General features: G+C 67.3%; 37 protein-coding genes, 1 tRNA gene and 16 pseudogenes (1 of these 54 only partly in view). 23 read left to right on the top strand and 31 right to left on the bottom strand.

Translation table 11 applies throughout. The features are described from left to right. The 8 genes and pseudogenes from OG390_RS42750 to OG390_RS42715 form a co-directional block, all read right to left on the bottom strand. Positions 1 to 12: pseudogene (locus OG390_RS42750) on the bottom strand (AMP-binding protein) (its annotated part extends 1526 nt beyond the left edge of the window); the annotation flags it as partial. A 10-nt stretch (positions 13 to 22) separates the two neighbouring features. Further along, positions 23 to 2851 (bottom strand): Pls/PosA family non-ribosomal peptide synthetase, encoded by a 2829-nt coding sequence (locus tag OG390_RS42745; RefSeq protein ID WP_406175492.1) that lies wholly within the window; start codon positions 2849 to 2851, stop codon positions 23 to 25. 901 nt (positions 2852 to 3752) lie between these two features. Then, positions 3753 to 3965: pseudogene (locus OG390_RS42740) on the bottom strand (ISAzo13 family transposase); the annotation flags it as partial. 55 nt (positions 3966 to 4020) lie between these two features. Further along, positions 4021 to 4155, bottom strand: a pseudogene (locus OG390_RS42735) (transposase); the annotation flags it as partial. Positions 4156 to 4331: 176 nt separating this feature from the next. Beyond that, positions 4332 to 4550 (bottom strand): annotated as a pseudogene (locus tag OG390_RS42730) (ISKra4 family transposase); the annotation flags it as partial. Positions 4551 to 4564: 14 nt separating this feature from the next. Beyond that, positions 4565 to 5245 (bottom strand): annotated as a pseudogene (locus OG390_RS42725) (ISAzo13-like element transposase-related protein); the annotation flags it as partial. A gap of 142 nt (positions 5246 to 5387) precedes the next feature. Further along, on the bottom strand, positions 5388 to 6152 hold the full coding sequence (locus OG390_RS42720) for a CbtA family protein (RefSeq protein WP_406175491.1): 765 nt from the start codon (positions 6150 to 6152) through the stop codon (positions 5388 to 5390). A 57-nt stretch (positions 6153 to 6209) separates the two neighbouring features. Beyond that, positions 6210 to 6434: a CbtB domain-containing protein gene (locus tag OG390_RS42715; protein WP_189192273.1), complete on the bottom strand. Its 225-nt coding sequence runs from the start codon at positions 6432 to 6434 to the stop codon at positions 6210 to 6212. A gap of 256 nt (positions 6435 to 6690) precedes the next feature. Between OG390_RS42715 and OG390_RS42710 the strand changes: the two genes are divergently transcribed. Further along, a complete protein-coding gene (locus OG390_RS42710) occupies positions 6691 to 7263 on the top strand; it encodes a histidine phosphatase family protein (RefSeq protein ID WP_406175489.1) in 573 nt (190 codons plus the stop codon). A 59-nt stretch (positions 7264 to 7322) separates the two neighbouring features. On the opposite strand, the pseudogene OG390_RS42705 reads toward OG390_RS42710, so the two are convergent. Then, positions 7323 to 7847: pseudogene (locus tag OG390_RS42705) on the bottom strand (SMP-30/gluconolactonase/LRE family protein); the annotation flags it as partial. Between the two features lie 282 nt (positions 7848 to 8129). Between OG390_RS42705 and OG390_RS42700 the strand changes: the two are divergent. From OG390_RS42700 to OG390_RS42690, 3 genes and pseudogenes are all read left to right on the top strand, one after another. Next, positions 8130 to 8666: a discoidin domain-containing protein gene (locus OG390_RS42700; RefSeq protein WP_406178202.1), complete on the top strand. Its 537-nt coding sequence runs from the start codon at positions 8130 to 8132 to the stop codon at positions 8664 to 8666. Beyond that, positions 8567 to 9024: pseudogene (locus OG390_RS42695) on the top strand (hypothetical protein); the annotation flags it as partial. The gene OG390_RS42700 and the pseudogene OG390_RS42695, both read left to right, overlap by 100 nt. 189 nt (positions 9025 to 9213) lie before the next feature. Then, positions 9214 to 11490, top strand: a complete 2277-nt coding sequence (locus OG390_RS42690; protein WP_406175487.1) for an FUSC family protein — start codon at positions 9214 to 9216, stop codon at positions 11488 to 11490. 34 nt (positions 11491 to 11524) lie between these two features. Here OG390_RS42690 and OG390_RS42685 read toward each other — a convergent pair whose 3' ends face one another. The 5 genes from OG390_RS42685 to ltrA (OG390_RS42665) form a co-directional block, all read right to left on the bottom strand. Further along, positions 11525 to 12202, bottom strand: coding sequence for a TetR/AcrR family transcriptional regulator (locus OG390_RS42685; RefSeq protein WP_406175485.1), 678 nt, complete (start codon positions 12200 to 12202; stop codon positions 11525 to 11527). A 76-nt stretch (positions 12203 to 12278) separates the two neighbouring features. Next, positions 12279 to 12404: a hypothetical protein gene (locus OG390_RS42680; RefSeq protein ID WP_406175483.1), complete on the bottom strand. Its 126-nt coding sequence runs from the start codon at positions 12402 to 12404 to the stop codon at positions 12279 to 12281. Next, positions 12392 to 12817: an MBL fold metallo-hydrolase gene (locus tag OG390_RS42675; RefSeq protein ID WP_406175481.1), complete on the bottom strand. Its 426-nt coding sequence runs from the start codon at positions 12815 to 12817 to the stop codon at positions 12392 to 12394. The genes OG390_RS42680 and OG390_RS42675 overlap by 13 nt, the downstream gene beginning before the upstream one ends. A 63-nt stretch (positions 12818 to 12880) precedes the next feature. After that, the gene (ltrA, locus tag OG390_RS42670) at positions 12881 to 14143 is read right to left on the bottom strand and encodes a group II intron reverse transcriptase/maturase (protein WP_406170042.1); all 1263 of its coding nucleotides are present in this window, start codon (positions 14141 to 14143) and stop codon (positions 12881 to 12883) included. Positions 14144 to 14695: 552 nt separating this feature from the next. Then, positions 14696 to 15949, bottom strand: a complete 1254-nt coding sequence (ltrA, locus tag OG390_RS42665; protein ID WP_406164427.1) for a group II intron reverse transcriptase/maturase — start codon at positions 15947 to 15949, stop codon at positions 14696 to 14698. 706 nt (positions 15950 to 16655) lie between these two features. Between ltrA (OG390_RS42665) and OG390_RS42660 the strand changes: the two are divergent. Continuing rightward, a pseudogene (locus OG390_RS42660) lies at positions 16656 to 17384 on the top strand (ISAzo13-like element transposase-related protein); the annotation flags it as partial. 239 nt (positions 17385 to 17623) lie between these two features. Here OG390_RS42660 and OG390_RS42655 read toward each other — a convergent pair. The 3 genes and pseudogenes from OG390_RS42655 to OG390_RS42645 form a co-directional block, all read right to left on the bottom strand. After that, on the bottom strand, positions 17624 to 20242 hold the full coding sequence (locus tag OG390_RS42655; protein ID WP_406175480.1) for a LamG-like jellyroll fold domain-containing protein: 2619 nt from the start codon (positions 20240 to 20242) through the stop codon (positions 17624 to 17626). Between the two features lie 179 nt (positions 20243 to 20421). Beyond that, complete coding sequence (locus tag OG390_RS42650; RefSeq protein ID WP_406175478.1) at positions 20422 to 20649, bottom strand: hypothetical protein; 228 nt, start codon at positions 20647 to 20649, stop codon at positions 20422 to 20424. A 238-nt stretch (positions 20650 to 20887) separates the two neighbouring features. After that, positions 20888 to 21100: pseudogene (locus OG390_RS42645) on the bottom strand (NAD(P)(+) transhydrogenase (Re/Si-specific) subunit alpha); the annotation flags it as partial. 272 nt (positions 21101 to 21372) lie between these two features. On the opposite strand from OG390_RS42645, the gene OG390_RS42640 reads away from it, so the two are divergent. The 5 genes from OG390_RS42640 (at position 21373) to OG390_RS42620 (ending at position 29451) form a co-directional block, all read left to right on the top strand. Further along, positions 21373 to 25545, top strand: coding sequence for a beta-galactosidase (locus tag OG390_RS42640; protein ID WP_406175476.1), 4173 nt, complete (start codon positions 21373 to 21375; stop codon positions 25543 to 25545). A gap of 40 nt (positions 25546 to 25585) precedes the next feature. Further along, the gene (locus OG390_RS42635) at positions 25586 to 26995 is read left to right on the top strand and encodes a transglycosylase SLT domain-containing protein (RefSeq protein ID WP_406175474.1); all 1410 of its coding nucleotides are present in this window, start codon (positions 25586 to 25588) and stop codon (positions 26993 to 26995) included. A 436-nt stretch (positions 26996 to 27431) separates the two neighbouring features. Beyond that, a complete protein-coding gene (locus tag OG390_RS42630; RefSeq protein ID WP_406175473.1) occupies positions 27432 to 27590 on the top strand; it encodes a hypothetical protein in 159 nt (52 codons plus the stop codon). Beyond that, a complete protein-coding gene (locus OG390_RS42625; RefSeq protein WP_406175471.1) occupies positions 27590 to 28279 on the top strand; it encodes a hypothetical protein in 690 nt (229 codons plus the stop codon). The genes OG390_RS42630 and OG390_RS42625 overlap by 1 nt, the downstream gene beginning before the upstream one ends. A 662-nt stretch (positions 28280 to 28941) precedes the next feature. Further along, the gene (locus OG390_RS42620) at positions 28942 to 29451 is read left to right on the top strand and encodes a transposase (protein WP_406175469.1); all 510 of its coding nucleotides are present in this window, start codon (positions 28942 to 28944) and stop codon (positions 29449 to 29451) included. On the opposite strand, the gene OG390_RS42615 is transcribed toward OG390_RS42620, so the two are convergent. After that, the gene (locus OG390_RS42615; RefSeq protein ID WP_406175467.1) at positions 29432 to 29695 is read right to left on the bottom strand and encodes a hypothetical protein; all 264 of its coding nucleotides are present in this window, start codon (positions 29693 to 29695) and stop codon (positions 29432 to 29434) included. The two genes, OG390_RS42620 and OG390_RS42615, sit on opposite strands and share 20 nt — an antisense overlap. A 459-nt stretch (positions 29696 to 30154) precedes the next feature. Here OG390_RS42615 and OG390_RS42610 point away from each other — a divergent pair. Further along, positions 30155 to 30528 (top strand): annotated as a pseudogene (locus tag OG390_RS42610) (serine hydrolase domain-containing protein); the annotation flags it as partial. 86 nt (positions 30529 to 30614) lie between these two features. On the opposite strand, the gene OG390_RS42605 reads toward OG390_RS42610, so the two are convergent. Then, positions 30615 to 31520: a pyridoxamine 5'-phosphate oxidase family protein gene (locus OG390_RS42605; RefSeq protein ID WP_406175465.1), complete on the bottom strand. Its 906-nt coding sequence runs from the start codon at positions 31518 to 31520 to the stop codon at positions 30615 to 30617. A 467-nt stretch (positions 31521 to 31987) separates the two neighbouring features. Here OG390_RS42605 and OG390_RS42600 point away from each other — a divergent pair. Then, positions 31988 to 32584: pseudogene (locus tag OG390_RS42600) on the top strand (helix-turn-helix domain-containing protein); the annotation flags it as partial. A gap of 44 nt (positions 32585 to 32628) precedes the next feature. Here OG390_RS42600 and OG390_RS42595 read toward each other — a convergent pair. Next, positions 32629 to 32970, bottom strand: a pseudogene (locus tag OG390_RS42595) (hypothetical protein); the annotation flags it as partial. A gap of 626 nt (positions 32971 to 33596) precedes the next feature. Here OG390_RS42595 and OG390_RS42590 point away from each other — a divergent pair. From OG390_RS42590 to OG390_RS42575, 4 genes and pseudogenes are all read left to right on the top strand, one after another. Continuing rightward, positions 33597 to 34805 carry an Ig-like domain-containing protein gene (locus OG390_RS42590; RefSeq protein ID WP_406178201.1) on the top strand — a complete coding sequence of 403 codons (1209 nt, stop codon included), beginning with the start codon at positions 33597 to 33599 and terminating at the stop codon, positions 34803 to 34805. A 780-nt stretch (positions 34806 to 35585) separates the two neighbouring features. After that, the gene (locus tag OG390_RS42585) at positions 35586 to 36488 is read left to right on the top strand and encodes an RNA repair domain-containing protein (RefSeq protein ID WP_406175463.1); all 903 of its coding nucleotides are present in this window, start codon (positions 35586 to 35588) and stop codon (positions 36486 to 36488) included. A 289-nt stretch (positions 36489 to 36777) separates the two neighbouring features. Then, positions 36778 to 37053: pseudogene (locus tag OG390_RS42580) on the top strand (transposase); the annotation flags it as partial. Positions 37054 to 37542: 489 nt separating this feature from the next. After that, positions 37543 to 37880: pseudogene (locus tag OG390_RS42575) on the top strand (integrase core domain-containing protein); the annotation flags it as partial. 349 nt (positions 37881 to 38229) lie between these two features. Here the strand turns inward: OG390_RS42575 and OG390_RS42570 are convergent. The 5 genes and pseudogenes from OG390_RS42570 to OG390_RS42550 all read right to left on the bottom strand — a co-directional run. Further along, the gene (locus OG390_RS42570; RefSeq protein ID WP_406171166.1) at positions 38230 to 39117 is read right to left on the bottom strand and encodes a carbohydrate ABC transporter permease; all 888 of its coding nucleotides are present in this window, start codon (positions 39115 to 39117) and stop codon (positions 38230 to 38232) included. After that, positions 39114 to 40094 (bottom strand): carbohydrate ABC transporter permease, encoded by a 981-nt coding sequence (locus OG390_RS42565; RefSeq protein WP_406171168.1) that lies wholly within the window; start codon positions 40092 to 40094, stop codon positions 39114 to 39116. The genes OG390_RS42570 and OG390_RS42565 overlap by 4 nt, the downstream gene beginning before the upstream one ends. Then, positions 40091 to 41401 (bottom strand): ABC transporter substrate-binding protein, encoded by a 1311-nt coding sequence (locus OG390_RS42560; RefSeq protein WP_406175461.1) that lies wholly within the window; start codon positions 41399 to 41401, stop codon positions 40091 to 40093. Before OG390_RS42560 ends, OG390_RS42565 begins: the two co-directional genes overlap by 4 nt. A gap of 638 nt (positions 41402 to 42039) precedes the next feature. Further along, a complete protein-coding gene (locus OG390_RS42555) occupies positions 42040 to 42792 on the bottom strand; it encodes a family 20 glycosylhydrolase (RefSeq protein WP_406175459.1) in 753 nt (250 codons plus the stop codon). Positions 42793 to 42794: 2 nt separating this feature from the next. Continuing rightward, positions 42795 to 42929, bottom strand: a pseudogene (locus tag OG390_RS42550) (hypothetical protein); the annotation flags it as partial. Between the two features lie 208 nt (positions 42930 to 43137). Here OG390_RS42550 and OG390_RS42545 point away from each other — a divergent pair. Beyond that, entirely contained in the window at positions 43138 to 44220 is a 1083-nt protein-coding gene (locus tag OG390_RS42545; protein ID WP_406178200.1) for an IS630 family transposase, read from the top strand. Here OG390_RS42545 and OG390_RS42540 read toward each other — a convergent pair. Together OG390_RS42540 and OG390_RS42535 are read right to left on the bottom strand one after the other, a co-directional pair. After that, complete coding sequence (locus OG390_RS42540; RefSeq protein ID WP_406175457.1) at positions 44185 to 44865, bottom strand: glycoside hydrolase family 20 zincin-like fold domain-containing protein; 681 nt, start codon at positions 44863 to 44865, stop codon at positions 44185 to 44187. The genes OG390_RS42545 and OG390_RS42540 overlap by 36 nt on opposite strands. Positions 44866 to 44896: 31 nt before the next feature. Continuing rightward, positions 44897 to 45584 (bottom strand): annotated as a pseudogene (locus OG390_RS42535) (DeoR/GlpR family DNA-binding transcription regulator); the annotation flags it as partial. A gap of 248 nt (positions 45585 to 45832) precedes the next feature. Between OG390_RS42535 and OG390_RS42530 the strand changes: the two are divergent. Beyond that, entirely contained in the window at positions 45833 to 46486 is a 654-nt protein-coding gene (locus OG390_RS42530) for an ABC transporter substrate-binding protein (protein ID WP_406175456.1), read from the top strand. Between the two features lie 361 nt (positions 46487 to 46847). Here the strand turns inward: OG390_RS42530 and OG390_RS42525 are convergent. Beyond that, positions 46848 to 46932, bottom strand: a tRNA-Leu gene (locus OG390_RS42525). 204 nt (positions 46933 to 47136) lie between these two features. Between OG390_RS42525 and OG390_RS42520 the strand changes: the two genes are divergently transcribed. After that, positions 47137 to 47400: a hypothetical protein gene (locus tag OG390_RS42520; protein ID WP_406175455.1), complete on the top strand. Its 264-nt coding sequence runs from the start codon at positions 47137 to 47139 to the stop codon at positions 47398 to 47400. Here OG390_RS42520 and OG390_RS42515 read toward each other — a convergent pair. From OG390_RS42515 to sucC, 3 genes are all read right to left on the bottom strand, one after another. Further along, complete coding sequence (locus tag OG390_RS42515; protein ID WP_406175453.1) at positions 47390 to 48946, bottom strand: aldehyde dehydrogenase family protein; 1557 nt, start codon at positions 48944 to 48946, stop codon at positions 47390 to 47392. The genes OG390_RS42520 and OG390_RS42515 overlap by 11 nt on opposite strands. Before the next feature lie 165 nt (positions 48947 to 49111). Beyond that, complete coding sequence (gene sucD / locus OG390_RS42510) at positions 49112 to 50011, bottom strand: succinate--CoA ligase subunit alpha (protein WP_406175451.1); 900 nt, start codon at positions 50009 to 50011, stop codon at positions 49112 to 49114. 11 nt (positions 50012 to 50022) lie between these two features. Continuing rightward, positions 50023 to 51153, bottom strand: a complete 1131-nt coding sequence (gene sucC, locus OG390_RS42505) for an ADP-forming succinate--CoA ligase subunit beta (RefSeq protein ID WP_406175450.1) — start codon at positions 51151 to 51153, stop codon at positions 50023 to 50025. Positions 51154 to 51318: 165 nt separating this feature from the next. On the opposite strand from sucC, the gene frc reads away from it, so the two are divergent. The 4 genes from frc to OG390_RS42485 all read left to right on the top strand — a co-directional run bounded on the left by frc (position 51319) and on the right by OG390_RS42485 (position 57619). Further along, positions 51319 to 52551 (top strand): formyl-CoA transferase, encoded by a 1233-nt coding sequence (gene frc, locus OG390_RS42500; RefSeq protein ID WP_406175448.1) that lies wholly within the window; start codon positions 51319 to 51321, stop codon positions 52549 to 52551. Between the two features lies 1 nt (position 52552). Then, positions 52553 to 54706, top strand: a complete 2154-nt coding sequence (locus tag OG390_RS42495) for an acetate--CoA ligase family protein (RefSeq protein ID WP_406175447.1) — start codon at positions 52553 to 52555, stop codon at positions 54704 to 54706. 118 nt (positions 54707 to 54824) lie between these two features. After that, positions 54825 to 56213 (top strand): OFA family MFS transporter, encoded by a 1389-nt coding sequence (locus tag OG390_RS42490; RefSeq protein WP_406175445.1) that lies wholly within the window; start codon positions 54825 to 54827, stop codon positions 56211 to 56213. Then, a complete protein-coding gene (locus tag OG390_RS42485; RefSeq protein WP_406175444.1) occupies positions 56213 to 57619 on the top strand; it encodes an OFA family MFS transporter in 1407 nt (468 codons plus the stop codon). The genes OG390_RS42490 and OG390_RS42485 overlap by 1 nt, the downstream gene beginning before the upstream one ends. Positions 57620 to 57671: the final 52 nt, after the last annotated feature.

Genomic DNA, 57671 nt, shown 5'->3' with positions numbered 1-57671 from the left:
CCGATTGTCCATCGAATCGTCCCTACGTTCCACGTTTGCCGGGTGTCAGTCGCCGCGGACGAGCACGGCGGCGCAGTCGTCGAGGCTGATCCTGCGCACCTGAAAGGTCAACCGACTGCTCGCGCATCTTCTTGGCCGGGTTCCCGCCCCACAGCGCGTGCGGTGGCATTTCCTCGCCCTTCATGAGGAAGGAGCTGGTGGCAAGCACCGCGCCGTCGCCCATTGTCACGCCGTAGTGGACGAATGCGCCGACACCGAGCGTGCAGCCGGCACCGATCACGATGCGGTCCGACTTGAATCCTCCGTCCTCCTGCGAGTGGCACTGAATGATGGTGTCCACATTGAGGGTGCAGTCGTCCCCGATCGTGGTGAACGTCCGCTCGGGCACGCGGAGGCCGTCGTCGAAGACCCGGCGGCCGATCCGCATACCCAGCAGCCGCCAGATCACGTTCTTGAGCGGGGTGCCGTTGAAGACGAGGACATAGGCGAGGGAACTCATTTTCCAGAAGCGTTCGTGCCGCCAGAAGGCGCGGTCGTAGATCGAGCAGCCCTGCGGCCGCAAGGCCTGCAGCGACCGGACCAGCCGGTCGACCAGGACGTTGTAGGCGACGGTGAAGACGAAGACCCCGGCGGTGGCCAGTCCAAACGCGAGCGCACCCAGGGAGGCCCAGAGGTCAATGGCGGCCAGGTAGAGCACGGTGACGATGAAGATGAAGATCCAGCGCACCAGCAGGAACAGCGCCATGCTGATGGTGTTGTAGACGTTCTTGGCCCGGAGCCGGCGGCGCAGCTCGTCCTTGCTCCCCACGTCGAGCTGCATGTCACGCTTGACGGACCGCGGGATCTCGAAGCTGGGCGCGCCCAGCAGGCCCACGCCTTCCCGCACCTGTCCGTCGACGGGAGCCATGACCTTCGTCGCGAGGAGGCAGTTGTCGCCCGTCTTGCCCTGCGCGGGATAGGCGATCATGTTCCCAAGGAAGTTCACTGCCCCAATCGACACGCGGGACACCCGGAACGACGTGTTCGAGAAATCGGCATTGATGATGGACAGCCCGTCCGCGACCATCGTTCCGCTGCCGACCGCGCTGAGGAACGGGGTGTCGTGCTTGACCATTTCGCCGAAGTTCGAACCGGTCTGCCGCACCCCGCGAAGGTCGTAGCCCAGCCAACGCAGGTAGTGGACGATGTAGGAGGTGCCACCGAAGAGAGTTACGTAGAACCTGCTGTTGCTCGTGCGGGCGATCGCGCGGTGGATCCAGTAGTGGAATCCGTACAGCGGGTAGACCTTGTCCGGCTTGATGAAGAGGTTCAGCACGCGCGGAACGGTTCCCACGAACACGAGGCCGACGAGCACGGCGCCGAAGAAGGGCACGGCGGATATGACCAGCGCGTCGTCGCGGTAGAACGCCCAGCTCGTGAAGGAGACCGGTCCCACGGCCAACAGCGTGACGAGCTGCGAGACCTTCGTGAGCGCGAGGACCACGATGACGAACGTCAGCGGCGTACCCACCAGAAGCAGGTTCACCAGCTGCACGGTCGCGAAGACGACCCGTCGCCGGGTGCTGACGTCCATCGTGGGGATCCGCTGGCGGTCAACGTCGGTCGGCTGCGCGGGGGAGCCGTGCCAGGGCTCCCCGTCGGGCACGGTCTGTCCGGCGTGCAGCGAGGAGGAGTGCCCCAGCTGGGCCCCGTCACCCAGCGAGGTCCAGATGTCGAGCACCGTCATCTCGCCGACGAGCGCGTCCTTGCCGAGGCTGACCGCGCCCGTCTGGATGATGCCGTTGTGGGCCCGGTAGCCGTTGAAGAACGAATCCTTCCGGATCACCGCGCCGTCGCCGATGCTGAGCAGGTCGGTGCACACGGGCACGTTCCTGGAGAAGATGACGGCGCCGCGCCCGACCTTCGCGCCCAGTGCCCTCAGGTAGAGCACGTAGAGCGGTGAACCGACGAACAGCGCCATCGGGTTCCGCTGGACCAGGGTCTTGACGAGCCAGAAGCGGAAGTACGCCATGCTCCAGACGCGGATCTGCTGCGGCTTCCACCGGCCAATAAGCACCCACTTGAGCAGGATCGGAAGGGCGCAGAGGCCGAGGAACATCGCGCCGCCGTACGCGACCGCCCGCAGGTAGGTGTCGACCAGGTTCGGACTGGCCAAAACCCATTCGTAGCCCTTCACCGCGACGATCGTGGTAAGGGCGGGGTAGCCGAGGAGGAAAAGGAGCTGCAACGCCCCGCAGAAGACGTACTCACCATTGCGCGCCCGCCTCGGCGGCTCAATGAGAGCCGCCGGAGTTGCTGGCTGCGTGGCAGGTCTGGTTTTGGTGTCGGTTTTGGTGTTGTCGAGGGCGGCTGCAAGCCTTCGAATCGTCGGGTGCTTGTAGACGTCCGGCATCGACACCGACGGCAGGTCGGCCTGCTTGCGCACCCGGGCGCAGAAACGGGCCATCAGCATCGAGTCGGCACCGAGGTCATCGAAGAAGTGGCTGTCAACTGACACCTGCTCGGTACCCACGATATCGGCCAGCACCACCGCGAAGCGTTGCTCGCACTTGGCGAGAGTGGTCAGATTGTCAGCCGGATCAGCGGCCAAGACGTCGCTGGCGAGGGCGGCTGCAAGCCTTCGAATCGTCGGGTGCTTGTAGACGTCCGGCATCGACACCGACGGCAGGTCGGCCTGCTTGCGCACCCGGGCGCAGAAACGGGCCATCAGCATCGAGTCGGCACCGAGGTCATCGAAGAAGTGGCTGTCAACTGACACCTGCTCGGTACCCACGATATCGGCCAGCACCACCGCGAAGCGTTGCTCGCATTTGGCGAGAGTGGTCAGATTGTCAGCCGGATCAGCGGCCAAGACGTCATGAGAGTTCCCCATCAGCTGGGTCCCTTGAAAAATCAGAGTGGCCGATGCAGGCGCGCTCAACTACATGAACGAGATCCACGCACTTGCCTGGACTGCTATGGGAGCTGAGGCCGGAACACAGCTAAGTGATCGCCCACCTTGACCGTGGCGGTTTTGGCTGGCCCTACTCAATGGTCTGATCCGGCCGACTAGATCGACAATATTGCGCACGCGCAACGCCTCCCTCGACCGCAGCGGCAAGGGGCTGGCCGATGTATCTTCCGTCCCCATCAGCAACCGCCGCTGCCGTTCATCCAGGTGCGGAAAGATCACACCGGACTTCGCGGCCAGTCCCGCCTCGATCCCCTACCCCGTCCCGGTAGCGCAATCCTGGTCTCCTGCAACAGCGGCCGCCAGGAACAGAAGACCACGGGTCTTTTCTCACGGTACGACTGTGTGCGCAAGGGGGCGAGCTGACGCCCGCCGAGCAGGAGAGGCGGGAGCGGGTGCGGCTGGGGGCGGCCAAGCGGTTCGAGGCCGCGGAACTTGTAATCGGTTGATCGAGGTGTCGCCTTGTCAGGCTGACATGTAGCCAGCGCGTAACCTCGGGGTCTCCACCCCGGCCTATGAGGCTCCTGCGCGCTTGGATCCATGCCTCCAGGGTTACTGGCCCCGATCTTGGTCGTGAGTTGGCGCAGATCGGAGGTGGCTGAAACGGCGGGCCGCCGCCCCGGTTACGGCACGGTCAGTGGCCTCGACCGCGTCGCATCCCGGTGAGTCTGAGGCGGCGGGCCAGTTCGTCCACCGCGGCGCGCTCGGTCAGGTTCGCGCGTACGCCCAAGGAGATGCCCACGTCGGGGTCGTCGAGTGTCGGCGTCATCACGGCGACGCCGACGAACGGGGTGGCTTCGGGCAGCGGCTCGGCCCCGGCTTCGAGTTCGAACACGCCCTTGCGGACGGTCGTCTCGCTGACCCTGGCCGTCTGCGCGACCAGGCGCACACCTCCGTGGCCAAGCAGCCGGGCCTCGGTCGCCAGCGCTAGCCGCTGCTGACGATCGTTCAGATGAGGGAGCAGGGCCTCGAACCGTCGCGCCAGTTGCCCGCGAACCTCGTCGGATATTCGCATAGCACATCAACGAGATCGTTCCTGCGAAGCAACGCGTTGATTCTTGACGGCTTCAGTGGACAATGCACGTCTGCACGATCGTGCGAGGCCAGACGGTCTCGACCGCGTCGGGCAGGCCCTTGAGTCCATCGCAGACGAGCATGAGGACGTCCTCTACACCGCGGTTCTTCAGCTCGGTGAAGACCTGCAGCCGGCTGTTCTGCGCTGCTTGTCAAGTGGGGTGCAGGCGTGAGGGACTGGCTCATCGCTGTGGGCGGGTTGACGATCTTCGATATGGGCCGATCATGCTGTGCGGACGGCATTCCCGGGCGGCGCTTACTCATGTAGTCGCGGTGGGTGCGGCTCCTTCCAAGGAAAGGCCGTTGATCAGGCGCCGAGTTGGTAGTGGTGCTGGTCGGGGCAGGTGCGCTGGTGCTGGCGGGTGTGGTGGTAAGCGAGGTAGGCGTCGAGGTCGCCGTTGGCGTGGACGGCGCGAAGTTTGAGGACGGCTTCGGCGCCGGCGAGGACCCAGCGTGCGCCTGTGACGTCGAGGCGGTCGCCGATCAAGTGCCTGCAGGCTCCCTCGACCGAGCCGGTTGCGATCGGCCAGGGCCCGTCGATTAATTAGTGGTGTGTGTCGTGTCAACTGGTCGTTGATGCCGTGTGCATGACATGTCTGGCGAGCTGGTGCAGGGGTCGACGAGGTGGATGGGTAGCGGCTCGGTGTGGTGTCCGTGCTGCTGAAGCAGGGGGCGGGCCTGTTGTGGGAGGGCGCGCATCTGGTTCTCGCCGATGCGGAAGAGGTGGGCGATCAGCGAGCAAAGCAGTCCACGCTGGTCGAGGACGGCGGCCCAGGCCATGTTCTCGACGGCGAGTTTGCGGTGGCGGGGGCGCTGCTTCGGCGGCAGCGCGTCGACGAGTTCGCGTACTTGGGCGACGAGTTGGTCGAGGACGTCGCGTGGCATGCCGGTCAGCACGGGGTGGGTGGCCAAGGCGGAGTCGAAAGTGTGGGCAAGGCGGGGGTGGGCCCGGCGGCCGGGCGGCTGGAGCGGCACAGCGGGGACGTCGGCCTGGGGTGGGATGGTGTAGTTCCACTCGCCGTGGAACTCATCGGGGTTAATGGTGAGCGCGGCGGCGTGCTGGGCGTCGATCTCGATGCCGGTGGGGTGGACGCCCTCGTCCAGGCGGGCGGTCACGCGCCGGCCGCCACTTGTGGTGGTGGCCGCGATCAGGCTGAGGGCGACCTCGAAGCTGGTCAGCGGGCGGGCGCGCCAGTTCATCGAAATGAACGAGAACAGGCGCAAGCTGCGTAACAACTCAGGAGTCAAGGACTCTGACACGCAAGAGCCTCACCGCGGCCTTCACGTCCCGCTCGCCCAACGCCGTCGCGCCGTCCGGCGTGCCGAAGGCAGCCTGACGGCGCAAGGGAGTTGAGCGTGTGGGTCAGTGCGCCGCGGTTGCGGCGCCGGTCGTCGTGCCGGTGGTGGTGGCTGCCACCGGACGCGGTGACAGGAGACGTTCGGCGAGGTGGCCGAAGACCAGGCCGAAGGACACCCACAGCGTGGTCTGGATGGCCAGGGCCGCCAGGCGGAACTGCCACAGCAGGGTCGCCGAGAAGTCCTTGGGCACTTCGTTGATCGCGGGCAGGAAGGCGTAGGCGAGACCGACGGCCGCGACGAAGGCCGCCGCCGCGGCCACCGTGGCGTACCAGTTGCCCAGGCGCGGGGCCAGGCGCTTGCCGAGGATCGTCGCCGCGACGGCGAGGAGCACGCTCAGCGCGACCATCAGGAAGTACAGCGTGGTGCGCTTGCCGATGGTGTCGGGGTCTCCCACCGACGGCGGGTTGGCCGGGTACTTCAGGAACGGCACGACGTATACGGCGATCAGCGCGCCCATGGAGACCAGGGCCGCTGTGGCGCGCGGACCGAAGCGGCCGATGCGGCCCAGGGCTACGCAGACGGCAAGGCCCGCGATGCCGCCGATGGCGACGCCGTAGATCAGGACACCGGTGGCCAGACCGGCGGTCGACTGCATGGTGCGGCTGACGAGTTCGACGCCGTGCTCATGGCTGTGGCCGTCCTCGTAGGCGATGGCGGAGTCCACGCGAGGCTCGCCGAGCAGGTAGGCGACGATCAGCGCCAGCACGCCGGCCGCGAGGCCGGCGAGCATGCCGCGGACGAGTAGCGCCCTTACCGATATGGAGTTCATGATTTCTCTTCGATTCCCCTGGGGACGAGGCCGAGACTGTGAGCGGTGTCAGCTGTGTCAGTGGCAGGGGAAGCCGAGCAGGTGGCGGCCGTCGTGCACCCACTCGTGCACGTTCTCGCCGGAGATCAGGGCGGTGGCGCCCTGCTCGGCACCCACGAAGTACAGGAGGATCAGCGCGAGGATGCCGATGAAGGCGGCCCACGGCGCGATCGCCTTGAGGGAGATGGGGGTGATCTCCGACACCTGGGGTGCGCTCGGCGCGGGAATGGCGGACTGGGCCATGGGAGAACCTCCTGGGAACAACGCGTCCCGGTCATTGGTGCACTTCCGACGGCCTGGGTCTGACTCGCCCGGCGGCGGCCCCGGAGTGCGGGTCCTGTGCCGGACATACAGTGGCGCGACCGTGCCGGGTTCTCACCGGACTTCCATACGCCGTCGATGTCCATGAGACCGTAGCGCGCGGCGGCCACGGCCGCTACGGCGCACGTGGCGGAATGTGCGCCCCTACGTGGGCGAATCGGGACAGATGAAAGGAAAGTTGGTGGCGCGTATCACCATGCTGTCACCGGCGGTCAACGCGGCCCTGCGACAGGTCCGGTTCGATGACGCGCCGCTGGACGAGTCGGCCGCGCGGCGGGCCCGTGCGGCCGCGAGTGCTCTGCCGCCGCACGAAGTGATGTGCGCCGCCCCGTCGCAGCGGTGCCGCGGTACCGCCGAAGCCCTCGGCCTGGATGCCGCTGTGGTAAGGGAGTTGCGGGATCTCGATGTGGGTCGTTGGCGGGGCCGATCGCTGGACGCCGTCGCCCAGGAGGCGCCGGAGGAGGTGGCCGAGTGGCTGGACGATCCGGCGGTGGCGCCGCACGGCGGTGAGTCGGTGCTGGATCTGGTGGACCGCGTGGGGAACTGGCTGGAGTCGTGGTCCGGGCACGGCGGGCTGATCCTCGCCGTCGCCGAGCCCGCCGTCGTGCGGGCGGGCCTTGTGCACGCTCTCGCGATCCCGGCGCAGACCTTCTGGCGGCTCGACGTGGCCCCGCTGAGTGTGACGGAGCTCAGCGGCCGGTCGGGGCGGTGGAATCTGCGCTGCGGGCGGCCGTTGACCGCAGCGGGGTAACGAGTGGTGTGGCCACGCCGACCTCACCGCGTGTCCCTGCTCATCGTGGGTTCTCCCTCGTCCGGCAGATACCGGCGTACCTCTCCCGTGCCCCACACGGCGACCCAGACGGCTCCTTCGACATCGACCACCATGCCGTCGGGGCTGCCTTCGTCCACGGTGACGAACGCCTCCGGTGCGCCGAGGCGGGCGGTCACCGGGTCGACCGGAAAGCGCCGGATGATCCCCCGGGCACTGTCGGCCAGGTACATGGTGCGGCCGTCGGCGGTGAACGCGGGCCCGTTCGGCACAGTGATGCCGTCAAGGACGCGGACCACCGTGCCGTCGTGGTCCACCCGGTAGAGCGCGCCGACGCCCTCGTCGGCCTCGTAGGACATGCTGCCCGCCCAGAACCGGCCGCAGGGATCGGCGGTGGCGTCGTTCATGCGCATCGGCAGCGGAGCCGCCGCCTCGGGGCGCGCCAGCCACGTCGTGGAGCCCTCGGGGGCGAGCAGGCAGATCCCCGTCCCGGCCGCGGCGATCCAGGTGCCGGGACGGTCGGCGACGGGCGCCACCGCTCCCAGAGGTTCCGGCAGTTGAGCCAGTAGGGACGTCGCATCTGGCTCGAGTTCGACCCCCGCCCCGCACCCCCAACTGCGATTGCACGAGCGAAGTTGGGGTGGCCCAACGGCTACGGCGACCCCGCCCTGCACGAGCTGACCCTCGCCGCCTCCGTCGCGGGCGAGGAGAGCGACCGGCGGACCACCCGCTTCGGGATCCGCCAGTACGGCTACGAGTACGACGTGCCGTTGACGTTCCAGTCCGGCAGCGACGCGTACGCGCAGACGGTGAACTTCGCGCGTCAAAAGGCCCGTTACGTCAGGATCATGTGCCGTACGCGCGCCACGAGTTGGGGATCGTCGATGTGGAATCTGACCGTCTCGGACAGCTCCGCACCCGACACCGACCTCGCCCTGCGCAAGAAGGCCACCGCCTCCTCCGTCGACGACGCGGCCAACCAGCCGGGCAACGCGACGGACGGCGATGCGGGCACCCGCTGGTCCTCCGTCTTCGAGGACGACCAGTGGATCCAGGTCGACCTGGGGTCCAGCGTCTCGTTCGACCGCGTCGTCATCCTGTGGGAGCAGGCCTACGCCAAGACGTACACCCTCCAGGTCTCCGACGACGGCGACAGCTGGAGGGATGTGAAGTCGGTCGACAACTCCCCCGTGCCACTCAAGATCAGTGTCAACGGTGTGCGCGTCTTCTGCCGCGGCGGAAACTGGGGCTGGGACGAACTGCTGCGACGCATGCCCGCCGAGCGGATGGACACAGCCGTGCGGATGCATCCAGCGATCTCACCGGCAAGGTCGACATCCCGGTCCTCACGCTCCACGCGATCGACGACCCGACGGCATTCGTAGAACACGAGGCGGCCTACCGCGCCACTCTGCAGGGCAGCCATCGGGACAAGTTCTGGTGCAGACGTTCACCGGGGAGCACGACCACAGTCAGCTGAGCACCTCCGAATACGCCGACTCCATTTCAGCCCTGGACATGTGGGTGCGTACCGGGAAGAAGCCCACCCCGAAGTCGATCGCGGCATCGTGCGCGACGTTCGACAGCGTCTACGGCACCGGATGCTTCTACGACCCGGGGTTCCGCCCCTCGCCCTACGCGTCGCGCGTCGCCGCCCGCCCGGGCGGACTCGACTGGCCGGCCATGACCACGGCGCAGGAGAGAGCCTGGAGCCGTATCGACGGTGTCGGCATAGCCCCGTAGGACGTCGCACCCCGGGAGGGTCCGCCGACACATCGAGTGGCGAGACGCACCGGTGCGGCCACGCCACACGGATCACCCGACCGGCGGTCCCTTGCCCTGCTTGGCGTCACCGACTCTGCGCAGGCCCCGGCCCGGGCAGATACTCGAGGACGGGGTACGCACGGCGGGCGGCAGGAGGTGTGCGAGCGGATGCAGACATCTGGCCGGGGCCTCACGTGGCTGCGCGCCCACGATCCGGAGTTGGCCGCGACCCGCCGAGCCGCACGTACCGCGCTGGTGATGCCTGCCCTGTTCGCACTGTGCAGCCAGGTGCTGCACGCGCCGACGATGGCGACCTACGCGGCCTTCGGCTCGTTCTCGATGTTGTTGCTGGTCGAGTTCACCGGCCCGATGGTGCAGCGGCTGCGCGCCCACGTGGGCCTGGCGGTGGCGTGGGCGGCGCTCATCTGTCTGGGCACGCTCGTGGCCCGCGAGACCTGGCTCGCGGTCACCGTCACCGTCCTGCTCGGCTTCCTGGTGCTCTTCCTGGGCGTGGTCAGTTCCGTCCTCGCGGGGGCGACCACCGCCCTGCTGCTGGCCTTCATCCTGCCGGTGACCTCGCCCGCGCCGCTGTCGCAGCTACCCGACCGGCTCGCCGGAGCGGGCCTTGCCACCGCCGGCACCATGCTCGCGATCTCCCTGCTGTGGCCCCGCCCCACCGCCGACCCGCTCTGCGCGCCCGCCGCCCGTGTCTGCCGCGCGGCCGCGGCACAGTTGCGCGCCGATGCGTCTCATCTGGCCGCAGAGCCCGACGCTCCGAGCGCCGAGCAGTGCGAGGCCACCGCCGATCAGGTCACCGCCGCGGCATCCGAGCTGCGTACCGCCTTCGACGCCACCCCCTACCGGCCCACCGGACTGTCCACCAGCTCCCGCGCCCTGGTCCGCCTGGTCGACGAACTCACCTGGCTGTGCACCATCGTGGCCGACAGCGGCCCCCCGGATCACGCCCAGCCGCCGTGCGACCCCGAGGCACACGTCGTCCGGCGGGTCGCCGCCGCGGTCCTGGACCGGGCGGCCGACCTGCTCGAAGATCCGTACGGCGCACTCGACGCGCTCCGCACCTCGTCGGCCGACCTGAACGAGGCCATCACCGGCATGGAGCGCAGCGCCACCACCCGCCTCCCCCTACACCCGCCCAGAGCCGGCACGGAGTGGGAACCCCGCGCCTTCATCGAAAGCCTGGACCTGTCATTCCGCGCCCAGGAGCTGGGCTTCGCAACCCTCCAGATCGCAGGCAATGTGGACCTGGCCGCGGCGGCCCAGCGACGCAGCTGGCCGGATCGGCTGCTCGGCCGCGAGCCCGGCGCCCTCGCCCGACCGCTGGCGTCGGCCCGCGAACGGGCCGTCGCCCACCTGAAGCCGCACTCGGTCTGGCTGCACAACAGCCTCCGGGGAGCGATCGGCCTGGGCATCGCGGTCACTCTGGCGAACCTGACCAGCGTTCAGAACTCGTTCTGGGTCATCCTGGGAACCCTCTCGGTGCTGCGCTCGAACGCGCTCAACACCGGGCAGAACGCGGTTCGCGCCGTGGGCGGCACCATCGTCGGGTCGCTCATCGGGGCCGGATTGCTGCACCTCATCGGCCATCACGGCACCGCGCTCTGGTTCCTGCTCCCCCTCGCCGTCCTGGTCGCCGGCATCGCCCCCACCGTCATCTCCTTCGCCGCCGGCCAGGCAGCCTTCACCATCACCCTGGTCATCCTGTTCAACATCGGCCAGAACCCGGACTGGCACATCGTGCTGCTGCGCACCCAGGACATCGCCCTCGGCTGCGCGGTGAGCGTGCTGGTGGGCCTGTTCTTCTGGCCGCGCGGCGCCGCGGCCGCCGTCGACCAGGCGCTCGCCGAGGCGTACACGGACAGCGCCCGCTATCTGGCCGGCGCGGTCGACTACGCGGTCGGCCGCTGCGGCTCCAGCCCCGTGGCAGCCGATGTCCCACTGCAGGAGAGACGCCAAGCGGCCGCCGCGGCCCGAAGACTGGACGACGCCTTCCGCAGCTACCTCGCCGAACGCGGACCCAAACGCCTGCCACTGGCGGACATGACCACCCTGGTCACCGGCATCGTCGGACTGCGCCTCGCCGCCGACGCGGTGCTCGGACTGTGGCAACGCAGCGACGAGCGGCACACCGAAGTCGACCGGGCCGAGGCTCGCCTCGTACTGATGGGTACCGCCGGTCGAGTGTCCGCCTGGTACCGCGACCTGGCCACGAGCCTCGGCCGGCACACCACGCTCCCCGATCCACTGCCACGCAACCCTGCGGCCGAGGCACGTCTGGTCGACTCGCTCCGGCGCGACCTGTGGGACGAGAGCGGGCAGGCCACGGACACAGCCGTCCGCATCATCTGGACCGCAGACCACCTCAACGCCGCCCGCCGCCTCCAGCCGAGCCTGGCCGCAGCCGCGAGGCCGGACAGACCGTCCTGACCACGGGAGCAACCCGCGCTGTCCCCGCCGTCCGTCATGCCGCATCGCCGCTTCTCGGCTCCGGTGGGGCCGCGTGCCACAGCGTGCGCAGTTCCTGCCAGTCCGGTGCGGGCCCGGTGAGGTCCCGCGTCGGGGACCGGGTGTGTGGTGGACGGCGCCTGAGCCCGTCCACCACCGCGTCGAGGTATCTCAGGCGCAGTTCGCGCGAGCGCGGCGCGATCGTGGGGAGCAGGATCTCCAGATGGACGAGCAGCAGGAGTACGTCGGCCGACACGACATCGGCTCGCAGCGCCCCTTCCCGCTGCGCCCGGTCCACGATGACCTCGACTGCTTCGTGCAGGCGGACCGTCGCGTCCTCGATGTCGTCCGTGCCCGGCAGCCGGCCACCGATCTGCGGCAGCAGGCACCCCGGCTCGGTGATCAGGGCGCGGCTCATGAAACCGAAGAGGGCCTGCCAGCCGTCGGGCGCCTCGTCGGCGGCCGCTCGGGCGGTGTCGGTGAGGCGGTTCATGGCGGTGAGGCGCATGTGCTGTGCCGATTCCTCCTTGCAGGTGCAGCGGCGGTGAACGGTTCCCATGCCCACGTCGGGCCGCCGGGCGATGTCCGACACGGATGCCTTCCACCCCAGTTCCGCGAAGGCAGTGCGGGCAGCGCTCAAAAGCCGCGCGTCGTTGCGCTCCGCCTCTCGGCGACGTCCTCGTTCGGGGCACATCAGCGCCTCCTCCGGTGGGGAACTTGCATGACGGATTCATCGGGGGTCTCTTCGCGGTCGGCTCTCGGGCGGCGATTCAGGCTGCGCAATGCGGAAGGCCCCCGTGCAGGGCGACCATGTCCGCGAACGCGGCCCGTACGTCGAGGGGTGCTGCGGACCGCGCGCCGCGCCGCTCGGCGTAGGCGCGGATCAGATTGCCCACCAGCCGCTCGCTGTCGAGGAGTTGGGCGTACGGTCCGGCATCCGCGGTACGCGCCAGGTCCAGCGGGGTGAGACCTTCGGCGATGCCGGCGCAGGCCAACGCGTCGACCCAGCCCAGGTAGTCGGCGTTCGCATCCAGCAGTTCGGGGCCGCCCAGCGGGCCGTGACCGGGGCGACATGCAGGGGTTCGAGCGCACGCAGCCGGTCGATGACGCGCAGCGAACCACTCAGCGAGCCCATGGGCACGAAGGGAGTCGCACCGGAGAAGACGAGGTCTCCGGTGAACAGCACCCGCTGGTCGGGCAGCCACACCGCGGTGTCGCCCGCGGTGTGTCCCGGGCCGAGGTGCAGGAGTTCCACCCGCAGGCCGAGGCCGCCGGGCACATCGAAGGTCGGGTAGCCGGAGGGAGTCACACCCTCCGGCTCCCACAGATCCGTACGTGACGATCTCTCGTCATACGGCTCCTGTCGTCCTGATCACCAGGCCAAGGAGGGGGAACTGATCCATCTCCACTGCGCGAACATCCCCGGGCGGCGCTTGGCTGCCCTCTGGAAGGCCGCGATGGCCTTCCTCATCGCGCGAAACCGTCTGTACTTGTTGCGGAGCCAGCGCACCAGGTAGGCGTTGATGCGCATCAGAATTGGATACAAGGCCGATCGGTAGAACCGGCCGTAGTACTGCATCCAGCCCGCGACGATCGGATTGATCCGCTGCGCGAGTTCTTCCACGGTGAGGTTGACCCGCCGGTGAAGCCGCCAGGAGCGGACCTCCTCGCCGAGTCGTTTGAGGGCGTCCCTGCCGACCGCGGGACGGAACGACCATCTGATACGGCCGTTCTTGTCCCGCATTTGGCGCTGCTGGAACGTGAACCCCAGGAACGTGAAAGAGGTGTGCTCGTACGAGCCACGCCGCAACCCGTCCTGGCAGTACACGATCCGGGTCTTTGCCGGGTGCAGACGCAGCCCGACCTCGGCCATCCTGTCCGAGAGCGCGGCCAGCACCTGACGGGCCTGGCGCTCGGTGACGCAGTGCACGACCGCATCGTCCGCATAGCGTTCGAACGAGACAGCAGGGAACTCCCGCGCCATCCAGACGTCGAACGCGTAGTGCAGGAACAGGTTCGCCAAAACGGGAGAAACCGGAGCGCCTTGTGGCGTCCCGCACCCCCGTTCCAGCAGGGTGCCGTCGGGCAACTTGAGCGGGGCAGCAAGCCACCGCCGCACATACAACTTCACCCAAACGGCGTCGGTATGCGCTTCCACCGCCTTGACCAGGAGGTCCCACGGCACACTGTCGAAGAACTGGGAGATGTCGAACTCAACCACCCAGTCCCGCTTCCAACAGCGTTCCCGGCACCTCTCCACGGCGTCCAAGGCGGACCGTCCGGGCCGGTATCCGAAGCTGTCCGGATGAAATACAGGATCCACCCGCCGCACCAAATGCCGGGCCACCACAGTCTGAGCCACGCGATCAGCGACGGCAGGAATCCCAAGGATTCTCTCGCCGCCGCCATGCGGCTTGGGAATGGCCACCGCACGCACCGGTGGAGGAAAGTAGGAGCCCGACGACATCCGGTTCCAGACCTTGTAAAGGTTGTTCTTCAGGTCCTTCTCGAATTCGGCGATGCTCTGTCCGTCCACACCCGGTGCACCCTTGTTAGCCCTCACTTCCTCCCACGCTTCCTTGACTTCCCACTTTGAGATATCAAACGGCTTGGCCTGCGACTTCAACTGGTCCACCGAACTCCTCCCGGACACCGTCCGGTTGATGCGATCAACTCAGTCACGAACGACCCGGCCCCTTCGCTCCGCCCCCATTACAGGGCTTCTCCACTACTACGAGCCGGTCCGCCGGCGCGTCCCGCATCGGTACTCGGCCCCTTCACGGCACAACCGCTCGGGGTGCTTCCTCTCGCCCGCCCCTACCAGAACGGGCTGTATCGGTACGCGCCTTCTCCTGTTCCACATGACCGCGGCAGATCAGGTTCACGTCGTCTCCATGCCGGACACCGCCTGGCCAGTCGACGGGCTCCCGCCAGGCTTATCCCGGGACGGTTCCAAGCTCCCCGGTTTTGATGTCGTCGGAATCTTTTCGACACGTCAGCAACGATTCACTTGCGTTCGCCTCCCTGATCCCCACCTGACGCCTGCTCGGCGCCTTTTCCTCATCGCTCACCACGACAGTCTTCGGCTAACGCAGCATGAGGTCGAGTAGCCGGGGGGAATTTCGCCCCCCGGCCCTCACAGATCCCGGCGTGACAGTCTCCCGTCACCGGGCTCTTGTCATCCTGATCACCAGAACGTGGGAATCCATGCCCAATGGGCGAAGAGCCTGGGGTACTGACGGGTGATACGCCGCCAGCACGCATGGGCCTTCTTGAAGGTCCTCAGCCGCTTGAATTTCTTGCGGATCCAGCGCATCAAGTAGGCGTTGATGCGCTCCAGGAGGGGAAGCAGTGCTGTCCGGTAGAACGCGCCGAAGTACTGCATCCAGCCCCGAATGATTGGATTGATCGCCCGTGCGAGCTCTGCGAAGGTCCGGCCGATCTGCCGATGAAGCCGCCATTGCCGCACTTCACCGCTGATCTTCTTCGAGGCTTCCTTGCTGATCGCCGGCAGGAACGAGGTGAACCTCTCCCCGTTCCTGTCGATGGCCTTGCGGGCCCGGAAAGTGAACCCCAGGAAGGTGAACTCCGTCTGCCCGAAGGGCCGTCGGCGTTTACCGTCCCGGCAGTACACAATCTTGGTTTTGTCAGGGTGCAGACGCAGCCCGACCTCCCGCATCCTGTTCGCGATCGCCTCCCGTAGTCTCCGGGCCTGGCTCTCGCTGACGCAGTGCACAACACCATCGTCTGCGTACCGTTCGAACGGTACGTCCGGGTGCTCCCGGGCCATCCACATGTCGAACGCGTAGTGCATGAACAGGTTAGCCAGTACAGGCGAAATCGCAGAACCCTGCGGGGTTCCCCGATCACGCTGCTGCAAGGTCCCGTCGGGCAGTTGCAACGGCGCCTCAAGCCACCGCCGCACATACAGCACTACCCAGGGGAGATCGGTGTGGGCCTGAACCGCTTTGATGACAAGGTCCCATGGCACGCTGTCAAAGAACTTCTGGATGTCCAAATCAATCACCCAGCCGTACTTCCAACAGCGTTTTCGGCATGCCGCGACCGCGTCCAACGCGGACCGCCCAGGACGGTAACCGTAGGAGTCCTGATGGAAGATCGGTTCGACCTTTTCTTCAAGACGCCGGGCCACAACCGTTTGAGCGATTCGGTCCGCCACGGTAGGAACACCGAGCAAACGAACCCCGCCACCATGCGACTTCGGGATCTCCACACCCTTCACCGGAGGGGGAAAGTAACTCCCCGAGGACAGACGATTCCAAATCCGATAGAGATTATTCTTCAGATCCTTCTCGAAGTCCTCGATGGAACGCCCGTCCACCCCTGGCGCACCTTTGTTTGCCTTGACCTTCTCGTACGCCTCCTGAACCTCCCACTTCGAAATCTCAAACGGCTTGCCTGATGATTTCAACTGGTCCACCCAGCTCCTCCCGGAGACCTTCCGGTTGACCGAACGAACAATCAGTCACGGATGACCCGACCCCTTCGCTCCCCCCTCATTACAAAGGGTTCCTCACTACTACGAGCCGGTCCGCCAGCACGCCCCGCATCGGTACTCAAGCCCTCACGGTTCTTCCGCTTGAGCCACTCCCTCTCGCCACCCGTATTACTCAAGCGGCATTATCGGGGCATGCCTTCTCACGTTCCATGCGAAAGCCGCAGATCAGGCTCACGTCGCCTCCGTGCCGGACACCGCCTGGCCAGTAGACGGGACTCCCGCCAGACTTATCCCGGAGCAACCACAAATCTCCGGTTCTGATGTCATCTATCTTCTAACGACACTTCCGCAGCGATTCACTTGCGTTCGTCTTCCTGATCCCTACCTGACGGCTCTACCGCCGCCTTTTCCACATCGCTCACCACGACGGTCGTCAACCAACGCAGCATGTGGCGGTTTGGCACCATCCCCCGCAGGACGGCACCGAAGGGCCAACCATCCTTCATCTCTCGCACAGCACCGCATCAAGAAGCTCCTCCTACCTGAACTCCCCTCTACGTTCGTGACACACGCGGTTTGAAGCCTCCCCCCGCAGGGCGACTCCGAAGGGCCAATCCTTCATCGGTCATGCAGCACTGCTTCAAGAAACTCGTCCTACATCGAATTCCCCTCTGCCTTCAGGACACACTGGAACAAGGTGGAGCATCGGCTGTTCTCCGCGATCACGATGAACTGGCGCGGCAGACCGCTGAGCAGCCACGAGGTCGTCGTGCAGTCCATCGCCGCGACCACCACCCGCACCGGTCTCACCGTCCACGCCGAACTCGACACCGGCGCCTATCCCACCGGTGTGAAGGTCAGCGATGCCGTGCTGAACGCAGTGCCGGTCACCGGACATGCCTTCCACGGCGAATGGAACTACACCGTGCACCCCCACCCCGCCAGCCCGGCAGGCCCGACCGGACCAACGCCCGGGCCGACGGCAGTCTTCGACCGCGGTGCTCTGTCACATCCCGCGCTGACCGGCATGACCCGCACAGCGCTCACCGAGCTGACCAAGACCCTGACCGCCGACTGGCAGACGCTGCAGAAACAGGACCCCGCCACCCGACGCGACGGCAGCGAGCGACGCCGGGCCCCGGGCGGCGGCCGCAAAGCCAAACTCGACCTGGCCGACCGAGTCCTGGTCACCGTGCTGCAACAAAACCTCGCCCTGCCGCCTACCGTGCTGGCCCACCTCTTCGCCGTCAGCAAGGACACCATCCGCCACACCACCAGCGAGATCAGACGGCTGATGGACCAGCACGCACACACACCCCGGCCCCCAGCAGCACACCTCAACACACTGGCAGGACTCCTCGTCCACGCCGCCGCACACGGCGTGACCCTCACGACAGAGACCAAACCAACGTGTTGATTCTTTACAGGCCCTAACGACCACGCCATTGAGGCACAGCAGCCGACACCTGACGACCACCCCATCGAACTGGACCACCGCACAAAAAGATCCCCGCGGTTGTGATGATCAACCGCGGGGATCTTGCTGGTATCCGAGGGGCGAGTCGACCACTGACGATCCGGTCGTGGCGGCGCAGGGCAAGCTCTACTTCTTAAACCGACGTGTGCCAAGGAACAGGCGCGTCGGGCAGTGACCGATCAGGTCAGGACGAGTTCCAGCACGGTGACCGAGAGCGGTGGCACGGTGCTGGTGAAGGACGCTGCCGCGCCGGTCACGGTGCTCGTCCTGGGCACCAAAGTGTCGGGTTCCGTCAGCGTGTTGGTGGTGGCGCGCGAGGGGCCGGTCAGGACCGTCGCGGTGGCCTGCCGCTTGACCCCCTTGGCCAGCCCCTTCAGCTCGACCGGCACGTTCACCTTCTCCGTCCCGCAGTTGACGACCGCGAGGTAGAGGCGGTTCCCGGCGCGGGTGGCCACGGTGGCGAGGCCGGGCAGCGCACGCGCGGCGGCCGGCAGCACCGTGTTGCCGAGCCTGCTCGTCAGCATGTGCTGTGCCCAGTAGCTGGGCGACACGTAGCTCGTGAGGTTGTCGTAGGCGATCAGATTGGTGGCCCAGACGTTGTTCTTGACGTGCGAGAAGAGCGGCGCGTAGCACTCCATGAGGACCTGGTCGGAGTTGCGGATCAGCCCGGCCAGCCAAGCGGCGTCGCCGAGCGCCGCGTTGAGGTCGGGTGTGGGGCGGCCCTCCTGCGCGGCCCACTCTCCGACGAACACCTTCGTCGAATTGCGGTCCCGGTTGTCGTACTTGTGGGTGGCGGCCTGGGCGGCGGATGGCGCGAGGTAGTAGTGCTCGTCGATCAGGTCCGGCGTGCGGCTCGTCACGGACGTCGTGGCGATCAGCTTCAGATGCGGGTACTTCGCCTTGATCGCGTCGTAGAAGGCCGCGAACCGCTCGTTGTACGACCCCGAGGAGTCGAACCAGTCCTCGTTGCCGATCTCCACGAACTCCAGCGGGAACGGCTCCGGATGTCCATCAGCGGCACGTCGTGCGCCCCAGGTGCTGGTGACAGGACCGGTGATGTACTCGATCTCGTCGAGTGCGTCCTGGACGAATGGTTTGAGCGCGTCGCCGGTGACATGGTCACCCTTGAGCGCGTAGCCGGCGTAGACGGCGAGGACCGGCTGGGCATGCATGTCCTCGACCCATTCCAGGTATTCGAGGAGTCCGAGTCCGTCCGTGGACCAGTAGCCCCAGGCGTCGTCCATGTGGCCCGGGCGCTCCCAGACCGGACCAATGGTGTTCTTCCAGTTGAACCGTGTCGCAATGGTGTTGCCCTCGAGGAAGTTCCCGCCGGGGAAGCGCAGGAACTTCGGCTTCAGAGCGACCAGTTTGTCCATCAGGTCGATGCGCAGGCCGTTGGGCCGGTTGTTGTAGGCGGGCGGGAAGAGGGACACGTGCTGGAGCCACAAGGTCTCGCCCGCGGCGGAGGGGTCGGCAGTGGTGACGGTCAGCCTTGCGTCACCGACCACGGGGGTGCGCGAACCGGTGCGCAGGGTCAGCTCGAACGGGCGGCCGGGGAAGGCGGTGCCGATGTGGTGCACGTGGGCGGACGCGTACACCGTCGCGCCGTCCGCCGACTCGATGGCCACCCTGAGCGGGCCGATGCGTCGCGACGCCTTGGCGAACAGCCGGGCGGTGTAGGTGGTTCCGGGCCGCACCGGTATGCCCCAGAAGCCGTCATTGGCCACGCCGGCCCGGTTTCCGGCCCTGGTGCTGCTCGGCAGAACGACCTTGAGGGAACGGTTCAGCGCGGCGTTGAGCGGGTTGGCGGTGTCGAGGGCGAGGGACGTCCCACCCACGGCGGACCAGTGGACGGGCGACGTGTCGCTGGCCATCATCGAGCGGTTCTGCACCAGCTCGGCGTAGATGCCGCCCTCGCCGGAGTGGTTGATGTCCTCGAACATCAGGCCGGGGAGGACGGGCGACACGGCGTGCGCGGGGTTGCCGACGTCCACACTCAGCAGCGGCGTCGTGGTCTCCACGGGGACCCCGGCCAGCGCGGCGACCTGCTCCGAGGTGAGGACGGACGGGAACATCCACACGTCGTCGATCAGGCCGTGCCACTGATCGACGCGCCCGCCGCCGTAGAGCGCGCGGCCGATGGCGGTGTCGCCAGTGCCGGCCCAGCCTGCCGTGTAGGCGGTCTCCCCCTCCAGCACGCCGTTGACGTAGAGGCGGATGACGCCGGCGGTCGGGTCGCTGACGCCGACCAGGTGGGTCCAGGTGTTGGAGGCGGGCGCCGAAGCGGCGGCCGCCACCGCAGCACTCTGGGTGGCGTCCGAGCCCAGCCGGGCGAAGGCGAAGGTGCCGGTGTCGTCGCGCAGCCCCAGGTAGAAGGAGCTGACGACCTTGCCGTCGATACTGACGGCTGTCTGGTAGCCGCCGAGTTGAGCCAGGTTGACCCAGGCGCCCACCGAGAACGCCTTGGAGGTGTCGAGGGCCGGCCCGGACGCCGTGGCGTTGCCGCCTGCCTTGAGGCTCAGGCTGTGGGTGCCGATCTTGCCGGTGTCCCAGCCGGCCGCGCCCTGGAGCGCAGCGGTGCGACCGTTGCCGGAGGAGTCGGCGGCGGAGGTGCCGGAGCCTTCGTCGAAGGTCCAGTGTGCGGCTGCGGCGGGGAGGTCCGCGGCAGTGGCGCTCGCGGTTGTGCCGGTTAGTCCGGCGGCCCCGGCGGGAGCGGCGGCGACGAAGGTCCCGGCGAGGGAGGCGGCGCCCAGGACGGTGAGGACGGTTCTGCGCGGCACTCCGGCATCTGAAGGCATGCGGCTCATTCCTTTGTGACAGACCGTTGCGTTGCGTACCGGCCGGAGTAGCTCAGCCTGCCGAAGCTGCCAGCCGGCCCCGCCCGTTCGATATTTCGTACAGCGATCGGTACTTCGATCAGCAGGGATCTTAAGGTGTCGGCGAGGCCCGTCAATACCCCTCGTAGAGCAATGCTTCTTCAGGCACAGGTGCCGGCCCGGCGGTTCAGCAGGTGTCCGGCTGAACCGGTGAACTTCACGGCGCCTACCAAGGCATCGATCGCGGTGATCAGATCGTCCGGCTCCAGGAACTCCAGCTTGACGCATGCCCCCTGACGAGTCATCAACGGAATGTCAAGGGGTGAGATGCTCCACGACGGCCAGAACCCCACGATCGTCTCGCCGAACTGCGTCAGCACGTCGAGCACGAACCCCGGGTCAAGGAGGTGCAAAGTGCGCTGAGACCTGCAGGCCGACCAACGCACCAGCGGTTCTCGGCAGAAGCAGTCAGCAAGGCCTCCGCAACAGTGGTCACTTCCGGATTCCGTTGAGGCCGGGCCGGCGGCGCGCCTTGACGGCGAAATCGTCGTCGCGCACGACCTGCAGCGCATCCCCGTACAGCAACACCGAGCCCATGGCCGGATCCCTGGCCACAACTCCACCCCGCAGCCGGGAGGCCGGGTCGGTGTAGCCGGTGATAGTGACGCCGTTGTCGGTGACGACCGCACGTCCCGGCACGGTGCCCCCGACGTTGCCGCCCTGGACGGCGGCCATGTCGACGATGACGACGCCCGGCTTCACGACCGCCACGTCCCGCGCCGTCAGCAGGCGCGGCGCCGGCCGGCCCGGGATCAGCTCGGTGGTGATCACGATGTCCACGGCCTGCTTCCCGGTCACCACGCTCCCAAGCCTCGTGATAGGCCTTCAGGAGGGTCGGGTGCTCTTGACAGTCATTTCCGCCCCTCCTGTGCCGTTCGGTGACCGTACCCCGTGACGCATGGTCAGTGGCCGGGCGTACGTACGACTTCCAAGCCACCCTGCCACTTCGACCGCATGCTCCCGCCCCATTGTGTTGCTCCTTGCGCCCCTCTACTGTTCGACTTTGCCTGAGTCTGTTTGATGCTGATTGCTCAGGCGGTATGGAGGCCGCAGTGCGGAGTAATCGGATCGGTTCAGAAACTGCGAGACCCAGTCGCCGTCGGTGGTGGAGGGCGGTCCTCGCGACGGCCGCGACCATCGCCCTGGCCACGGGCATGACCGCGCCCGCGGCGGCGCAGGACGTCGGCGGGCAGGCACCCACCGCCGCGGCTGCCGCCAGTCCGGGGGCGCACACGGTGAGTCTCGACGGCTACTCGTTCCTCGTCGACGGCAAGCGCACCTACCTGTGGTCCGGCGAGTTCCACTACTTCCGGCTCCCGAGTCAGGACCTGTGGCGCGACATCTTCCAGAAGATGAAGGCCGCCGGGTTCAACGCCACCTCGTTGTACTTCGACTGGGGATACCACTCGCCGAAGCCGGGTGTGTACGACTTCAGCGGGGTCCGTGACGTCGACAAGCTGCTCGACATGGCCCAGGAGGCCGGGCTCTACGTGATCGCCCGCCCGGCGCCATACATCAACGCGGAGGTCGACAGCGGCGGCCTGCCCGGCTGGATGACCACCAAGGCCGGACGCAACCGCAGCGACGACCCGCAGTTCCTGAAGTACGCGGACGAGTGGCTGACCCAGATCGACCGGATCATAGCCCGCCACCAGCTGACCAACGGCACCGGATCGGTCATCGCCTACCAGGTCGAGAACGAGTACTACAACGGCTCGGCCGCCGGCCGCTCCTACGTGAAGCACCTGGAGGACAAGGCCCGGGCCGACGGCATCACGGTACCGCTGACGGGTAACAACAACGGCACCTTCAACTCCGGTACCGGCGCCCTGGACGTCGACGGACCGGACTCCTACCCGCAGGGCTTCAACTGCTCGAACCCCTCGAAGTGGAACGGCGTCCCCGACATCAGCTACGACCACCCGGACGGCAAGCCGCTGTACTCGCCGGAGTTCCAGGGCGGCGCCTTCGACCCCTGGGGCGGGCCCGGCTACGACAAGTGCGCCCAGCTGATCAACGACCAGTTCGCCAGCGTGTTCTACAAGCAGAACATCGCCGTCGGCGCCACCGCGCAGAGCTTCTACATGACCTACGGCGGCACCAACTGGGGCTGGCTGGGCATGCCGGAGAACTACACGTCCTACGACTACGGGGCCGCGATCCGCGAGAACCGTCAGCTCGATCCGAAGTACTACGAGGACAAGCTGATCGGGTACCTCACTCAGTCGGTCGCCCCGCTGACCAAGACCGAGGCGATCAGGGCCACGCCGCCGGACGACTCCGCGGTCGTCGACACCGCCCGGATGAACCCCGACACCAGGACGCAGTTCCACGTCCTGCGGCACGGTAACTCCACGTCCACGGCGGTCGACAAGACCCACATCTCGCTGGACTTCAACGCCCAGCCGTCCGCGGACACCACCTACACCTGGGACGACCCCGACTCCGCGCTGCAGTACACCGGTTCGTGGTCGCACGTCGCCGACCAGAGCTACACCGGCGGCGACTACAAGCACACCGAGTCGTTCTCCAACAAGGCCGGTGACTCGGTCACCGTCCCCTTCGACGGCACCGCGATCCGCTGGATCGGCTCGAAGACAAACAACCACGGCTACGCCGACGTCTACCTCGACGGCACCAAGGTGGCGACGGTCGACGACTCCGGCGGCGAGAACCAGGCCGTGATCTTCCAGAAGACCGGTCTGACGCCCGGGGCGCACACGCTGAAGATCGTCGTCAACGGGAACCACAGCTCGGGGTCCACGGACAACTACGTGGCCATCGACGCCATCGACGTGCCGACGGCCGCCACCGCGACGCCGACCTACCGGGCCGTGCCGCAGCAGCCGGGGACCGCGATCACCCTCGACGGGCGCGACTCGCACCTGATCGTGGCGAACTACCGGCTCGGGGAATCGCAGCTGCAGTACTCGACGTCGGAGATCATGACCCACGCGACCATCGGCAACCGGGACGTCGCCGTGCTCTACGGCGACTCGGACAGCGACGGCGAGACCGTGCTGCGCTACTCCTCCAAGCCCACCGTGACCACCAGCGGCGGCACGGTCACGACCACCTGGGACGAGGCCACTGGTGACCTGCGGCTGAACTACACGCACAAGGGCCTGATCCGCATCAGCATCAGCGACGGCGGAAGGCGCCCGCTGCAGCTGCTGGTCGGCGACAAGGCCACGGCGGAGACCTTCTGGCGTCAGGACACGGCGACCGGCCCGGTACTCGTGCGCGGCACCCACCTGCTGCGGACGGCGACCAGCCTGGACGGCGGCCACACCGTGGCGCTCACCGGCGACAACGCCGACGACAAGAACATCGAGGTGTTCACCTCCGCCGACCACATCACCTGGAACGGCAAGGCATTGGACACCCAGGCCACCGACACAGGAAGCCTCACCGGGAAGATCCCGGTGGCTGCCCCGATACACTTGCCGACGCTGACGAACTGGAAGCACACCGAGGAGTCCCCCGAAGCAGCCCCCGGTTTCGACGACTCCAGCTGGCAGGTGGCCGACAAGACGACCACCAACAGCGTCTCCGGCATCAACTCGCTGCCGGTGCTCTACGCGGACGACTACGGGTTCCACACCGGCAACACGTGGTACCGCGGCCGCTTCCGCGCCACCGGCAAGGAGACCGGCATCCACCTGGTCTCGAACTCCGGCGGCGAGGCGCAGGCGTTCTCCGCCTGGTTCAACGGCACCTTCCTGGGCAGTTCCACCACAGGCAGCGCCGACTTCACCTTCCCGGCCGGTTCGGTGAAGTCCAAGGGGGACAACGTCATATCCGTACTCACCGTGAACATGGGGCACGAGGAGGACTACAACTCGACCAACGGCAACAAGACCGCGCGCGGCCTGACCAGCGCCTCCCTCGTCGGGGCACCGCTGACCTCCGTCACCTGGCGGCTGCAGGGCGTACGGGGCGGCGAGGACCTGCAGGACCCGGTACGCGGCCCGCTCTCGACCGGCGGCCTGTACGGCGAGCGGGCCGGCTGGTCCCTGCCGGGCTACCCGGACGGCAACTGGAACCAGGTGTCCCTGCCGACGACCGACACGCGCCCCGGGGTCTCCTGGTACCGCACCGACGTCAACCTGGACCTGCCGCACGGCCAGGACACCTCGCTCGGGCTGACGTTCACCGACGACCCGTCACGCAAGTACCGTGCCTCGATCTTCGTAAACGGCTGGCAGGTCGGCAACTACGTCAACTACCTCGGCCCGCAGCACACCTTCCCGGTCCCCAACGGGATCCTGAATCCGAACGGCCGGAACAGCATCGCCATCGCCGTGTGGAACCTTGACGGCAGCACCGGCGGCCTGGGCGAGGTCTCACTCACCAACTACGGTAGCTACGCCTCGTCCCTGCGCGTCGCGCAGAACGACAGCCCCCGCTACGACCACCGCAAGTACGCGATGCCGAAGCGTCCCGGAGCGGATGTCACCCTGGACGTGCCGAACACAGCCCAGTCAGCACAGGCCTTCATGGCCGAGGCGACGGTGCAGGTGCCGAAGGACCGACCGTCCGCCGCCCAACTGACGGCCTCGCTCTCCGCACCCGACGGATGGAGCGTGAGCGCCACAAGCCCCACGTCGGTCGAGCGCCTGCAACCCGGCGGATCGGCCACCTTCACCTGGAAGGTCCAGCCGCCGGCCGGGAAGCTGCCATCCGCCTCGGCACTCACCGCCACCGTGCACTACATGCAGAACGGGCGGCAGGCTGTCGGCGGTGACGAGCGCATCGTCGGCGGGATCCCGTCGGCTCCGCCGGCCGGGAAGAGCGCTGTGAGCGACCTGCCATTCTTGTCGTCCACCAACGGGTGGGGGCCGGTGGAGCGCGACAGCAGCGTCGGCGAACAGGCGGCCCGGGACGGCCGTCCGATCAGCATCGCCGGTGTCAGTTACGCCAAGGGCCTGGGCACCAACTCGGTCAGCGACGTCGAGCTCTACCTCGCCGGAAAATGCTCTCGCTTGACGGCGGACGTCGGTGTCGACGACGAGACAGGTGGTGCCGGAACGGTGACGTTCTCCGTGATCGCCGACGGCAAGACCTTGGTGACCACGCCGACGCTCCGCGGCAAACAGGCCGCGGTGCCGATCGACGTCGACGTCAGCGGCGCCCAGGTGGTCGACCTCAAGGTCGGTGACGCCGACGACGGCAACGGCAACGACCACGGTGACTGGGCAATGCCGACGCTGACGTGCGGCTAGTGCAGGCAACGTGTGCCCGTCAAGGAGCGGCGTCCGTTGCGTGCTCTCGGTGTGCCGGCAGGAAGTCCTCGTACTGGACGTACTTGGGCTTTCGGCCGGTGCGGCGAGAGGGCGTGCCGGGCGTCGCGACGGGGCGAACATTGCCCTGGCGGCCGTCAAGGCGACCGCGCTCAAGACCGGTGTGAAGGCCACCACGCTCGTGGACGCCGACCGCAAGCGGCCGAAGCCGGATTCCTCGCCGATGGACCCGGCCGCGTTCGCCATGGCCGGACCCGATGACCAGGACCCTCTCACCTGTGGTGAGGGCGGGCCGGAATCACAGTGCCTGTCCGGATCCGGTGCGGCCGTCTGGGGCAAGGTCGGGGAGATGGAAACCCCCTGCATCGTCAAGCGCAACGACCCCAAGCGCCAGGCGCTCCAGCCCAGCGCGAACATGGTCGAGTGGGCGGTCGACCAGGCTGTTCACGGCGAACTGACGGTCTCCCGCCCGCAGAACTGGCATGACACGGGCCTTGGCGCCTACACCCCGCAGGGCCTGTTCCCCAAGCCGCAACTGACCGGCGGAGGCGACATTCCCGCACAGGTCATGCTGGGCATCCTCGCCCAGGAGTCCAACTTCAAGCAGGCGTCGTGGCACTCCATGAACGGCGACTCGGGCAACGTCACCAAGTCCGACTGGTTCGGCAACGAGAACGGCATCCACGGCTACCCCAACCGGGAGAAGGCCGACTGCGGCTACGGCATCGCCCAGGTGACGACCGGCATGTCGGAGAAGCACGCCGAGCAGCTCGACACCTTGCACGCCGGCGCCGTCACCACTGACTACGCGGCGAACATCGCCGCCGGTCTGGGCATCCTGGCCGAGAAGTGGAACCAGCTCAAGGCGTTGGGCATGAACATCAACGGCGGCAGCCCGGCCTACATCGAGAACTGGTACACGGCGCTGTGGGGCTACAACTCCGGCGTCTACACCTCTGGTTCCGTCGGCCTGGGCTTCTTCAACAACCCGATCAACCCGCGCTACCCGGCCGACCGGCAGCCGTTCCTGCGCTACAGCTATGACGACGCCTCCCACCCCGGCGACTGGAACTACCCGGAAAAGATCTACGGCTGGGCGGAAGTCCCGCAGATGACCTGGAACGGGGAAGAGTCCTACTCCGAGCCGAACATGCCGTTCGGCGGCATCAAGGTCCCGCCGCGCACCCTGTTCTGCGACCGGTCCCTCAACGCATGCGACCCGGACGCGGCCGACCCGTGCCCGAGCTGGGACGCGCAGTGCTACTGGGACGGCACCGTGGACTGGATGGGCCCGCAGAGCACCGGCAACTCCAGCACCGAGAAGCTCAGCTACTCGCTCGGCTCGGGGGAGCCCGAACTCCAGAGCAAGTACGAGCACGGCCCGTGTATCGACCACCCGAGCGTCTACACCCGACGCCATCATCGTCGATGACCTCGGCCAGCACGAGGACACCTACGGATGCGGGGACTTCGAGGCGGCAGATGACGGCAAGTTCACCCTCCAGGCCGGTGACAACATCACCACGCTCAGGGACGACGGCACTTTCCGCGCGACCCCCTATCTGGCCCCCATCGACCTGCACCAACTCGGCGCCGGTTACGACCACCACGTCTACTTCACGCACAGCTACGGAGACACCGACTACTTCCACAAGATCACCGGCCGGTGGGAGGTCAACCCGGCCAAGCTGCCGTCCGGAGACCAGCCCGGCCAGCGCTACAAGGTCTTCCTCCACCTGCCCAGCCACGGCGCGGAAGCGATCGTCCGGTACAACTTCATCCCGGGCGACAACACGATCGGCGCCAAGCCCGACTACTGCCGTGTCAACCAGGCAACCCGCAGCGCCGGCAAGGACACCTGGTTCGAGATGGGCACCTTCAGCTTCTGGAAGGGCGATCGGATCGAGGCCGACAACCTCCACGACGCCGGCACCGGAGACAGCAACGTGGTGTTCGACGCGATCGCCTTCGTTCCGTTCAACTACGCCGATCCCGGCGCGTGCAACCTCAACGACGGTGGCGTGTGATGCGCGCCGCCATCCGCGTTCCCGCCGTGCTGATGACTGTCGTCATCGGCGCGGCGGGAGCCGCCTCCTGTAGCCAGAACAGCTCCAAGACGGCAGCGCCCGACCCTTCGAAGGCCGCAGCGCCTCATTCTGAGCCGTCCAAGACGCGGACTGCGCCGCGTGCCGCCGATCTGCCGAAGCATGCGGTGACCGGCGACAAGCGGCCCAGCTTCGGCGCGGCGGACACGATGGCCACCGGATACACCGGGAGGGACTTCCTCACCGGGCTCGCGAAAGACTGGAAGCTGGAGCTGGACAAGCCCGTCGAGCAGGAGATACCCGACGGGAAAGAAAGAACATATGTCAACGGGCGCGGCGCGAACGGGGTGACGGTTTCGGCCGGATACGCCGATCGCAAGAACATGTCATCTCTTCTGTGCAGAACCAGCACGGACCGCTCCGATGGTTTCGGCTTCCTCGCTGCCTGCACTGGACTCGACGTTGCGGGAGTCGGCCACGGCAAGGCATCTTCGTGGCTCAAGCAGGCGAAGAAGGAGACCGATTCCCTGTATGGGAAGAAGGTTGCCGAGACGGGAAACAAGAAGGAGTACGTTGTCAGCGGGGTGTTCACCTCGGGGCCGGTGACGATGGTTCTGCACCGCGCGTATGACAAGTACTCGCTGAGGATCCTCGGAGGCGCGGTGACATAGAGCAAGTAGCCCGGCTTCCGGACGCGAAGGTCCCTGCTGTCGCCGGCAGGGACCTTCGCTCTGTGAGCGTGCGTTCTGCCCGTGCAACGCCTTACCAGGCAGGGCGATTGCAAGATCGGGGATGTGTACTGGTCACGGCGCTGTGACGGTGTTCGGTCGGCGCGCCACGTACGCAACGAAGCTCCGGTTTGAGGGGTGACCTCTCAAGTCGCCCTACCGCACCGGAGCTTCGATGTGCCGCCAGTCTGCCACCGTCTGCCTGGTCAAGTCGCCCACGCGTCAGCACCGTTCAACGGGGCCGTCGGCGTTACGGCTGTCCACGCCGGCCGATCCGCAGTGCCGGCGCGGGAAGCGTCACCCGTTCGTGGCCGTGCTGCTGATCGCCCGCGCGGCCGTGGTGGCCGGAGCGACGTCTTCGCGGCGATCGGGCAGTGGGCCAAGGAGGCGCCGCAGGAAACCCTCGCCCCGCTCGGAGGCCGTACCTCCACGGCATTCGCGGTCCGGGTCGCGCCCAGTACCGCGACGATCCGGCGGGTAATTCAGCGCACCTGTCCGGGCCTGGCCGACCTACTCGGCTGTGATCCGGCCGGGGCCGAGACCCTGGCCGTGGACGGCCCGGCTCCCGGCACGGTGTCACCCCCGCCGCCCATCTGCCGTCCGCGATGACCGGCGCCGGGCAGACCTTCACTCAGCTGCGGATGCCCGACAAGACCCACGAGACCACCTCCCTCGCCGCCCTGTTGGCGCCCTACGACCTGACCGGCGTGACGGTGACCACCGACGCCCTGCACACCCAGCGTGACCACGCCCGCCACCTCTTCGAGGACAAGGGGGCGCACTACGCCTTCACCGTGAAGAGGAACCAGAAAGGCGTGTACGAGCAGCTTCGTGCCCTGCCCTGGGGCGAGGTCAGGGCGAAGTTCCACGACCGGTCCACCGGGCACGGCCGGCTGGAGACCCGCGTCGTGCAAGTACTGACCGTCACCGACCTCGGTGTCGACCTCCCCTACGCGGCCCGACATCGCCGCCGCCCTGCGAGAGATGTCCTTCCGGCCCTTCGAACGGCCACTGCACCTCCTCGGGCTCAGCTGACCAGCGCCGATCCAAGATCACGAGACTTGGCAATCGCCCTGCCCTACCAGGCAATCCGCTCTACAGGGGCGAGCAGATGAGTTCTTCGGTCTTTTCCTTGTACTCCTGCATTTCGCCTGCCTCGTAGCCCGCTTCCTTCAGGCTCTGCATCAGTGACGCCGTGTCGCCGCACAGACTGGAACGCTGCCGATCGAGGTAGGACTTGACACCTTCAGCGGTCAGTCCTTCCCACGCCCGTTTGGTCTCGTCGTTCTTCTCGTGCGCGTAGGAAAACTCGACCCATTCCTTTTCCCGGTCCGTCAGGCGGGACGTGTCAACGGGCATGTCACTTCCCCCGCGTGAGGCGGCCATGAGAGTGCACGCCATCACCACGAGACATATGCGCGCTTTCTTCACAATGCTCTCTTCTATGTGGATTGCCAGGGGCGAATTACACCCAAGGCAATTGTAAAATCTGATGATCTTGTGGCGCTGCAGGTCAGTGGGGGTACGACCGGATAAGGCGAAGCTCCGTTGAGGTGAGGCAAGTCTCAAGTCCCTTGCCAGCAACGGAGCTTCGGTAATTCTGCCATGCCCGCGCTCATGCTGTCGTGTTCTGCAGCCCTGGCGGGTGATGACGTGACGGACGGCGTCGATCCGCGCGATCGTCGCATGCGGCGATATCTTGCTGGTCGCGTTGGTGGGAGCGGCTGCCTGCGCGGTAGCGCTCGTACGCGGCGGTCGGGCACTGGCTGCCGCGGGCACCCCGGGACGCCCTGGCCCGGCTCAGCTTCCCCGTTCGCGATCGACGGTGAGGTCGCGGCTGGGTTCGAACCGGTGCGTGAGGCGTTCGCGGCGAACTTCTCCCGGCACGGGGACATCGGCGCGGCGGTGTGCGTGTACCAGTACGGCCGACCGGTGGTGGACCTTTGGGGTGGCGTCACCGACCCGGAGACCGGTCGGACGTAAACGCGGGACACGCTGCAACTCGTTTACTCGGCTGCCAAAGGGGCGACCGCGACCGCGGCGCACATGCTGGCCGAGCGCGGTGTGCTGGACCTGGACGCGCCGGTGGCGAAGTACTGGCCGGAGTTCGCCGCGAACGGCAAGGCGACATCCCGGTGCGCTGGCTGCTGTCTCACCAGGCGGGTTTGATCACGCTGGACCAACCGGTTCCGCAAACGGGTCTTGTGGGCAATGGTGTGTGCCCGAGGGGGAATCGACCGCTGACGACACGGTCGTGATCACCCAAGGACGCCTCTGGTCACAAGGTCGTCCCGGCCGACGAGGCGGCTCGAGGCAAGGTCGATGCCCTTGGCGGGGGATCGCCGGCCTCGTTCCGCGGGCGCTCGTATGGAGCGCGGCCGGCTGCCTCGGCCGCCGAGCCGAAGAAGTCACCGCCCTTGCGCTTGTAGTCGTCCGTACCCCATGCGCGGTCCCCGCGTGCCGGGATCTTCTGAAGATGCGGGATGTGCTTGGCGCAGTGGATGTACGCCTCCTCCACTGTGACCTCCACCCACAGCTGAGTCCGGCGGCCGGGCACGGGGTCGACCGGCAGGCCCGGACGTTCGCCGCGCATCTCTTCGTCGGGGACGACACGGGCCCGGCCGTTGATGTGGAGGCCGACCCGGTCCTGAAGGAAGTCGATCATGAGAATGCCGACGTGTGGATTCTCCTGGATGTTGCCGAGGCTGGCGAGGACGCCATTGCCGCGGTACTCGGGATAGGCCACCGTCCTGTCGTCGAAGACCTGAATGAAGCCAGGAGGTCCCGCCCGGAAGGTGTTGTCGCACTCCCCATGGCGGTCGGATGTGGCAAGGAAGAACATCTCCTGCCGCACCGCGAACTCCCGCATCCGCGGGTTGAGCCGGTCGAGCACCTGCTCGTCGTAGAACTTGTCGGCACGGTCGCTGGTGCCCATGTGCTCTTGGAGCCGGTGCTCGCCGTCACTGCCCGGGCGGTCGGGGCGGGAGGGGCTGACGCGGCGGGCGCCTGGTACAAGGGCCCGCTGGGGCTGGATCGGAGCACCGTCGTCCCCACGGACAAGGTCGGCGCCTTCGGCCCTGGACGCGGCCGCCCCGTTGTCGGCGTGCCCCGGGGCAGGGTCTCGACCCGGGTCCTCGTTCCGGTCCCGGCCCAGGTGCCCGTCCAGGTTCAGGTGCCCGTCCACGTTCCTCCGTGTCTCCTTCAGACGCTCGCGCCGTGGCCAGGCATGGCCGCGACCAGTTCTTCGATGGAGTCGTGCCACATCCGCTGAGAGGGGATGTCGACCCGCGCGAGGGTGTCAACGCCACTGCGGATCACGGCCGGCGATCCGGACGGACAGCGTCACAGGCATGCCACGGGCCGAATTGTCTTACGACGCCGGGCAGTTCGCCGGACAGTCCATTCGTCGAGCCGCCCAAGACCACCAGACACCCCCGACTCCGCCGCAGCTGCCGCCGTCGGCCGACGTGGCAGTCGCAGCCCCCGGTTCACCCGGTGAGCAGCCTGTTGCTCCATGCCACCTCCTCGGACAGACAGCCGGAAATCCAACCACCCGGGCCGAGTTCCCGCCGCGGGCTGACAAATCCTCACGGTTCCACAGCGCACGACCGCCTGGCCGATCTGACCTCAGACCATACCCGGCGGGGAGGGATGCACAAGGGGCCGCTCCCCGGCGCATCCGCAAACCCCCGATTCATGCTGCGCTGTCGGTATCCGAGGAGAATCCGGTTCTATGCGGTCGCTCATGAAGCGCCGGAAAGGGCGTCACGGGTTCTGCCCGACGACCTCCGACTGCAGATGACGAGACGTCAGAAAATCCGGCACGGACCATCGGTGGCTCCGCCGGCACCGGCAATCATCGCCTGGTGTCACGTGATTCCGTCCGCCTCACGTGATCTTGTGTGTCTCGTTGGTGCCGGCATGGAGCTTTCCGTGGAGCAGGCCGACGTGTTGCGGGAGTTGGCGAATCACCGTGATGCTCCTGCGGATTTGACGACGCGGGCCCGGATCGTGCCGTGGTCGGGTGACGGGCGGCGGCGCAAGGACATTGCCGAGTTGCTCGCGGTGTCGCTGCCGACCGTGGATCGCTGGCAGCCCCGCTATGCCCAGCGCGGGCCGGCCGGGCTCGAAGGCGATCGCCCCGGTGGGGCCCGGGGCCAAGTGCCGGCACGGGTACGGGCGCGGGTGATGGCTCCGGCGCGTATGACACCACTGGCCGGCACCGGGCTTTCGCACTGGTCGACGCGCGAGTTGGCGAAGTCGTCCGTGCCGGAAACCTCATCCGCCGCAAGTCACGCGGCATGCTGGTACTCATGGAGGATGCCGCCAAGTCGGTCGCGTCTCCGTACGTCGAGCAGGGTGATCCGGGCCGGGTCGGTGATCGGCGTGCGGGCTTGGCGGCAGGCGTCCTCGAGGTCAACGGGAAGGTTCTTCGCGGCCTGCACCACCCAGGCTGCGGTCGGGTGCGCGGTGGCGCCGAGGATGCGGATCCGCCGACTGGCGTGCTCGATAGCCGCCAGTACGTGCAGTCGTGCACCGGTCAGGGTGACCGTTTCGACGAGGTCGCAGGCCGGCAGGGCGTCGGCCTGGGAGAGCAGGAAGGTGGTCTGGCTCAGACTGCGCGGGGCAGCCGGCCAGAGCGGGCGTCTAAGCGGCCTCGGGGAAATGCGGTGCGTTTCCGCGTCGTTCGGTGCGTGCGATCGGCGTGCCGCCCCACGCCCCTCGTACTGGACGTACTTGGGGTGTGGGGCGGTGCGGCGAGCGTATGACGCCGCCGGAGTCACCGGTTCCGCGCATGTCGCCGATGACGTGCACGTAACCCTCCCGGACGACGCGCGCGCTGTCACCGGCCTCGACGGGCGAGGAGAGCGCCCACGACGCACAGGACTGTGGTGACGAGAACAGCGGCGTGCACACCGCTCATGAATTCATGAAGGCGTTGCCACTGCCCTCGACGGCGGCCTTCAGCTGTGCGGGCTTTCGCCCGTGACCGGCACCACGCCCATCGCAGCGTCCCTGCCATGGGCTGCGCCGATCGGCGATTGCGGATGGACTACGCCCCATCCGGCCGTCGAGCAGAGCCTCGGCGACGCTCTCGCAACGCGTGGAATTCGCCACAATTTGCCTCCAAAGACGGATGAATGCATGAAAGTAGTTCTTTAGAGCCGGTTGCACTCCTGGGTAACCAGCTCCAGGGGTTCAACGACCAGTGGCATGGGAGAAGCGTTTGATCACGGTACGTAAGCGACGCATCGGGCTGATGGCTACGGCCGGCGTACTCGGCGGCGTACTCGCACTCACGGCCCTCGGCGGTACGAGCAACGCTGCCACCAGCGACAACGACCCCGGGAATCACCCGAAATCGCAGGCGCAGGTAGATCAGGCGGGCACCCAGGACGCTTCCGACGCCCGAATAAAGATCACGCCCGGGGAAGGTGCCTACAACGTCGGGATCAACGGCCCCGTCAAAGTCACCGTCAGCAACGGCAAGCTCACCAAGGTGACCATGACCGCCGTCGCGACCGGTGCCGAGATTCCGGGCACCCTGTCCGCGGACGGCACGTCCTGGAAGCCGAACAGCCGGCTGGAACGGGCTACGCGATATCAGGTCGCCGCGGAGGCCGAGGACGCCAAGGGCCGCTCCGTCAGTGGGAACGCCACGATCACCACGGTCTCCCCGGCCAACGACTTCATCGGGCACCTCTCCCCCGAGGACGGCTCGACCGTCGGCGTGGGCATGCCGGTGACGGTCAACTTCGACAAGGCGATCAGCGACAAGGCCGCCGTGGAGTCGGAGATCCAGGTCAGCTCCAGCAGCGGCCAGCAGATCGTCGGTCACTGGTTCAACGACAACCGTCTGGACTTCCGCCCCGAGAACTACTGGAAGGCCGGCTCCACCGTCACCGTCGAGCTCAACCTCCACGGCATCCGGAAGACGGTCACGTTCAAGATCGGCCGGAGCCAGATCAGCACCGTCGACGCCATGACGAAGCAGATGACCGTCGTACGGGACGGCGAGACGATCAAGACCATCCCGATCTCGTCCGGCAGCCCCGAGCACCCGACGTACAACGGTCAGATGGTCATCTCCGAGAAGTTCGGGCAGATCCATATGAACGGTGCGAGCGTCGGCCTCACGGAGAAGGACGGCAAGCCCTCCTACGACATCAAGGCCGTACCGCACGCCATGCGCCTGACCGACTCGGGCACGTTCATCCACGGCAACTACTGGGGTGCCGACTCGGTCTTCGGCAAGGTCAACACCAGCCACGGCTGCGTGGGTCTGAAGGACGTCAGGGGCGGCGCCGACGGCAGACAGCCCGCCGCGTGGTTCTTCGACCACTCGATGATCGGTGACGTCGTGATCATCAAGAACTCCGCGGACAAGACCATGTTGGCCCCGGACAACGGCCTCAGCGACTGGAACATGTCGTGGAGCGAGTGGGTCGCGGGGAGCGCGACCAGCTGACGCCACGTCACTCTGCACGCATCTGAACCCGAATCCCTCCCGCCAGGCGGCGGCCGACACCATGTCGGCCGCCGCCTGCGGCGTCAGAGCGCTCGAACAGCCCTCGTCCCGGGGAGCCCTCACACGTCGTCAACGCTCCCCTTGCCCGCCTGCCGCCTCGCGGGGAGATGTTCCGTGAATGCCGACACGCCCAGGAGCACTACCACGCCGTCGATGAACAGCGACGCCAGGCCAGGGCCTCCAGCCAGTTGCCAATGTCGCCTGTCGCCTGTCGCCTGTCGCCCCAGGCAGCCCGATGGATCGGCTGACCACACAGCCGATGAGCACAGCGGCGGCGAGCGCGATCGTCGTCGGTCAGACACGGCAGCCGTGACACCGCAAGAGCGCGACGACCGTGCTCCCGACGATGGGCGCGATGAACAGGGCTCCCGGGTAGAGGGGCTTGGACATGCCCGCCACCCGTACGCACACCGATTCCAACTCGGCATGTCGGCAGGCGACTTCAATCGCCCCCTCCATACCAAGACGACGACAAACGCCGGCTCAGGACACGAACCGCTGCCACCCCAGGATTTGCCTGGCGTCAGGGCATTGCGAACGGTCGCCCGCTGCAGCCGTTGCCCACACCGATCGCTGAACCTGACGAGACGACTCACCGCGGCATACACCGGCCACGTCACGCACCGCACTTGATCCGTCACGGTACGAACGGAACAACCGTTCAGGACAGGGTGGGCGGCACCCTGGAGGAGAAGGCGTGAAGGCGGGTGAGGAGGCGTGATGCGAACCAGTGACGAGATCTATCACCGGGTTCGCTGGGACCCGCGGTTCGACCCGGCCCGGTTCGTACTGGGGATCAGCCAGCGTGGGGATGGCTACAAACGCATCTCGCTGTCCTCCTTCGTGCCCGGCGGCGACATCCCATGGCACCGGGTGGTGTTCATCGAGGCGGACGGCGAGGTGGTCTGGGACCGGTCCACGGGTGTGGACCGCATCGACGCGTCGGGCGCCGGCCGGGCGCGGGACCCGCAAGCGGACCTGGGCTTCGGCGGGGGCGAACCCGGCGGCGTCCTCGGCGTGTCCCCGACGGCCGGCACGGCGGTGGCCTGGATCCCGCCTGCGGAGCTGTGGCCGCCCATCCAGGACATCCGCCGGGACTACGATCCTCAGATCCACCGCTGGCCGCCGCACGTCAATGTGCTCTTCGGCTTCGTGCCGGAGTCCGACTTCGAGCGGGCCGCCCCGCTGCTCGCCGCGGCGACGGCCCTGACGCCGGTCTTCACCGCCCGGCTGGACGGGGTGCGCACCTTCCGGCACAGGGCGTACTTCACCGTGTGGCTCGACCCGACAGCAGCTGGCAAGGCGCCGTGGGCGGACCTGCACCGCGTACTGCAGCAGCGGTTCCCGCGCTGTCATGGGCCCGCCGAGAACTTCACCCCACATCTGTCCCTGGGCCGGACCCGGGATCCGCGGCGAGTCAGCGCCGACTGCGCCACCCGGCTCGACGCCATGACGGCGACCGTCTGGGAACTCGTCCTGCTCTCACGAAGGGGCCACGGGCCGATGCGGCCACGGGCCACGGTCGCCCTGCGCACCGGCGAGGTCCGCTGGCTGCCCGCACCCGGCCTCGAAACGCCGGGCCCGGAGGACACGGCATGGCTCTCCGAGATCAACGACAGGTAAGGCCACAGCCAGGTGGGGCGAAGCGCCATCAAGGATCCAGGTCGCATGGGCGGAGTATTTGAGCCACCGTTGACGAGCATGCCCTGCTCGCGGATCCACTCCACCAGCCCGGACCCGCCCAGCAGTTGGCCCGATGGCTGAGCCACCGTAGTCGCTGTCAGGCACACACAGGATCTCAGCCGGTGTACCGCGCACCCGCACGTCACCGGCAGCAAGGGGACTTGGGCTGGGTGGCGGCGCGGCGCCGGCCCCAGCCGGCAGCCCGCAGGACGTGGCGAGAAGACCGCCGATGGCGATGAAGGACTACTCGGACGAGTTCAAGGCCGATGCCGTGGCCTTGTACGAGTCCATGCCCGGGGCGACCTACAAAGGAATCGCCGCTGACCTGGGTATCAGCAGGGGCAGTCTGCGCACCTGGGTATTGCGGGACCGTCAACGACGCGGTGTCGCCGACCCGGCCAGGCCCCCGGGAGCGACGCTGCCGGACCCAGCGCCCGAGCCGGCCTCGGGGTCGGAGTCGGAGTCGGTGTCGGACGAGCGGTTCCGGCAGCTGGAAGCGCGAGTGCGGGAGCTCGAAGCCAGTGAGCGGAAGCTGGCGACCGAGCGGGACATCCTGCGGAAGGCCGCAAAGTATTTCGCCGGGGAGACGAACTGGTGAGTCGCTTCCAGTTCGTTGACGACGACCGGGACGCCTTCGAGGTGGTGGACACGCTGCACCGCACCGTCGCGGCCGACCAGGGCGCAGCAACGACCGTCCCCGACGAGGCTGTGGTCCTCGATCGGCAGATAACCGTGCCGATGGCTGGGGGTCCGCCAGCCGCTCATAGCCTTCTCCCGCCAGGATCCCCCTGGGCTTCCAGTCGCCGGCCGGTGCGCCATCCGGCCGTCCGTGGCAGTTCGAGCCGTGGGCGGGCCCGGATACAAACCAGACCAGGGACGGCTACCTCCGAGGCTACGCGGAGACGGCAGGTCTGATGCGTCTGCTGATCGCTGCCCTTGCTGCGGTCGTGTCCGCCGTGCGGAGCCGGCATGCGCGCGTCTGCGCGGTCAGTCAGCCGTTTGCAGGGCGGTGGCGGGCCAGTCGAGGAGAGCGTCAACGGGGCCCAATATGTGTCGAACGAGTTCGCCCAGGTCTGCTCGGAGCTCGGCGTGACCAGATCGCGCGGCGCGGTGGGCACGAGCACGGACAACGCCACCGCGGAGAGCCTGAACGCGACCATGAAACGCGAGACGCTCCAGGGACGGAAACGGTGGAACGGGGCCCGGGAGGCCCGGCTCGCGGTCTTCCGGTGGGCAACCCGCTACAACACCCGAAGGCGGCACTCCCGCCTCGGCCAGATCAGCCCGATCACCTACGAGCAACGATCAACTACCCTGGCCACCGCCGCATGACAACCGGTGTCCACGATCAAGGGTCAACGCCCGGATGTCGTTGCGGCAGGGCCTTGGACGAAGAGATGGATGCACTCGGGGCAGGCGTAGAGCGTCCAGCCAGAGGCGCTCGACCGTTCGATGTGCCGCACGGCAATCGGGGCATCTGTCCAGCAACGGCAGCCGCAGCAGAGTTGGGCGTTCATATCGGCATCACCACTTGCCATGTATGGCTCCCGAACTTGACCTTCCATAAGTCGACCTCGACGGTCTTGAGTCGTAAGTCTCGGTTCGTGCCAACTGCCGGCTCCGAAGTGAGGCGGGCGGGAAGCGGGGTGTGGTGTCCGAGGTCGCCGGCGGAGGGAAGGCGTCAGCCCTTGTTGGCACCGAGCGTGAGGCCGCTGACGAACTGGCGCTGCAGCACGAAGTACACGATCAGCGTCGGGATCGCGGTGAGCAGGGCGCCGGCGGCGACCAGGTTGGGGTCGGTGAAGTACTGCCCGGAGAGGTTCTTCAGGGCCGAGGTGATCGGCATGTTCTCGCCGGTCGAGATGAGGACGATGGCCCAGAAGAAGTCGTTGTAGATCCAGATGGACAGCAGCGTCGCCAGGGCCGCCATCGCCGGGCGGCACAGCGGCAGCACGATCTGCCAGTACTGCCGCCACACCGAGGCGCCGTCGACGAGCGCGGCCTCGGTGAGCTCGTGCGGCAGCATGCGCATGTAGTTGCTCAGCACGAAGGCGCAGAAGCCGGACTGGAACGCTATGTGGATGAGGACCAGGCCGAGCGCGGAGTCGTACAGCTTGCCGCTGACCGTGATGCCGGGCAGGTCGATGAGCAGGAACATGCGGTAGAGGGGGGTGATGATGACCTGCTGCGGCAGCAGGTTGCCCGCCGTGAAGACCAGCAGCAGGGCGAGGTTGACGCGGAAGTCGAACCGGCTGACGTAGAAGGCGACCATCGACGACAGGAACAGCGTCAGCAGCACCGCGGGGACGGCGATGAGCAGCGTGTTGCCGAAGTAGTGCGCCATGTCCGACTGCGTGAACGCGTTCGTGAAGTTGTCGAAGCTCAGCTTGTCGGGCCAGGAGACATAGCCCTTCGTGCTGGTCTCGGCGTATGGACGCATGGCCGCGTACAGCGCCCAGAGCAGCGGGGCCAGCCAGGCCAGCGCGGCGCCCGCGAGGAACAGGTGCAGCAGCAGCCGGGCGGGGCGGACGGGCGCGCGCCTTTTCGGCGCGACAGTGGCGGTGCTCATGCTCGCCGCTCCTTCCGGAAGGTGCTCACCAGGTACGGAATGATCACGACGAGCGAGATCAGCAGCAGGACGACCGCGATGGCGGACCCGTATCCGATACGGCTGGACTCGCCGATGATGTTGTCGGTCACGAGGATCGAGAGCAGTTCGGTGCCTTGGGCTCCGCCGTTGAAGACGTAGACGAGGTCGAAGGCGCGCAGCGACTCGATGATGGTGACGACCAGCACGATGGTGTTGGTGGGGCGCAGCGTCGGGAAGATGACGTTCTTGAAGGTCTGCCATTCGTTGGCGCCGTCGAGCGAGGACGCCTCGCGCAGCGAGGGATCGACGCCCTTCAGACCGGCCAGGTAGAGGATCATCATGTAGCCGGTGTGCCGCCAGGAGGCGGCGATGAGGATCGCCCACAGGTTGAGGTGCGGGTCGCCGATCCAGTCGATGTAGTGGCCGGGCTTGTTGGCCCCGATGAGGCTGTTGATCAGGCCCGTGTCGGGGTTGTAGACGAGTTGCCAGACGAAGCCGATGCACGCCATCGACACGACCACCGGCAGGAAGAACGCGGTCTGGTACACCCTGCTGAACCGGATCTTCTTGTCCAGTTGCACGGCCAGGAGGAGTCCGAGCGGGGTCGGGATCAGGATCAGGACCACGAACCAGATGACGTTGTGCTGGACGGCGGGCCAGAACTGCGGGTTCTGGGTGAACAGTTCGCGGAAGTTCTGCAGCCCGACCCACCTGATGGAGTCGAAGCCGATGCCGTCCCAGGTGGTGAAGGCGAGGGCGACGGAGGCGAGGGCGGTCACCCAGACGAGCGCGATGTGCAGGATCGTCGGGACGCCCGCCATCAGGCCCAGCGTGAACCGGTCGCGACGGGTGAGGAGGCGGCGGTGTCCCCGCGGCCCCCTCTTGCCGGGTGCGGGGGCCGGAGGCGGCGCGAGGGCCGCCTCCGGCATCTCAGCGGTGCTGGTGTCGGTGCTCATGAGGACGCGAAGATCGTCTTCTTCTGGCGCTCGATCGACGAGAGCAGGCTGTCCACGCCCTTGGGGTCGCGGACGAACTTCTGCAGCGCGGGCTGCATCACCGTGGAGGTGAAGTCGGGCCGGCTGTCGCGGTCCATGTACTGCGTGAGGTTCTTGGCCCCGCTGATCAGGTCGTACCCCTTCTTCTGCATGGCGCTGTAGGAGGAGGTGTCGGCCTTGGTGGAGGCGGCGACCACGTTCGGGTCGGACTTGAGGTAGATCTGCTCGGCGGCCGGGGAGCCCAGGTACTCCAGGAGCTTGACGGCACCGGCGTGGTTCTTCGGGGCCTTGCTGAGCATGAAGCCGTCCGTCGGGGCCTCGACGGTGTCCTGCCCGTACGAGGGGTCGATCTCCGGGAACGGGAAGAAGTCCAGGTCTTCCCGGTCGGCGGCGCTGGTGAACTGCTGGCCCACGAACATGCCCAGCAGGTACATGCCGGCCTTCTTCGACACCAGGGTCTGGGCCGCGTCCTGCCAGGTGCGGCCGACGGCGCCGTCCTGGTGGTAGGGGAGGATCTCGGCCCAGTTGTCGAAGGCGGCGCGGGTGCGCTTGTCGGTCCAGGATGCCTTTCCGGCCATCAGCTCGACGTGGAAGTCGTAGCCGTTCGTCCGGAAGTTGATCTGGTCGAAGGTGCCGAGCGCGGGCCACTCGTCCTTGTCGCCGAAGGCGATCGGGACCAGGTTGTCCTTCTTCATCTGCTTGCACAGGGCGATGAACTGGGCCCAGGTGGTGGGGACTTCGTAGCCGTGCTGCTTGAAGACGCTCTTCCGGTAGAAAATCGCCCAGGGGTACGTGTACAGCGGGACGAAGTAGTACTTGCCGTCCTCGCCCTTGCTGAGCGCCTTCATCGCGTCGGGGAAGTCGCCCTCGATCGTCTTCCACACGTCGTCGATCGGGGTGGCCAGCTTCTTGCCCGCGAAGAACTGCATGCGGTAGCCGGCGAACCAGTTGAACACGTCGTCGGGCGTGCCCTGGAGGTAGGAGTTGATCTGCTCCTGGAAGGTGTTGTGGTCCTTGGTGTTCACGTCGACCGTGATGCCGGACCGCTTCTTGAAGGCCGCGTAGATGTCGGCGAAAGCCTTCTTCGGCACGGCGTCCGACGCGTTGGAGCCGAGGGTCAGGGTCTTCGGGTCACTGGCCGCGCCGCTGCCGGCGCAGGCGCTGAGAAAGGGTATGGACGCGCCGAGCGCGGCCGCTCCGCCGATGCCGCGCAGCAGGGTGCGGCGGCTGGGACCCGGGACGGAGAGACCGGAGGGAGGGACTTGCATACGGGCTCCTGAGACAGTGGCCGACCGGCCGAGAGAAAACAACGCAGAAACGCAAGGTCGACCAGAAACCGACCAGATCAAACAACGTGGCCCATGAGACCCGTTCGGCCTGCCGAACGTCAAGGGCTGTGCGTCACCTTTCTGAAACTTGAGGCAAAGGGCCAGGTAGGCAAGGATTAGACCCGTGGAAACCATGGGTAACCTTGGAAGCTGAGCCGAATTCATCTTCTGTCCGAACGCCCAACGGGGCGTCCATGCCTTTGACTTGGGCCCAATAGATGAGAGCAACTCCAGCTACCCGCCACGCCTCCACGAGTGAGCGAATCTGTTTGATCTTTCCAGCTCCTCCTTCCTGTAGCCTGCGAGCGGACATGACCTCCTTACTCAGCCCCAGACCACCTCTCCTCGTCGTCCTGACGTTCCATCCGTGGCTAAATGCTTGATCTCCGTATCACCTCCTGACGCTCCGGCTCGGCCGCACACATAGGGGAGATCCTCCGTTGGCGCATCGGTCACAGAAACCGGGAAACCCGTGGGGCGCCATCACTCGTGGGCCAGCCCGGTCTGTGCAGGTCATACGTGCCTGGCGTCACTGCCAGTCCTTGGAGCGCCGCGGTGCAATGAAGCGTGCTGGCTCCTCATTCGGGGAGGCGCGTTGCCTGGCTCGTCACTCCCGGGCCGCAACGCGTTGCGAACGAGGTGCGGTCGGGGGCAGCACCGCGTCGATCCCTGCGTGGGCCCGCATGAGACTCGGTTCTGGAGACCAGGGGATGCGCCAACGCTGCGCGGCGGTGTGGTTGCAGTCGTAGATCTGCAACTGTGCGCCCGGCGGCGACCTCCCGCGGGCGGCGCAGGTACCAGTCGAAGTAAGCGTCCGACTTGTCCTGCCAGCCGTCGGCCCACACATCGACTTCGTACCCGTCCAGGCCCGCCGCGGTCGAGGGCGCCCAGGTGGAGTAGAGATCGGAGGTGTTGGGCTGAGTGTTCAGACCGGGGGTCACATACAGTTTTGATTCCGGCCTCGAGACCGCCTCGTAGCCGTCGTTGGTGTACTTGGACGTGTCACCCTTCCAGCCCTCGATGATGATGTCCTTGGCCGGCTGGATGGTGTTTCCACCAACCTCGTCCCACCAGTTCCAGATCTCGGTCTTGCGCCCGAGGCCGGTCACGACCTTGTTGAGATCGTTGACGAAGTTCACGAAGACATCGGCGACGTGACCCTTCGCGTTCGCGTTCGCACAGGCGACCAGATCCGGGCAGGCCGACATTTGGTCGAGGTAGGGGTACTCGTCATCGCCGATGTGGAAGACCGGCGAGTTCGGGAACAGCGGGACGAACTCCTTCAGCAGGTTGGTAACCAGAGTCAGGGTCGCCGGCTTGGTGACGTCCATCGTCAGGCGCCGTATAGACCCTTCTTCATCGAGTCGCACGTCCAGGCCAGCGAGGGCTTGTACTTGAGGATCGGCCCCGCGTGCGCCGACACGTCGATCTCCGGCACGAGCGTCACGTGGTACTTCTGCGCGTACGCAACTAGTGTCCTGCGCCATCAATTCGTCGTTAGTTCTTGGTGCCCCACTGCCGCCGACTTGGCCGAATACTCGCAGGCCGGGGCTGGATGGGCGGACAACCAACCCGGCCGGGCAAGGCGCGAATCCACCGACGAACTTCTGGCGCAGCGCACTAGTGTCCTGCGCCAGGAATTCGATGTAGATGTGTAGCCTTGGGCTGTGGCGCGTATGGGACGGCCGATGGCCGAGCTGACATTGACGGATGAGGAACGCGAGACGCTGGTCCGCTGGTCACGGCGGGCCAAATCCTCGCAGGCGCTGGCGCAACGCTGCCGGATCGTCCTCGGCTGCGCGGACGGGAAGTCGAACCAGGAGGTCGCTGCCGAGATCGGGGTGTGGCCCCAGACCGTGGGCAAGTGGCGGCGGCGGTTCCTCGCCGGCCGGCTGGAGGGCCTGGCCGACGAGCAACGCCCCGGCGCCCCGCGGAAGGTCAGTGACGAGCAGATCGAGGACCTGGTCGTCGCCACCTTGGAACGGACCCCCAAGGACGCCACCCACTGGTCGCGGGCGTCCATGGCCGCCGAGAGCGGGCTGTCGAAGTCCACGGTCGGCCGGGTCTGGAAGGCGTTCGGTCTTAAACCGCACCTGGTGGACACCTTCAAGCTCAGCAAGGACCCGCAGTTCATCGAGAAGGTCCGCGACGTGGTCGGGCTCTACCTGGACCCGCCGGAGCGGGCCCTGGTGCTCTGCGTGGACGAGAAGAGCCAGATCCAGGCGCTGGACCGGTCCGCGCCGATGCTCCCGATGATGCCGGGCATGCCCGAGCGTCGCACGCACGACTACCTCCGCAACGGCGTGACCACGCTGTTCGCGGCACTGGACGTGGCGACCGGTGAAGTCATCGGCTCGCTGCACCGCCGGCACCGGGCCGCGGAGTTCAAGAAGTTCCTCGCCAAACTCGACAAGGAAGTACCCGTAGACCTCGACGTACATCTCATCTGTGACAACTACGCCACCCACAAGACCCCAGCGATCCAGAAGTGGCTTGCCGCACACCCCCGGTTCCACATGCACTTCACTCCCACCAGCTCGTCCTGGCTCAACCAAGTGGAGCGGTGGTTCGGCCTGCTGACGGACAAGCAGCTCCGACGCGGAGTCCACAAATCCGTCCGCGCGCTGGAGAAGGACATCCGGGACTGGATCAAGACCTGGAACGAGAACCCCCGCCCCTTCACCTGGACGAGGACCGCGGACGAGATCCTGGAACGACTTGCCTCATATCTTGAACGAATTCCTGGCGCAGGACACTAGTGTGCTGATGTCCTCGTGGCTGTAGGAACCGGTGCTCGGCGCCAGGCCAGGATACGTCGTCGACTGCAGCCTGAACGCATCGTTGTCGGTGAAGTGCAGATGCAACTGGTTGAGCTTGTGCCAGCTCATCTGCCGGATCTGCCTCTTCAGTTCGTCCATCGCCCAGTAGCGGCGGCCGAGGTCCAGCATGACGCCGCGGTGGGCAACCGTCGGCCCGTCGATGGCAGTACCATTCGGCAGGTTCACGCGCGCGGGATTGGCCTTGAGGACTTGCTCGAGCGTCTGCTGGCCCCAGTAGACACCTGTGGCCGTCTTCGCGCGGATGTCGGCGGTGGATCCGACTTCCGTGGTGTAGCCCTCGTCGGCCTGGGTGGTCGTGGTGTCCAATCGGAGGAAGATGTCGCCGGCCTTCCCCTCCGCGGCAACGTTGACCGGCAGTTGCAAGCCGGTGATGGTCTTCAGGTCGGCGGCGAAGGTCGATGCGTCGGCCGACAGCTTGTCCTGGTCGGCGGTGTTCACCACGATGCGGCTGTCCGTGGTCAGGGTGAACGTGCCTGGCGAGCCGGTCCATTGCTGGATCGCCGGAACGGCGAGCGGCCTGGGATTGGCGGCCGCCGACGCCGAGTCACTGCCGACGACGACCACGCCCGCCAGGGCCACAGCGGTTGCTACGCCAGATGCGCGAGAAAGCCCGCCGGCCAAGCTTGGAGGAGTCTGTGACGACGACCCGGTGTGCACGTTCGGCGAAGAGCCTGCTGACGCTGGCCTCGTCCTCCTGATGCGCCATGATGCCCATCTGGGTGTCCATCCCGTCGATCCCCAGCACCGCAACATCCAGGACGACCTCGTTGAGGACTCCCGCAGCCAGCGGCTCGACAAGCTCGAACGTTTGAGGGCGCGCCACGCCACCGGTCGTCACGATCTTGATCTGGGGCCGTACGGCCAGCTCGTACGCGATGTTCAGCGCGTTGGTCACCACGGTCAGGGCCGGCGCCTGGCCCTTCCCTTCCTTGCCGCTGCTCGCACGGACCGCGAGGACTCGCGCCACTTCGGTCGTGGTCGTGCCGCCATTGAGGCCGACCGCCACCCCCCTCCCCGATGAGATCGACGGCGGCGGCCGCGATGCGCTGCTTCTCCGATGCGTGACGGGAGGACTTATGACGCAGCGGCAGCTCGTAGGAGACGCCGTGGGGAATGGCACCGCCTCTCGTACGCACGAGCATCTGCTGCCCGGCGAGTTCATCAAGATCTCTGCGGATCGTCGCGCTGGACACGCCCAGGGCGGCAGCGGCCTCGTCGACCTCGATGCCACCCCGCTCGGCCAGCAGTTCCATCAATGTGGTCCAGCGGTCGTGCTTGGACATGGTCAGTTCCTCGTCGGCTGGCAGGTGCGCTTTTGCTGCGTGTTCTGATCGTACGGACACGACGGTGCGCGCACGCGCAGCCCGGTCGACCTCTGTCTGCTCATACGATCACCACCACGGACGCTTACTTATGCGCGAAAGTAGCGAGTCCGAACAACTATTGACATCAACTGTGCGAGTGCGCCTCACCGTGCCGTGCATGAGGCCCGCAGCACGGGCCACCGGTTCCTCACAAGGCGGTCTGTGTCATGAACAAGCGTGTACTCGCCGTGTCCGCTGCCTGTGCGCTCGGCGCGCTCACTCTCTCCGCTTGCGGTGGGGGCAGCGGGTCGGCGAACGGGGAGGTGACGCTCAAGCTCGTCGCAGCGGACTACGGCGACAACGGCTCCAACAGCCCCTCCCCCTACTGGAAGGACGTGGCCAAGAGGTTCACCGCCACCAACCCCAAGATCAAGGTGGTCGTCCAGGTCATCGACTGGAACGACATCGACGCCCAGGTCAAGACCATGATCCAGAGCGACGATATGCCCGACATCCTCCAGACGGGCGGTTACGCCGACAAGGTCGCCGACAACCTGATGTACAAGGCACAGGAAGTGTTGTCGGGGAAGACCCAGGGCAACCTCATCCCGAGCTTCGCCAAGGCGGGCGAAGTCAAGGGCGTGCAGTACGGCATCCCCTTCGTCTCCTCCACCCGCGCCCTCTTCTACAACAAGGCGCTCTTCAAGCAGGCCGGGATCGACCGGGCGCCCCAGACCTGGGACGAGCTCAAGGCGGACGCCCAGAAGATCAAGGCGAAGGTTCCCGGTGTCACCCCCTACGCTCTGCCGCTCGGGCCCGAGGAGGCCCAGGGCGAGAGCCTGATCTGGGAACTGGGCAACGGCGGCCCCAAGGGGCGATGAGTGCCCATCGTGTGACGCGCCGTCCCGGGAACCACGTTCACGCGACTTTGTGCGTGGCTCGTCGTGCCGCCAGCCGCTCCCGCCCAGGGCTGCCCCGAAGCCGGACGTCTTCGGCGGCATGAGCAAGGGAGAACGCAACCGGATCAAGATCCGGGTCCGAACCGCGATGAGCTCCCAGGCCCAGCTCCAGGGCCGCAGCGCATCCAGACCGCCGCCGCCGAGAAGAAAGGCCCGCTCTACGACGCCCTGGGCATCACCATCAGCTACGAACACGCAATGAGGACCGCGACCGTCAGGTCGGGGCCCTCGTCACCGTATCGTCAATCGTTGGGGGACGATCTCGTGATCGTCCCAATCGTTGTGTCCGAGGGGGGACTTGAACCCCCACGCCCGATAAAGGGCACTAGCACCTCAAGCTAGCGCGTCTGCCATTCCGCCACCCGGACCAGGTGTCTGCCGCCTGGCCGGGGGTGTTCCCCGCGGCGACATGGACAACAATACCAAGGTTTCGGAGTGCCTTTCACCTGCGTATCCCGGTCGCCAGAGCGGATGCACGGGACTAGGTGGGGGTGCACCCATGGCCTCACCATGGGCGACCGTTCGACTACGACGCGTTCGCCGCGAGGGCGACGGCCAAGGACGCTGTCGCCGTGGCGGGAGCACTTGCGGAGCCGGATCACCTGGGAGTCGTCCCGGTGGTCGCGCGCATGCCGGCCGCCCTGGCCTCCCGAGAGGACGAGGCGCTCGGGCCCAAGGCCGGCCGGCTCGCCCATCACGGGGCCGGAGGACTGCGGGACGCGAACATCGCCCGGCTGGTCAGCGCCGCGCGGCAGCAGAGTGTCGACCGAGAGAGCATCGGACAGCGGGGCGGCGCCCCCGCCAGGAGCGCCGCCCGGCATCACCTCACGGCATGAGGTGGTAGTCCGGGAAGTTCCCGGGCAGCCGCTCCCCCGCCGGCCCCTGCGTCACCGCGCGCACCAGCAGCTCCCCGCCCACGAAGGCACCGCGCCACGACGCGCCGAAGCCGCCGAAGAGTTCGTCACGGTCACCCCGGGAACGGGGCTTGCCGCGGCCGACCTTGAACGCGCGGATCTGCGGGGCGAGTCGGTCGTACGTCGCCTCGTCGTCCGTGGAGAGCGTGGCGACGAGCGCGCCGTTCGACGCGTTCATCGCGGCGAGCAGCTCGGCCTCGGTGTCGACCAGGACGATGGTGTCGACCGGGCCGAAGGGCTCCGCGTGGTGCAGTGGTGAGGACGGGGGCGGGTTCAGGATCGTGACGGGCTGGACGTACGCCGCCGTGTCCTGGCCGGGCAGGAAGCGGGCGTCGGACAGCTTGCCGCGGTGCAGTGGGACGGCGCCCCGGTCGATGGCCTCGGCGACCTGGTCGTGCAGCTCCTTGGCCTTCGCCGCGTTGATGACCGGACCGAAGTCGAGTGTCGGGTACGGGTCAGCGGGGTGCTCGACCGCGAGCGGGTGCCCGACCCGCAGGGTGCGCACGGCAGGCAGGTACGCGGCCAGGAACTCGTCGAACAGCTCGCGCTGGACGACGAAGCGCGGGTAAGCCGTGCAGCGCTGCTTTCCGTAGTCGAAGAGCTTGGGGATGACCGCGGTCAGCGCGTCCCAGTCGGTGTAGTTCCAGATGCCCCAGGTGTTGAGTCCTTCCTGTTCGAGTACATGCCGCTTGCCGAGGTCGGCGACGGCGGTGGCCACCGCGGCGCCCGTGTCACGGCCGCCGACGAAGGAGACGCAGCCGATCTCGGGCGCGCGGACCAGCGCCTCAGAGAGCTCGCCGCCGCTGCCGCTGACGAGAGTGACGGGGATACCTTCGCGCGCGGCGAGCGCGCAGGCCAGGGTGAGGCAGGCGACGCCGCCGTCGGTCGGGGTCTTGGCGATGACCGCATTGCCGGCCAATGCCTGTACCAGCATTGCGTGAACGAGCACGCTCATCGGGTAGTTCCAGCTCGCGATGTTGGACACGGGTCCGTCGAGCGGGGCCCGGCCGTCCACCATGGGCTCGATGCCGTCGACGTACCAGCGCACACCGTCGATCGCCCGGTCCACGTCGGCCTGCGCGAGCCGCCAGGGCTTGCCGATCTCCCAGACGAGAAGGAGGGCGAGCAGTTCGCGGTGTTCGGTGAGCGCGTCGAGGGTCGCCGCCACGCGTGCACGGCGCTCCTCCAGGGGCACATGGCGCCAGGCGCGGTGCTGGTCGAGCGAGGCGCGTACGGCCTGCTGGGCGGTGGCGCGATCCAGGCGCGGCGGGCCCGCGATGGGGCTGCCGTCGACGGGGCTGGTGGCGGGCAGTGCCCGGCCGTCCGCCTGCCAGGCGGCTGCCCACAGATTGAGGACTCGGTCGTCGCGGAACGCCTCGGGAGCGACAGCCAGGCACCGCTGCCAGGCGTCGGTCCAGGACGTACCGGACTTCAGAACGAGGTTGGTGGGGTTGAGGGTGATTGCCATTCGGTGTCTCCGCTCTCGGTGCACAGTCGGGGGCGGGGGGCTTGGCATCTGCCGAACCGCAGAATGCATGCCCGCGCGAACAGTGGTCGCGTAGGTCGCGAACGGTGGTCGCGTATGTAGGGAGGAACGTAGTGAAGCCGGATTGTTCCCGACAGTCACGCCACATTAACTATGAGTGACGTCACGTTCCGTTTCCAGCTGGGTCAGCACCAGCCGAGCCGTCTCGGTCGGGGTGCCGCCCACGCGCACTCCGACCGCCTCCAGGGCCTTCTTCTTCGCCTGGGCGGTGCCCGACGAGCCGGAGACGATGGCTCCCGCGTGCCCCATGGTCTTGCCTTCGGGCGCGGTGAAGCCGGCGATGTAGCCGACGACGGGCTTGGTGACGTGGTCGCGGATGTACGCGGCCGCCCGTTCTTCGGCGTCGCCGCCGATCTCCCCGATGAGAACGATCAGTTCGGTGTCGGGGTCGTCCTGGAAGGCCGCCAGGCAGTCGATGTGGGTGGTGCCGACGACGGGGTCGCCGCCGATGCCCACGCAGGTGGAGAAGCCGATGTCCCGGAGCTCGTACATGAGCTGGTACGTCAAAGTGCCCGACTTGGACACCAGGCCGACGCGTCCGGGCTTCGTGATGTCGGCGGGGATGATGCCCGCGTTCGACTGGCCGGGCGTGATCAGGCCCGGGCAGTTGGGACCGACGACGCGCGTCCCCCTCTTCGCGGCGTGCGCGTGGAAGGCGACGGAGTCGTGAACCGGGATGCCCTCGGTGATGACGACGGCGAGTCCTATCCCGGCCTCGGCGGCCTCCACAACGGCCGCCTTGGCGAAGGCCGGTGGCACGAAGACCACGCTCACGTCCGCGCCGGTGGCCGCCATGCCTTCGCGCACCGACCCGAAGACGGGCACGGCCCGGTCGTCGAAGTCGACGGCCTGTCCGGCCTTGCGCGGGTTGACGCCGCCGACCACGTCCGTGCCGGCCGCGAGCATGCGACGGGTGTGCTTCATGCCCTCGCCGCCGGTCATGCCCTGGACGAGGACCTTGGACTCCTTGGTGAGAAAGATGGCCATGTCCCGCTCCTTCAGCTTGTGTTGGCGAGTTGGGCGGCACGGCGGGCGGCACCGTCCATGGTGGTGGCCTGCTGCACCAGGGGGTGTGCGTGGCCGTCGAGGATGGCGCGGCCGCGGACGGCGTTGTTGCCGTCCAGGCGGACCACGAGCGGTTTGGTCAGCCGCACGGCGTCCAGGGCCTGCACGATGCCGTCGGCGACGGCGTCGCAGGCCGTGATCCCGCCGAAGACGTTGACGAAGACGGACTTCACGTCGGGATCGGAGAGGATGACCGCCAGGCCGTCGGCCATGATCTGGGCGGATGCCCCGCCGCCGATGTCGAGGAAGTTGGCCGGCCGGGCGCCGCAGCCGGCGACCACGTCCAGCGTCGACATGACCAGGCCCGCGCCATTGCCGATGATGCCGACCTCGCCGTCCAGCTTGACGTAGTTGAGGCCCTTGGCCCCGGCCGCCGCCTCCAGGGGGTCGTCGTGCCCGGCGCCCTCTTCTCCCCAACGCGCCTGCCGGAAGCGGGCGTTGTCGTCGAGGGTGACCTTGCCGTCCAGGGCGAGGATCTGCCCCTGGGCCGTGCGGACGAGGGGGTTCACCTCGACGAGGACGGCGTCCTCACGCGTCAGCACCTGCCACAGTCGCATCAGGACGTCGACCGTCTGCGGTGGCAGACCCGCGGCCTGCGCGATCTCGGACGCCTTCGCCGACGTCACTCCTTCCGCCGGGTCGATGTGAATGCGCGCCACCGCCTCCGGCCTGGTCGCGGCCACCTCCTCGATCTCCATGCCGCCCTCGGCGGAGGCGATCGCGAGGAAGCGTCCGGCGGCACGGTCGAGGACGTAGGAGACGTAGAACTCGCTCTTGATGTCGACCGGCTGAGCCAGCATCACCTCGCGGACCGTGTGGCCCTTGATGTCCATGCCGATGATCCGGCGTGCCGTGAGCTCGGCGGCGGCCGGGTCGGCGGCGAACTTCACACCGCCCGCCTTGCCGCGCCCCTCGGTCTTCACCTGGGCTTTGACCACGACGCGACCGCCGAGCCGGCGGGCGATCTCGCGCGCCTCCTTGGCCGAGCTCGTGACCTCGGCACGCGGCACCAATATGCCGTGTTCCTCGAAGAGCCCCCGTGCCTGGTGCTCGTACAGGTCCATGATTCGGCTCCTGTCTTAAAAGTGCTGCACGACCCCTGGACATCACCCATCGGATGCGGGATAACAATCTTCATACAGTATCCGTCGACTGTATGCAATGTGCGGGACGCCGCCCACGACCAGCGACGCCAGGACGCTCAAGGCAACGGACAAGTGAGGTGACCTGTGACAACCAAGGCTCTCGAAGGCATTCGCGTCCTCGACATGACACACGTCCAGTCCGGCCCCTCCGCGACCCAACTGCTGGCCTGGCTGGGAGCGGACGTCATCAAGCTGGAGGCGCCGACCGGTGACATCACCCGCAAGCAGCTGCGGGACATCCCGGACGTCGACTCCCTGTACTTCACGATGCTCAACAGCAACAAGCGCAGCATCACCCTCAACACCAAGACCGAGCGCGGCCGGCAGATCCTCACCGAGCTGATCAGCCGCTCCGACGTCATGGTCGAGAACTTCGCCCCGGGCGCGGTCGACCGCATGGGCTTCACCTGGGACCGCATCCGCGAGATCAACCCCCGTATCGTCTACGCCTCCATCAAAGGTTTCGGCGAAGGCCCGTACACCGACTTCAAGGCGTACGAGGTCGTCGCACAGGCCATGGGCGGGTCGATGTCGACCACCGGCTTCGAGGACGGGCCACCCCTGGCGACGGGAGCCCAGATCGGTGACTCGGGCACAGGCATCCACGCCGTGGCGGGGATTGTCGCGGCGCTGTTCCAGCGGGAGAACACCGGACGTGGTCAGCGGGTCAACGTGGCTATGCAGCATGCTGTGCTCAACCTCTGTCGGGTGAAGCTGCGCGATCAGCAGCGACTGGCACACGGTCCGCTCACCGAATATCCCAACGAGGACTTCGGCGACGAGGTTCCCCGGTCCGGGAACGCCTCCGGCGGTGGCCAGCCCGGCTGGGCGGTCGCATGCGCACCCGGCGGCCCGAACGACTACGTGTACGTCATCGTGCAGCCCGTCGGCTGGAAGCCCCTCAGCGAGCTCATCGGCAGGCCCGAACTGGCCGAGGACCCCGAGTGGGCCACCCCCGAAGCCCGACTGCCCAAGCTCGAGAAGATGTTCCAGCTCATCGAGGAGTGGACCAGCACCCTCCCCAAGTGGCGGGTGCTGGAGGTGCTCAACGCCCACAACATCCCTTGCGGACCGATCCTGTCCACCAAGGAGATCATCGAGGACGAGTCGCTGGTCGCCAACGAGATGGTCGTGAAGGTGCCGCACCCCGAGCGCGGCGAGTTCATCACCGTGGGCAGCCCGCTGAAGCTCTCCGACTCCCCCGTCGACGTAACCAGTTCGCCGCTGCTCGGCGAACACAACGAAGAGGTCTACATCGGCGAGCTCGGGCTCGGCGACGAAGAGCTGCGCCTGCTCAAGTCGAACGGGGTGATCTGACGTGGTGACACAGGACCGGGCCCGACGGGTGCGCGCCCTTCTCGACGACGTACGGGCCGAGGGACGGACGGCGCTCACGGCGCCCGAGGGCAAGGTGATCGCCGACGCTTATGGGATCGCCGTCCCCGGCGAGGAACTCGCCAGGGACGCGGACGAGGCGGTGGCCTGCGCGGCGCGCTTCGGCGGGCCCGTCGTGCTGAAGATCGTCTCCCCGGACATCCTGCACAAGACCGACGCGGGCGGCGTGGTCGTCGGCGTGGAGGGTGCGGCGGAGGTACGGGCCGCCTTCCACAAGATCGTCGAGAACGCGCGGGAGTACGACCTGCAGGCCCGCATCGCGGGCGTACAGGTCCAGGAGCTGATCCCGCAGGGGCAGGAGGCCATCGTCGGCGCGGTGACCGACCCGACGTTCGGGAAGGTCGTGGCCTTCGGGCTCGGCGGTGTACTGGTCGAGGTCTTCAGGGACGTCACGTTCCGACTCGCGCCCGTGGACGCCGACGAGGCACTGTCGATGCTGGACTCGATCCGCTCGGCGCAGATTCTGCGCGGGGTGCGCGGTGCGCGGCCGGTGGACAGGCGGGCGATCGCCGACCAGATCCTCCGGGTGTCCGAACTCGTCGCGGACTTCCCGGATATCGCCGAGGTGGACCTCAACCCGGTGATCGCCACCGCGGAGGGCGCGATCGCGGCGGACATTCGCGTGATCCTCGCGGAGCGGGTTCCCCGTGAGCGCCGGACGCACCCGCGCGAGGAGATCCTCATCTCCATGCGTCGCCTGATGCGGCCCTCCTCGATCGCCGTGATCGGCGCCTCAAACGAGCAGGGCAAGATCGGCAATTCGGTCCTGCGCAATCTCATCGACGGCGGCTTCCCGGGCGAGATCCATCCGGTGAACCCCAAGGCCGACGACATCCTGGGCCGCAAGGCCTACCCGAGTGTCACGGACATTCCCGGCGAGGTGGATGTGGCGGTGTTCGCCGTCCCCGCCCCGTCCGTGGCCCCGCTCCTGGAGGAAGTCGGACGCAAGAACATCCCCAACGCCGTGCTGATCCCCTCCGGGTTCGCGGAGAGCGGCGAGCCCGAACTCCAGGACGAGATCGTGGCCATCGGCGAGCGGCTCGGCATCCGGCTCCTCGGTCCGAACATCTACGGCTACTACTCGACCTGGCACCACGTGTGTGCCACCTTCTGCGCGCCGTACGACGTGAAGGGCGGGGTCGCGTTGACCTCGCAGTCCGGCGGCATCGGAATGGCCGTTCTGGGCTTCGCGCGCACGACGAAGACGGGTGTTTCGGCGATCGTCGGGCTCGGCAACAAGGCGGACCTGGACGAGGACGACCTGCTCACCTGGTTCGGCGAGGACCCGCACACGCAATGCATCGCCATGCACCTGGAGGACCTCAAGGACGGCCGCGCGTTCGTCGAGGCGGCCCGCGCCACGGTCCCGAAGAAGCCGGTCGTGGTCCTGAAGGCCGGTCGTACGGCGGCCGGCGCCAAGGCCGCCGGTTCGCACACGGGCGCGCTCGCGGGCGACGACGCCGTGTACGACGACATCCTGAGGCAGGCCGGCGTCATCCGGGCCCCGGGGCTGAACGAAATGCTGGAGTACGCGCGCGCGTTGCCGGTGCTTCCGACTCCCCAGGGCGACAACGTCGTGATCATCACGGGCGCGGGCGGCAGCGGCGTGCTGCTGTCCGACGCGGTGACCGACAACGGCCTGTCCCTGATGGAGATCCCACCGGACCTGGACACGTCCTTCCGGGAGTTCATCCCGCCCTTCGGGAGCGCCGGCAACCCCGTGGACATCACGGGCGGCGAGCCGCCGTCGACGTACGAGGCGACGATCCGGCTGGGCCTTGAGGACCCGCGCGTCCACGCGCTCGTCCTCGGCTACTGGCACACCATCGTGACCCCTCCCCTGGTCTTCGCCGAACTCACCGCGCGCGTGGTGGCCGAGTTCCGCGAGCGCGGGATCGAGAAGCCCGTGGTGGCGTCGCTCGCGGGCGACGTCGAGGTCGAGGAGGCCTGCCAGTACCTGTACGAGCGGGGGGTCGTGGCCTACCCGTACACGACCGAGAAGCCGGTGGCCGTCCTCGGCGCGAAGTATCGCTGGGCGCGTGCGGCGGGGCTGTTGGGGGGCGGGTTCATGACGTGAGTGTGCGCGGGGGCGGCCGACGGTGCGCGTCGGCCGCCCCCGGGACCCATAAGCGCACGAAAGGCATTTGGCAGGGGGCGCTGACCAGATCTTTCGACGCAAGGGGTGCTTGAGCAACATGACATCCACCGATTATTCGACGTCCGTCCCCTATCAAGAGGTGACGGACCGCAACGGCCGCGTGTACCGCGTCGGCGAGTCCGATATCGACATCATGGGCCGCAAGCGCAAATGGATGGTCATCCTGCCCTGGGCGGGCATGATGGGCATCAGCTCCGCCGAGTACGCGTTCACGTCCGCGGAGGACACGCTCCACGATGCTCACCTGTGGAGCAGCGGACACATCTTCTGGCTCATGGGCGTCTGGGTGTTCTTCCAGGCGGCCGTGGCCTTCCCGGCCGGGCAACTGCGGGAGAGCGGCCGCCTCCCCGCCTGTACGGCGATGCTGCTGGGCGCACTCGGCACGCTGCTGGGCTACCTGTCGTTGGCCTTCGCACCGCATGTGCTGATCGCCTATCTCGGCTTCGGCATGTGCAGCGGCATCGGCGCCGGCCTCGTCTACGCGACCAGCGTGAACATGGTCGGAAAGTGGTATCCGGAGCGCAAGGGCGGCAAGACGGGCTTCGTCAACGGCGGTTTCGCCTACGGGTCCGTGCCCTTCGTCTTCCTGTTCACGTCGTACATGGATCTGAGCAACTACAAGGGCGTGCTGATCGCGGTCGGCCTGCTCTGCTGCTCCGTCGTCGCCGTCGCCGGCTGGTTCTTCAAGGACCCGCCCAAGGGGTGGTGGCCCGCGGACGTGGACCCGCTGAAGGCGTCGGACGACCCGAAGATCCGGCGGGCGCTGGAGAAGAACCCGCCGGCGGTGAAGCAGTACACCCCCAAGGAGGCCGCCCGTACCCCCGTGCTCTGGATGATGTGGTTCTGTCTGCTGTGCACGGCCGGGATCAACATCTTCGGCATCGCCTTCCAGGTGCCGTTCGGCAAGGACATGGGCTTCGCGGGCGGGATCGTGGCCACGGCGATGTCCCTGAAGGCCATCGTCAACGGCACCGGGCGCGGCGTCATCGGCTGGATATCCGACCGCGTCGGCCGGCGCCACACACTGATCATCGTGTGTCTGGTGCTGGGCTCCGCCCAGTTCGGTGTGCTGGTCTCCGGCCAGATGGGCAGCATGCCGTTCTTCCTGTTCTGCTCCATGGTCTCCGGTTTCGGCGGCGGCGCGATCTTCCCGCTGTTCGCGGCCATGACGGCTGACTACTTCGGCGAGAACAACAACGCCTCCAACTACGGAATGGTCTACAGCTCGAAGTTGATCTCGGGCCTTGTGGGCTCCGGTATGGGCGCGGTCGTCGTCGGCGCGTGGGACTACCATGGCGCCTTCGTTCTCGCCGGATCCATCGGGCTGGCATCCGCAGTGCTGGCCCTGTTCCTCAAGGCTCCCGGCCGGCCGCAGGCCCGGAGCATCGTCCCCAACCCGCACCCGCTTGGCGAGGAGATGGCGTAATGACGGCGGAACCCATCGCCACGAAGGAAGCGTCGGACGAATCCGACGCCTCGAACCGCGCATACCGTGAAGTCACCGACTCCCGGGGTCGTGTCTACCGGATCGGCGAGACTGACCGGGACATCCTGGGCCACTCACGCAAGTTCATGGTGTATCTGCCGTGGACAGCCATGATGGCCATCAGCGTCTTCGAGTACGCGTACGGCTCCGCCGAGGACACCTTGTCCCACGCGCACGGCTGGACGCAGAGCAACACCTTCTGGATCCTGAGCGTCTGGGTCTTCTTCCAGGCCGGCATCGCCTTCCCCGCGGGCTGGCTGCGGGAGAAGGGCATCCTCACCGCCCGCAAGGCCATGTACGCAGGCTCGGGCATGTGCCTGATCGGCTTCCTCGCCCTCTCTCACCTGAGCAACGTGCTGCTCGCCATCCTGGGCTTCGGCGTCATCGGCGGCGTAGGGTCCGGCCTGGTGTACGCGACCTGCATCAACATGGTCGGTAAGTGGTTCCCCGAGCGCCGTGGCGCGAAGACGGGATTCGTCAACGGCGGATTCGCCTACGGCTCCCTGCCGTTCATCTTCATCTTCAACTACGCCTTCGACACGGCCAACTACCACCGCGTCCTGGACCTCATCGGCTGCTACGTAATGATCGTGGTGCTTGCCTCCGCGTTCTTCTTCAAGGACCCGCCGAAGAACTGGTGGCCCGCGGACGTCGACCCGCTGGCCTATGGCGGCACCGAGAAGGGTGCCGCCGCCCTGGCCAAGAACCCTCCCGCGGTGAAGCAGTACACACCGAAGGAGGCCATCAGGACCGGCATGCTTCCGCTCATGTGGATCGCCCTCGTCATGACCGCGGGTGTGTCGATCTTCGGAATCTCCTTCCAGGTCGACTTCGCCAAAGAAGTGGGCTTCGGACCGCTGGTCGCCGCCTCGTCGATGGGCGTCATGGCCGTCATCAACGGCGTCGGCCGGGGTGTGGTGGGCTGGCTGTCCGACACCTGGGGCCGCAAGCAGACCCTGGTGTTCGTCATCGTCGTCCTGGGTCTCGCCCAGTTCGGCGTGATCTGGGCCGGTGACATCCACAGCGAAGGCCTGTTCCTGTTCTTCGCCTTCCTCTCCGGGTTCGGCGGCGGAGCCTTCTATCCGATGTTCGCGGCTCTGACGCCGGACTACTTCGGCGAGAACTACAACGCCACCAACTACGGTCTGGTGTACAGCGGCAAGCTGATCAGCGGCCTGTTCGGCGGCGGGCTGGGGTCGATGGTGGTCGCCGCCTGGGGCTACAACGGCGCCTACGCGCTGGCCGGCGGCGTCTCGATGGTGGCGGCGGCGATCGCGCTGCTGCTGAAGCAGCCGGGGCGGACCGGGGCGGACACGTCCGCTCCGCAGCCGCAACCGGTCGCCTGAGCAAGCGAGTCCTGGGCAAATGGATGGGGCGGCCCTCCCCACGACGCGCGTC

The organism is Streptomyces sp. NBC_00996, assembly GCF_045162675.1.
In the GTDB taxonomy this organism is placed as follows: domain Bacteria; phylum Actinomycetota; class Actinomycetes; order Streptomycetales; family Streptomycetaceae; genus Streptomyces.
Note: the sequence above shows the minus strand (reverse complement) of the source record. Positions and strands in the feature narration are given on the sequence as shown.

Bases quoted from the DNA above. Each gene is read 5' to 3' on its own strand.
- OG390_RS42720 (WP_406175491.1), bottom strand. From the start codon at position 6,152: ATGAACTCCATATCGGTAAGGGCGCTACTCGTCCGCGGCATGCTCGCC.
- OG390_RS42715 (WP_189192273.1), bottom strand. From the start codon at position 6,434: ATGGCCCAGTCCGCCATTCCCGCGCCGAGCGCACCCCAGGTGTCGGAG.
- OG390_RS42700 (WP_406178202.1), top strand. From the start codon at position 8,130: ATGTGCCGTACGCGCGCCACGAGTTGGGGATCGTCGATGTGGAATCTG.
- OG390_RS42690 (WP_406175487.1), top strand. From the start codon at position 9,214: ATGCAGACATCTGGCCGGGGCCTCACGTGGCTGCGCGCCCACGATCCG.
- OG390_RS42685 (WP_406175485.1), bottom strand. From the start codon at position 12,202: ATGTGCCCCGAACGAGGACGTCGCCGAGAGGCGGAGCGCAACGACGCG.
- OG390_RS42655 (WP_406175480.1), bottom strand. From the start codon at position 20,242: ATGCCTTCAGATGCCGGAGTGCCGCGCAGAACCGTCCTCACCGTCCTG.
- OG390_RS42630 (WP_406175473.1), top strand. From the start codon at position 27,432: ATGGGCACCTTCAGCTTCTGGAAGGGCGATCGGATCGAGGCCGACAAC.
- OG390_RS42625 (WP_406175471.1), top strand. From the start codon at position 27,590: ATGCGCGCCGCCATCCGCGTTCCCGCCGTGCTGATGACTGTCGTCATC.
- OG390_RS42620 (WP_406175469.1), top strand. From the start codon at position 28,942: ATGACCGGCGCCGGGCAGACCTTCACTCAGCTGCGGATGCCCGACAAG.
- OG390_RS42615 (WP_406175467.1), bottom strand. From the start codon at position 29,695: ATGCCCGTTGACACGTCCCGCCTGACGGACCGGGAAAAGGAATGGGTC.
- OG390_RS42590 (WP_406178201.1), top strand. From the start codon at position 33,597: ATGGCTACGGCCGGCGTACTCGGCGGCGTACTCGCACTCACGGCCCTC.
- OG390_RS42585 (WP_406175463.1), top strand. From the start codon at position 35,586: ATGCGAACCAGTGACGAGATCTATCACCGGGTTCGCTGGGACCCGCGG.
- OG390_RS42570 (WP_406171166.1), bottom strand. From the start codon at position 39,117: ATGAGCACCGCCACTGTCGCGCCGAAAAGGCGCGCGCCCGTCCGCCCC.
- OG390_RS42565 (WP_406171168.1), bottom strand. From the start codon at position 40,094: ATGAGCACCGACACCAGCACCGCTGAGATGCCGGAGGCGGCCCTCGCG.
- OG390_RS42560 (WP_406175461.1), bottom strand. From the start codon at position 41,401: ATGCAAGTCCCTCCCTCCGGTCTCTCCGTCCCGGGTCCCAGCCGCCGC.
- OG390_RS42555 (WP_406175459.1), bottom strand. From the start codon at position 42,792: ATGGACGTCACCAAGCCGGCGACCCTGACTCTGGTTACCAACCTGCTG.
- OG390_RS42545 (WP_406178200.1), top strand. From the start codon at position 43,138: ATGGGACGGCCGATGGCCGAGCTGACATTGACGGATGAGGAACGCGAG.
- OG390_RS42530 (WP_406175456.1), top strand. From the start codon at position 45,833: ATGAACAAGCGTGTACTCGCCGTGTCCGCTGCCTGTGCGCTCGGCGCG.
- OG390_RS42515 (WP_406175453.1), bottom strand. From the start codon at position 48,946: ATGGCAATCACCCTCAACCCCACCAACCTCGTTCTGAAGTCCGGTACG.
- sucD (WP_406175451.1), bottom strand. From the start codon at position 50,011: ATGGCCATCTTTCTCACCAAGGAGTCCAAGGTCCTCGTCCAGGGCATG.
- sucC (WP_406175450.1), bottom strand. From the start codon at position 51,153: ATGGACCTGTACGAGCACCAGGCACGGGGGCTCTTCGAGGAACACGGC.
- OG390_RS42490 (WP_406175445.1), top strand. From the start codon at position 54,825: ATGACATCCACCGATTATTCGACGTCCGTCCCCTATCAAGAGGTGACG.
- OG390_RS42485 (WP_406175444.1), top strand. From the start codon at position 56,213: ATGACGGCGGAACCCATCGCCACGAAGGAAGCGTCGGACGAATCCGAC.